Source organism: Micromonospora sp. AMSO1212t, from assembly GCF_008868145.1.
Taxonomy (GTDB): domain Bacteria; phylum Actinomycetota; class Actinomycetes; order Mycobacteriales; family Micromonosporaceae; genus Micromonospora; species Micromonospora tulbaghiae.
The window spans coordinates 1-57,671 of the sequence record NZ_WBKS01000010.1; the positions used below are offsets into that span (position 1 = coordinate 1).

At 70.8% G+C, this 57,671-nt stretch carries 50 protein-coding genes, 1 tRNA gene and 1 pseudogene (1 of these 52 running past the window's edge); 24 read left to right on the forward strand and 28 right to left on the reverse strand.

All coding sequences use genetic code 11. The features are described from left to right. Together F8279_RS04720 and F8279_RS04725 are read right to left on the reverse strand one after the other, a co-directional pair. Positions 1-1,030: NAD-dependent epimerase/dehydratase family protein (locus tag F8279_RS04720; RefSeq protein ID WP_151499186.1), on the reverse strand; the 1,030-nt coding region annotated here is incomplete at its 3' end. A gap of 36 nt (positions 1,031-1,066) precedes the next feature. After that, positions 1,067-1,366, reverse strand: coding sequence for a hypothetical protein (locus tag F8279_RS04725; RefSeq protein ID WP_120574039.1), 300 nt, complete (start codon positions 1,364-1,366; stop codon positions 1,067-1,069). A 183-nt stretch (positions 1,367-1,549) separates the two neighbouring features. Between F8279_RS04725 and F8279_RS04730 the strand changes: the two genes are divergently transcribed. Further along, positions 1,550-1,933 (forward strand): DUF6223 family protein, encoded by a 384-nt coding sequence (locus F8279_RS04730; protein ID WP_091414277.1) that lies wholly within the window; start codon positions 1,550-1,552, stop codon positions 1,931-1,933. A gap of 85 nt (positions 1,934-2,018) precedes the next feature. Here the strand turns inward: F8279_RS04730 and F8279_RS04735 are convergent, their stop codons facing one another. Both F8279_RS04735 and F8279_RS04740 read right to left on the reverse strand, forming a co-directional pair. Then, positions 2,019-2,681, reverse strand: a complete 663-nt coding sequence (locus F8279_RS04735) for a response regulator transcription factor (RefSeq protein WP_091414275.1) — start codon at positions 2,679-2,681, stop codon at positions 2,019-2,021. Then, the gene (locus tag F8279_RS04740) at positions 2,678-3,856 is read right to left on the reverse strand and encodes a sensor histidine kinase (protein ID WP_151499187.1); all 1,179 of its coding nucleotides are present in this window, start codon (positions 3,854-3,856) and stop codon (positions 2,678-2,680) included. Before F8279_RS04740 ends, F8279_RS04735 begins: the two co-directional genes overlap by 4 nt. A gap of 131 nt (positions 3,857-3,987) precedes the next feature. Here F8279_RS04740 and F8279_RS04745 point away from each other — a divergent pair. Next, a tRNA-Lys gene (locus F8279_RS04745) sits at positions 3,988-4,059 on the forward strand. A gap of 85 nt (positions 4,060-4,144) precedes the next feature. Here the strand turns inward: F8279_RS04745 and F8279_RS04750 are convergent. The 9 genes from F8279_RS04750 to F8279_RS04790 all read right to left on the reverse strand — a co-directional run bounded on the left by F8279_RS04750 (position 4,145) and on the right by F8279_RS04790 (position 13,546). Next, on the reverse strand, positions 4,145-5,365 hold the full coding sequence (locus F8279_RS04750; protein WP_151499188.1) for a site-specific integrase: 1,221 nt from the start codon (positions 5,363-5,365) through the stop codon (positions 4,145-4,147). Further along, positions 5,365-5,562: an excisionase family DNA-binding protein gene (locus tag F8279_RS04755; protein ID WP_151499189.1), complete on the reverse strand. Its 198-nt coding sequence runs from the start codon at positions 5,560-5,562 to the stop codon at positions 5,365-5,367. Before F8279_RS04755 ends, F8279_RS04750 begins: the two co-directional genes overlap by 1 nt. Next, positions 5,559-7,121, reverse strand: coding sequence for a replication initiator (locus F8279_RS04760; protein ID WP_151499190.1), 1,563 nt, complete (start codon positions 7,119-7,121; stop codon positions 5,559-5,561). The genes F8279_RS04755 and F8279_RS04760 overlap by 4 nt, the downstream gene beginning before the upstream one ends. Positions 7,122-8,206: 1,085 nt before the next feature. Further along, the gene (locus tag F8279_RS04765) at positions 8,207-9,079 is read right to left on the reverse strand and encodes a hypothetical protein (protein WP_151499191.1); all 873 of its coding nucleotides are present in this window, start codon (positions 9,077-9,079) and stop codon (positions 8,207-8,209) included. A 411-nt stretch (positions 9,080-9,490) separates the two neighbouring features. Next, positions 9,491-9,712 carry a hypothetical protein gene (locus tag F8279_RS04770; RefSeq protein ID WP_151499192.1) on the reverse strand — a complete coding sequence of 74 codons (222 nt, stop codon included), beginning with the start codon at positions 9,710-9,712 and terminating at the stop codon, positions 9,491-9,493. Between the two features lie 406 nt (positions 9,713-10,118). Next, positions 10,119-11,189, reverse strand: coding sequence for an ImmA/IrrE family metallo-endopeptidase (locus F8279_RS30940; protein WP_151499193.1), 1,071 nt, complete (start codon positions 11,187-11,189; stop codon positions 10,119-10,121). Positions 11,190-11,216: 27 nt separating this feature from the next. Further along, positions 11,217-12,125, reverse strand: coding sequence for a hypothetical protein (locus F8279_RS04780; protein WP_151499194.1), 909 nt, complete (start codon positions 12,123-12,125; stop codon positions 11,217-11,219). 949 nt (positions 12,126-13,074) lie between these two features. Beyond that, complete coding sequence (locus F8279_RS04785; protein WP_151499195.1) at positions 13,075-13,272, reverse strand: hypothetical protein; 198 nt, start codon at positions 13,270-13,272, stop codon at positions 13,075-13,077. 49 nt (positions 13,273-13,321) lie between these two features. Beyond that, entirely contained in the window at positions 13,322-13,546 is a 225-nt protein-coding gene (locus F8279_RS04790) for a winged helix-turn-helix domain-containing protein (protein WP_026268779.1), read from the reverse strand. Positions 13,547-14,030: 484 nt separating this feature from the next. On the opposite strand from F8279_RS04790, the gene F8279_RS04800 reads away from it, so the two are divergent. Both F8279_RS04800 and F8279_RS30195 read left to right on the forward strand, forming a co-directional pair. Further along, positions 14,031-14,249, forward strand: coding sequence for a flavin reductase (locus tag F8279_RS04800; RefSeq protein ID WP_151499197.1), 219 nt, complete (start codon positions 14,031-14,033; stop codon positions 14,247-14,249). Continuing rightward, entirely contained in the window at positions 14,246-14,419 is a 174-nt protein-coding gene (locus F8279_RS30195) for a hypothetical protein (protein ID WP_192580628.1), read from the forward strand. The genes F8279_RS04800 and F8279_RS30195 overlap by 4 nt, the downstream gene beginning before the upstream one ends. Before the next feature lie 596 nt (positions 14,420-15,015). Here F8279_RS30195 and F8279_RS04810 read toward each other — a convergent pair. After that, a complete protein-coding gene (locus F8279_RS04810) occupies positions 15,016-15,207 on the reverse strand; it encodes a hypothetical protein (protein ID WP_091414270.1) in 192 nt (63 codons plus the stop codon). 293 nt (positions 15,208-15,500) lie between these two features. Here F8279_RS04810 and F8279_RS04815 point away from each other — a divergent pair, with 293 nt between their 5' ends. The 9 genes from F8279_RS04815 (at position 15,501) to F8279_RS04850 (ending at position 29,521) form a co-directional block, all read left to right on the forward strand. Then, positions 15,501-16,487: a hypothetical protein gene (locus F8279_RS04815; RefSeq protein ID WP_151499198.1), complete on the forward strand. Its 987-nt coding sequence runs from the start codon at positions 15,501-15,503 to the stop codon at positions 16,485-16,487. Between the two features lie 12 nt (positions 16,488-16,499). Beyond that, the gene (locus tag F8279_RS04820; RefSeq protein WP_151499199.1) at positions 16,500-19,403 is read left to right on the forward strand and encodes an AAA family ATPase; all 2,904 of its coding nucleotides are present in this window, start codon (positions 16,500-16,502) and stop codon (positions 19,401-19,403) included. A gap of 31 nt (positions 19,404-19,434) precedes the next feature. Continuing rightward, positions 19,435-21,954: a caspase family protein gene (locus tag F8279_RS04825; RefSeq protein ID WP_151499200.1), complete on the forward strand. Its 2,520-nt coding sequence runs from the start codon at positions 19,435-19,437 to the stop codon at positions 21,952-21,954. A gap of 36 nt (positions 21,955-21,990) precedes the next feature. Then, positions 21,991-22,218 (forward strand): hypothetical protein, encoded by a 228-nt coding sequence (locus F8279_RS04830; RefSeq protein ID WP_151493445.1) that lies wholly within the window; start codon positions 21,991-21,993, stop codon positions 22,216-22,218. Between the two features lie 138 nt (positions 22,219-22,356). Continuing rightward, complete coding sequence (locus F8279_RS04835; RefSeq protein ID WP_151499201.1) at positions 22,357-23,388, forward strand: hypothetical protein; 1,032 nt, start codon at positions 22,357-22,359, stop codon at positions 23,386-23,388. 22 nt (positions 23,389-23,410) lie between these two features. Then, positions 23,411-25,813 (forward strand): CHAT domain-containing protein, encoded by a 2,403-nt coding sequence (locus F8279_RS04840; RefSeq protein WP_139135418.1) that lies wholly within the window; start codon positions 23,411-23,413, stop codon positions 25,811-25,813. A 33-nt stretch (positions 25,814-25,846) separates the two neighbouring features. Next, on the forward strand, positions 25,847-28,726 hold the full coding sequence (locus F8279_RS04845; protein ID WP_225853133.1) for a CHAT domain-containing protein: 2,880 nt from the start codon (positions 25,847-25,849) through the stop codon (positions 28,724-28,726). Between the two features lie 11 nt (positions 28,727-28,737). Next, positions 28,738-28,914, forward strand: a complete 177-nt coding sequence (locus F8279_RS30200) for a hypothetical protein (protein WP_175438594.1) — start codon at positions 28,738-28,740, stop codon at positions 28,912-28,914. Positions 28,915-29,002: 88 nt separating this feature from the next. Then, positions 29,003-29,521 (forward strand): cupin domain-containing protein, encoded by a 519-nt coding sequence (locus F8279_RS04850; protein WP_151499203.1) that lies wholly within the window; start codon positions 29,003-29,005, stop codon positions 29,519-29,521. A 14-nt stretch (positions 29,522-29,535) separates the two neighbouring features. Here the strand turns inward: F8279_RS04850 and F8279_RS04855 are convergent, their stop codons facing one another. The 3 genes from F8279_RS04855 to F8279_RS04865 all read right to left on the reverse strand — a co-directional run bounded on the left by F8279_RS04855 (position 29,536) and on the right by F8279_RS04865 (position 32,194). Continuing rightward, positions 29,536-29,832 carry a hypothetical protein gene (locus F8279_RS04855; RefSeq protein ID WP_225853137.1) on the reverse strand — a complete coding sequence of 99 codons (297 nt, stop codon included), beginning with the start codon at positions 29,830-29,832 and terminating at the stop codon, positions 29,536-29,538. Between the two features lie 162 nt (positions 29,833-29,994). Next, positions 29,995-31,473 (reverse strand): endo-1,4-beta-xylanase, encoded by a 1,479-nt coding sequence (locus F8279_RS04860; RefSeq protein ID WP_151499205.1) that lies wholly within the window; start codon positions 31,471-31,473, stop codon positions 29,995-29,997. 289 nt (positions 31,474-31,762) lie between these two features. Then, the gene (locus tag F8279_RS04865; RefSeq protein ID WP_091414246.1) at positions 31,763-32,194 is read right to left on the reverse strand and encodes a helix-turn-helix domain-containing protein; all 432 of its coding nucleotides are present in this window, start codon (positions 32,192-32,194) and stop codon (positions 31,763-31,765) included. 116 nt (positions 32,195-32,310) lie between these two features. Here F8279_RS04865 and F8279_RS04870 point away from each other — a divergent pair, with 116 nt between their 5' ends. Then, entirely contained in the window at positions 32,311-33,225 is a 915-nt protein-coding gene (locus tag F8279_RS04870) for an NADP-dependent oxidoreductase (RefSeq protein ID WP_151499206.1), read from the forward strand. 16 nt (positions 33,226-33,241) lie between these two features. On the opposite strand, the gene F8279_RS04875 is transcribed toward F8279_RS04870, so the two are convergent. Together F8279_RS04875 and F8279_RS04880 are read right to left on the reverse strand one after the other, a co-directional pair. After that, positions 33,242-37,345, reverse strand: a complete 4,104-nt coding sequence (locus tag F8279_RS04875) for a trypsin-like peptidase domain-containing protein (RefSeq protein ID WP_151499207.1) — start codon at positions 37,343-37,345, stop codon at positions 33,242-33,244. A 15-nt stretch (positions 37,346-37,360) separates the two neighbouring features. Next, positions 37,361-37,690: a CU044_2847 family protein gene (locus F8279_RS04880; RefSeq protein ID WP_151499208.1), complete on the reverse strand. Its 330-nt coding sequence runs from the start codon at positions 37,688-37,690 to the stop codon at positions 37,361-37,363. Positions 37,691-37,978: 288 nt separating this feature from the next. On the opposite strand from F8279_RS04880, the gene F8279_RS04885 reads away from it, so the two are divergent. Both F8279_RS04885 and F8279_RS04890 read left to right on the forward strand, forming a co-directional pair. Beyond that, on the forward strand, positions 37,979-38,722 hold the full coding sequence (locus tag F8279_RS04885) for a hypothetical protein (RefSeq protein WP_225853134.1): 744 nt from the start codon (positions 37,979-37,981) through the stop codon (positions 38,720-38,722). Beyond that, positions 38,719-42,018, forward strand: a complete 3,300-nt coding sequence (locus F8279_RS04890) for a DUF87 domain-containing protein (protein ID WP_151499209.1) — start codon at positions 38,719-38,721, stop codon at positions 42,016-42,018. The genes F8279_RS04885 and F8279_RS04890 overlap by 4 nt, the downstream gene beginning before the upstream one ends. On the opposite strand, the gene F8279_RS04895 is transcribed toward F8279_RS04890, so the two are convergent. The 5 genes from F8279_RS04895 to F8279_RS04915 all read right to left on the reverse strand — a co-directional run bounded on the left by F8279_RS04895 (position 42,011) and on the right by F8279_RS04915 (position 45,211). After that, a complete protein-coding gene (locus tag F8279_RS04895) occupies positions 42,011-42,805 on the reverse strand; it encodes an ABC transporter permease (protein ID WP_151499210.1) in 795 nt (264 codons plus the stop codon). The two genes, F8279_RS04890 and F8279_RS04895, sit on opposite strands and share 8 nt — an antisense overlap. Then, a complete protein-coding gene (locus F8279_RS04900) occupies positions 42,802-43,707 on the reverse strand; it encodes an ABC transporter ATP-binding protein (RefSeq protein ID WP_151499211.1) in 906 nt (301 codons plus the stop codon). Before F8279_RS04900 ends, F8279_RS04895 begins: the two co-directional genes overlap by 4 nt. Then, positions 43,704-44,075 (reverse strand): hypothetical protein, encoded by a 372-nt coding sequence (locus tag F8279_RS04905; RefSeq protein WP_151499212.1) that lies wholly within the window; start codon positions 44,073-44,075, stop codon positions 43,704-43,706. The genes F8279_RS04900 and F8279_RS04905 overlap by 4 nt, the downstream gene beginning before the upstream one ends. Next, complete coding sequence (locus tag F8279_RS04910; RefSeq protein WP_151499241.1) at positions 44,075-44,671, reverse strand: helix-turn-helix domain-containing protein; 597 nt, start codon at positions 44,669-44,671, stop codon at positions 44,075-44,077. The genes F8279_RS04905 and F8279_RS04910 overlap by 1 nt, the downstream gene beginning before the upstream one ends. Before the next feature lie 78 nt (positions 44,672-44,749). Further along, the gene (locus F8279_RS04915) at positions 44,750-45,211 is read right to left on the reverse strand and encodes a MarR family winged helix-turn-helix transcriptional regulator (protein ID WP_151499213.1); all 462 of its coding nucleotides are present in this window, start codon (positions 45,209-45,211) and stop codon (positions 44,750-44,752) included. A gap of 92 nt (positions 45,212-45,303) precedes the next feature. Here F8279_RS04915 and F8279_RS04920 point away from each other — a divergent pair, with 92 nt between their 5' ends. Then, positions 45,304-46,395: an epoxide hydrolase family protein gene (locus F8279_RS04920; RefSeq protein ID WP_151499214.1), complete on the forward strand. Its 1,092-nt coding sequence runs from the start codon at positions 45,304-45,306 to the stop codon at positions 46,393-46,395. 9 nt (positions 46,396-46,404) lie between these two features. Here F8279_RS04920 and F8279_RS04925 read toward each other — a convergent pair whose 3' ends face one another. After that, positions 46,405-46,890: a carboxymuconolactone decarboxylase family protein gene (locus F8279_RS04925; protein ID WP_151499215.1), complete on the reverse strand. Its 486-nt coding sequence runs from the start codon at positions 46,888-46,890 to the stop codon at positions 46,405-46,407. 167 nt (positions 46,891-47,057) lie between these two features. Here F8279_RS04925 and F8279_RS04930 point away from each other — a divergent pair, with 167 nt between their 5' ends. After that, complete coding sequence (locus F8279_RS04930) at positions 47,058-47,939, forward strand: RNA polymerase sigma-70 factor (protein WP_151499216.1); 882 nt, start codon at positions 47,058-47,060, stop codon at positions 47,937-47,939. A gap of 40 nt (positions 47,940-47,979) precedes the next feature. On the opposite strand, the gene F8279_RS04935 is transcribed toward F8279_RS04930, so the two are convergent. Further along, on the reverse strand, positions 47,980-48,753 hold the full coding sequence (locus F8279_RS04935) for an SAM-dependent methyltransferase (protein WP_091414223.1): 774 nt from the start codon (positions 48,751-48,753) through the stop codon (positions 47,980-47,982). 115 nt (positions 48,754-48,868) lie between these two features. Here F8279_RS04935 and F8279_RS04940 point away from each other — a divergent pair, with 115 nt between their 5' ends. From F8279_RS04940 to F8279_RS04955, 4 genes are all read left to right on the forward strand, one after another. Then, on the forward strand, positions 48,869-49,366 hold the full coding sequence (locus tag F8279_RS04940; protein WP_151499217.1) for a hypothetical protein: 498 nt from the start codon (positions 48,869-48,871) through the stop codon (positions 49,364-49,366). 9 nt (positions 49,367-49,375) lie between these two features. Beyond that, positions 49,376-49,606 (forward strand): hypothetical protein, encoded by a 231-nt coding sequence (locus F8279_RS04945; RefSeq protein ID WP_151499218.1) that lies wholly within the window; start codon positions 49,376-49,378, stop codon positions 49,604-49,606. Between the two features lie 1,215 nt (positions 49,607-50,821). Continuing rightward, positions 50,822-51,016: a hypothetical protein gene (locus F8279_RS04950; protein WP_192580630.1), complete on the forward strand. Its 195-nt coding sequence runs from the start codon at positions 50,822-50,824 to the stop codon at positions 51,014-51,016. Beyond that, positions 51,013-51,996: a helix-turn-helix transcriptional regulator gene (locus F8279_RS04955; RefSeq protein WP_151499220.1), complete on the forward strand. Its 984-nt coding sequence runs from the start codon at positions 51,013-51,015 to the stop codon at positions 51,994-51,996. The genes F8279_RS04950 and F8279_RS04955 overlap by 4 nt, the downstream gene beginning before the upstream one ends. Positions 51,997-52,312: 316 nt before the next feature. On the opposite strand, the pseudogene F8279_RS04960 reads toward F8279_RS04955, so the two are convergent. Together F8279_RS04960 and F8279_RS04965 are read right to left on the reverse strand one after the other, a co-directional pair. Continuing rightward, a pseudogene (locus tag F8279_RS04960) lies at positions 52,313-54,720 on the reverse strand (glycoside hydrolase family 65 protein). 109 nt (positions 54,721-54,829) lie between these two features. After that, positions 54,830-55,606, reverse strand: coding sequence for an A24 family peptidase (locus F8279_RS04965; protein ID WP_151499221.1), 777 nt, complete (start codon positions 55,604-55,606; stop codon positions 54,830-54,832). 570 nt (positions 55,607-56,176) lie between these two features. On the opposite strand from F8279_RS04965, the gene F8279_RS04970 reads away from it, so the two are divergent. Both F8279_RS04970 and F8279_RS04975 read left to right on the forward strand, forming a co-directional pair. Next, positions 56,177-56,743 (forward strand): hypothetical protein, encoded by a 567-nt coding sequence (locus tag F8279_RS04970; protein ID WP_151499222.1) that lies wholly within the window; start codon positions 56,177-56,179, stop codon positions 56,741-56,743. Next, a protein-coding gene (locus F8279_RS04975) for a hypothetical protein (RefSeq protein ID WP_151499223.1) crosses the window boundary here: on the forward strand, positions 56,737-57,671 show its 5' portion. The gene runs 19 nt beyond the window's last position; the window shows 935 of its 954 coding nt (coding positions 1-935); it begins with the start codon at positions 56,737-56,739; the stop codon falls past the right edge of the window. Before F8279_RS04970 ends, F8279_RS04975 begins: the two co-directional genes overlap by 7 nt.

The following is a 57,671-nucleotide window of genomic DNA, read 5'->3' on the forward strand; positions in this document are numbered from 1 at the left end:
GGCCGGGCAACGCCGGGTCCGGGGACAGCGGCGGGGAGTCGGTGCCCGCTCTCGTGGCCATGCCGGCGAACAGCTCCTTCAGGGCGGTCACCGTGTCGACGGCCGGCGTCCAGCCGAGTTCGGTCTCGGCGCGGTGGCTCGACATCAGCGGCACGTTCAGCGCCAGGTCGACCCAGCCGGTGTCGACCGGTTGCAGCCGCGCCCGCCAGGTCACCGCCGCCGCGGCGCGCAGCACCGGCGTCGCCACCGGCACCGTCCAGCCGTGGAAGTGCCGGGCCACCAGTTCCGGCGTCAGCACCGGGTCGGCCGCCACGTTGAAGGCGCCGCTCGCATCCCCCACGACCGCCCGGGCGTACGCGTCGGCCACGTCGTCGGCGTGCACCGCCTGCATCCGGAGTCGCTTGTTCGACGGCACGAGCGGAATCCGGCCGTACCGCAGCAGGCGCACCGGCACCAGCGGGCCGAGGAAGTAGCGGCTGATCTCCGTACCGGCCTCGCGCTGGAAGATCAGTCCGGGGCGCAGCCGTACCACGCGCAGGTTCGGGTGTTCCCGCTGCACGCCGTCCAGCAGTGCCTCCACCTCCGCCTTGTCCTGGCTGTACGACGACGTCTCCACCCCGGTCGCCGGCCAGTTCTCGCTGACCGGGTGGTTCTTCGGGCCGGGCGCGTAGGTGCCGACCGACGAGGCGTACACCAGGGCCGGAACACCGACCCGGACGGCGGCCTCGATCACCGCGCGGCTGCCGCCGACGTTGGTCCGGTAGAGCGTGCGCCGGTCGTGGCTGGGCTGGATCTGCCAGGCGAGGTGCACGACCGCCCGCGCCCCGGCGAAGATCCGCACGAGCTGGTCGGCGGCGCCCGGCGCGCCGATGTCGCAGGAGTGCCACTCGACGTCGTCGTACGGTTCACCGGCGTCCGGCCCGGGCAGCCGGCGGGCCACGCCGACCAGCTCGGTCCCCGCCTCCCGCCGCAGCCGGCGCAGCACCGCCGTCCCCACGTTGCCGGTCGCCCCCACGATCACGATGCGCATGGTCGTGCCGTACCCGCTGAACCGGGCAGCAACCGCTCACGGACGGGGGTTCGTGCGCACCCAGCCCTTCTCCCGTTCGCGGCGACCCGCGGTGGCGGCCAGGCAGCGCGGGCAGAGCCAGCTCTCCGGGTCGGCCTCGGTGAGCACGTCGGTGCCGGAGTAGTCGAACGGCACGTGCGGGAAGCGGCGCAGCCGGGTCCGGCTCAGCGGCAGCCCGCACAGCGTCTGGTTCTGCCCCGGCAGCCAGGCGTGCACCTCACCGCCGGGCCGCCGTACGCCGTCGTCGCCCGGCACCTCCCGGGACGCCGCCACGGCGGCGGTGGTCGTGACTCGCATGGTCGCCCAGGTTCCCCGGCCGCCGCCGTTCACGCCTGACAACGACAACCCCTGGGGTACGCGGGCGGAGCGCGTACTCCCGTGGTGGTAGCCCGGTCGACGACTCCGGGGCGACGACCGGCGGCGATGCGCGTCCATACGCTGCCGCCGTCACCAATTGCCGCGACCCGAGGGAGTCCCCGAATGTCCATCCGTCACCTGCTCGCCACCACAGTCGTCGGAGAGTTCGCCCCGGCCGCGCACACCTCGCTCGCCGCCGGGGGTATCGGCGGCTCCGGGCGGGCCGGCGCCACTGTCATCGCCCTGTTGGGCCTGGCCAGCGTGATCGTCGGCGGGCTGGCACTCAGCCGCTCCCGCCGCGGGCCGGGCGAGGGGCGGGTCCAGGCGCTGGTGGCCGTAGCGGCCGGACTGGTCAGCCTCGTCCTCAGCGTGTGGCACCTGGCGCTCACCACCGAGGGCCTCGGCAGCGGTCAGGGACGCGCAGGTGCGGTCGCCGGTGTGGCGTTCGGGCTGATCGGGGCGGTGCTGGGCGGGCTGGCGCTGGCACGTTCCCGGCGTACCGCCTGACCCGGTCGCTCGTCCTGTCCCGGCGCGCCGGTTCCGCCCGGCCGCTCGTTCCGTCCCGGCGGCTCGTTCCGTCCCGGCGGCTCGGTCAGGAGGCGGTGAGCCAGCCGGGGACGGTGAGCCCTGACTCGTACGCGAGCACCACAAGCTGGGCCCGGTCCCGTACCCGCGTCTTGGTCATGATCCGACTGACGTGCGTCTTCGCGGTGGCCGGGCTCAGCACCAGCCGGGCCGCGATCTCGTCGTTGGACAGGCCGGCGGCGACCAGGGCGAGGACCTCCCGTTCCCGCTCGGTCAGCGCGCTCAGGCGGGGGCCCGGGTCCGGGTGCCGGGTCCGGGCGGCGAACTCGGCGATCAACCGGCGGGTGACGGCCGGGGCGATCAACGCGTCGCCCCGGGCCACCACCCGTACGCCGTGGATCAGCTCCGCCGGCTCGGTGTCCTTGACCAGGAAGCCGCTCGCACCGGCCCGCAACGCGCCGTAGACGTAGTCGTCCAGGTCGAAGGTGGTCAGGATGATCACCCGGGCGTCGGTGCCGGCGACGATCTCCCGGGTGGCGGCCAGGCCGTCCAGCAGCGGCATCCGGATGTCCATGAGGACGACGTCCGGCCGCAGTTCCCGCGCCAGCCGTACCGCAGTGGCGCCGTCGGCGGCCTCGCCGACCACCTCGATGCCGTCCTCGCCGTCGAGGATGGAGCGGAAGCCGGCGCGTACCAGGGTCTGGTCGTCGGCGAGCAGCAGCCGGATCATGTCGTCTCCCCCCGTTCCGCGCGTGGTGCCGGGACCGGCAGCGGTGCGGGCCGCAGCGGGAGGCGGGCGCGCACCAGGAAGCCGCCGTCCGGCCCGGGCCCGGTCGTGAGCGAGCCGCCCAGCGCGCGGGCACGCTCGCCCATGCCGAGGATCCCGTTGCCCGGCGGTGCGTCGGGCGGGCCCGTGGGACCGGCGCCGTCGTCGGCCACCTCCACCAGCACCTCGTCGCCGTCCGGCACGACCCGGACCACCGCCGTGCTCGCGCCCGCGTGACGGCTCACGTTGGTGAGCGCCTCCTGGACGATCCGGTACGCGGACAGATCCACCTCCGGTGGAAGCGGCCCGGTCTCCGTCACCTTGGTACGGACCGTCAGCCCGCGCCGCCCGGCCGTCGTGACCAGCTCGTCGAGGCGGTCCAGACCGGGTGCGGGGTGGCTCGGCGTCGTACCCTCCTGCCGGAGCACGCCGAGCGCCGCCCGCAGCTCGCGCAGCGTCTCCCGGCTCGTCTGCTTGATCACGGCGAGTGCCTCCGCGGACCGCTCCGGATCGGGCCGGTGCAACGCGGCGCTCGCCTGCACGCTGATCAGCGAGAGATGGTGGCCGAGCAGGTCGTGCAGCTCGCGGGCGATCCGCAGCCGCTCCTCGGTGGCCCGGTGGCGGGCCTCCTCCTCCTTGCGCTGTTCCGCGGCGAGCACCCGGGCCTGCACCTCGGCGAGATAGGCCCGCCGGTTACGGGTCACGCCGACGATGACCGCTACGAGCCACCCGGCGTGCAGCAGCGTCGCGCCGTTCCCACTGACACCGGTCCGGGTGTAGCTGTCGGCGACGGCGAAGGAGACGACAGAGGCCAGGCCGAGCCCCACCGCGACCGCGAGGTGCCCCTCGTCGACGACCGTGTACAGCGCCACGACGAACACCAGCATGATCGGCCCAGGGCGGTGCAGCAGAGCCCCGTACGCGGCGACCGCGGCCAGCGCCACTGCGCCCACCGTCACCGGGTATCGCCGGCGTAGGTAGAGCGCGGCGGAGGAGGCAACGACGGCCAGCAGCGCCACGAGCTCGGCGGTGGTGTCGATGCCCTCCGACTGCACGAACAGGCCGAGGAGGGCCACCAGGGCGACGGCAGGCACCACTGCGGCTTCCGCTTTGAGGCCGTGCCGGCGCCAGCTCGACATTGCCGAAGCGTAGCGGTCCGCGGACGCAGCGGAGGGCCCCGAGGCGGCGTCGTGTGGTGCCGAAGCGTGGTCCGGAGGGTCGGTGCGCGACGCACGCCGGGCTGATCGGCTTCGGGTAACCTGTGGCGTGCGGGCCGCTAGCTCAATGGCAGAGCTGTGGACTTTTAATCCATAGGTTCAGGGTTCGAGTCCCTGGCGGCCCACTCCGTTCCAGCTCAGCGGCCCTTTGTAGGGCCGCTTTTGTTGTGCTGAGGGCCTATACAGCAGCGAAGTACAGCAAGTAGGGCCTCACCGGTCCAGTGCGCTGCCGAGCCGCTTGAGGGCGTCGCGGGTGGCCGCCGAGGACACCACCGTGTAGATCTCCATGGTGATGGCAAACTGCGCGTGCCGAAGGATCTGCATCGCCACCCGGGGGTGCACGTCCAGGTCGGCCAGGAGCGAGGCGCAGGTCCGCCGGGCGTCCCTGACGGTGATCCGCCGGACTCCGGCCGCGTCACGGCGACGGTCCCAGAAGCGGTTGAAGTTGCGTGGCTCGACCGGCCGGCCGTAGCGGGTGGTGAAGATGAGGTCCGACGGCTGCCAGGCGGGGCCGGCCGCATCCCGGGCAGCGGCCTGCGCGACACGGCGACGGCTGAGGGCCACGGTGCAGATGTCCGGCAGCGGCAGGGTGGCGTCCGACGCGGCGGTCTTCGTTTCCCGGTGCAGCAGTTTGGCACCGACCCGCTGGAGTTGCCGATCGATGGTCAACTCCCCCGCGTCGAGGTCCACGTCAGCCCAGGCGAGTCCCAACATCTCGCCCTTGCGCAGACCGAGCACCAGGACCAGGACGTACGCGGTGTACAGCGGGTCGTCGTCGGCGCGGGCCGACTCCAGGAAGCGGCGGGCCTCGTCGCTCGTCCACGCCTTCCGCTTGCGCTTTCGTACGGGTGGCAGCTTCACCAGGGATGCCACGTTGCGGGTGAGCAGCCCTTCGGTGATCGCATGGGAGAGCAGTGTCCGGAGCACGGTCCGCAGGTGGGTGACGCTGGTTGCCGAGGGCAGATCCCGGCAGCAGCGGCCGAGGGCGCAGCAGCGACGCTGACCAGGCTTCCGCCGCTCGTCCTTGCCCTGGGCGCAGCACTGGCAGGTCCGCCCGACCTCGTTGATCCAGGTCTGCACGTCGCTGACCCGGAGCTTGTCGAGGCGCTTGCGGCCCAACCCCGGCACGAGGTACAGCCGCACCACTACCTCGTAGGTGACGTAGCTGCCGGGCGCCAGGTTCGGCTTGACGATCTCGCGCAGCCAGTAGCCGGCGTACTCCCCCACCGTCGGGGAGCGCGTCGCCACCGGACCGGCCTTGGCCTGACCGTGCAGCTTGATCCACTTGTCGTGGACCTCCTCGCGGGTCTTGCCGTAGACCCACTTCCGGCCCCGCTTGCCGTCGGGCTTCTCGACCCAGACGTACGCGGCGAAGCCATTCCGGTACGCAAAGATCGACCCCTCACCGTTGGCACGGGCGCGTCCGGGCATCAGGCAGCCTCCTGCCGTTCGACCTGCTCGCGGATGTAGTCGTCGACCCTTTCGGGGAGGATGCGGCGGTACTTGCCGTCCTTGATGGAGCGCATCTCGCCGGTGGCGATCTTCATCTTGACCTTGGAGATGCCGAAGCCGAGCAGCACGGCGACCTCGGCGGGCGAGTACCAGCGCGGGGTGAGGTCTCGGCTCATGCGGCGATCCCGGTGAGCCAGGCTTCGTGGGCGAGTTCTTCCTGGCCGATGCGTCTGGCCTGCCGGCGCTGGGCGGCGGCGGTGTTGGCCAGGAGCGCGTCACCTTCGGTGAGCCACCCGGAGCCGGCGTAGGCGAGGGTGCCGACGGTGACGGCGGTTTCCTCGTCCTCGTTGCGGCGGTAGGTGGCTCGGGTTTCCCGAAGCAGCCTGAAGGTGACGGAGTAGCGGCGGGCCTTGGTGAGGAAGTGACCGCCAAAGCCGAGCATGTGCGCCCAGCGGCGCAGCCCGGCGTAGGGGCGGGATCTGCTGTCAAGGCTGCCTTGACGGCCCTCGTCCGGTGCGGTGCCGCTGGCAGTGTCGGTGCCGGTGGGCCGCCCCAGGTGCCAGCAGGCGTCGATCAGGCGGGCGAGGTGGTCGCCTTCGGGGTCGGCGTAGTCGTCGATGGTGGCCAGGGTGAGACGGGTGGAGCAGTGGCCGGTGGCCTCGGTGGCTTTGGTGGCGTACTTGGCGAGGTATGCCGCGACCTTGCGGTCGGTCAGCTCATCGCTCGCGGTGTTGATGCGCCGGACGTCGACCTGCTCGCCCCAGGCGACCAGCCAGCCCTGCGGCCGGCCGGGGTGCGGGGGCGTGGTGACGGTGATCTGCCGGGCGGCGGCGTGGACGGCGGCCTCCAGGTCGTCGATGGTGATGCCGGTCGGTGGCGGCACGAGGGCACCCGGATCGTCGGGGTCGACGCCGTCGAGGCGCAGCAGGACGTGGAAGTGGACTGCTGCCCGGCGTTGCATCTCGGCGACCTTGCCGTGCGACAGCCGCACGGGCGGCACCCAGCGCACCTTGCCAGCGGCCGTGACGACCCGGACGAAGGGGATGCCCCGTCGGCGACACTGCGCGGCGAGGTGGCGATCGGCGGCCTGCTTGGTGCGCCGCCACAACTCGCCCGAGAACCCGTTCCAGACCACCTGGTGGTCGTGGTCGTAGCAGTCCAGGCACAACGGCTGGCCGAGCCGCGGATCGTCGGCGTCGTGCCGAGCGAAGCACGCCGCGGACTGCCCGTGCTGGCAGGCGCCGGCGGCCCTACGGGCGAGGCAGGGAGCGGGGCGGCAGTCGCAGCGTTGCCGGGTGGCGCAGGTGTGGCGTGCGACGTGCCGGCGGTGGACCGCGCCGAAGGACGGGGCGGTGAAGGTGGCGAAGACGACCGGGTGCCAGCCGACCGAGTCGGGAACGCCCTTGCCGCCGGTCAGACCGCAACGCACGACCTGGTAGGCGTCGCCCTGGTAGACCCAGGCGCAGTAGACGCACTGCGATTCGCGGCGGTTGCCGCACGCCTTGTAGAGGGTGCGGTCAGGCAGTTCGTCGGTGTGCCGTTGACCGGTGATGCGGCCGGTGTCGGCGTCGACGACGGCGATGGTGCCGCTCAGGCGGATCGGGCGGGAGCAGCCGCCGGCGGTACGGATGTGCTCCAGCCAGCCGAAGAACTCCGGGGTCGCGGCGCGGTAAAGAGCTTGCGTGTCACGGCCGACGGCGGGGCCGGGACGGTACAGGTCGAGCAGGGCGGACATGACTCTCTCCTCCAGGGGTGGCAGGGACGGAAGACGAAGCACCACCAGCCCTGGACGTGGGTCCGCTGGTAGTGTTCGTCGTGTCTCCTGGCACCGCCGGGAGGGCGGCTGACGCCGGAGGGCGGATGGCTAGTGAGGCCACTTCCCGCCGATGGGTCATGTCCTTTCGCGCTCACGGACTCGGTGATTGGGCCGGCACGGGTGGGGAGCCTGGGATGTCGGCACCGGCGGGTTGCCGCAGGCTGTCCCCACCCGTGGATATGCGTGAATCCGCCATCGTGGACGGCTGGCAAGGCCGCGCTGGGCCGCTCAGCGGATTCGGGAGACCGGCATGGCGGCCGGTGCGATCGAGAGCCGGCGGGACGTGGCCCGCATCAGCGGCAGGAAGGCCGCTCGGCATCTCCGGCGTCGAGTCCAGCGATCCGGCGGGAAGGCCGCGCTAGCGTGCTCGACGAGCGCCAGAGTAGCACCGGGTACCGACACGTCAACCCGCCGTGATCCTCCCGTGAGGGCGGGACGGCCGACTGCCGGCCGGTGTGGGAGGACTTGCTGTACGTCTATCAAGGCGGCCCTGAGCGGGCCGCACGCGCCGCCGCCTGGGCGCGCGTCCGTCGCTCCGCTGGCGCCCCGACTCCGGCCACGCGACACGCCCGGCGGCTGCCGCGGAGGGCGGGTAGCCCGGTGGGCGGGTAGCCCGGTGGGCCGCCACAGGACGACAGGTCGTTTCCCGATGGGGGTGGTGGGCCGGCAGCCGGCCGGGCCGCGCGGCGAGCACCGCGCGGCGTAGGAGAGCGCAAGCCGGCCGCGTCGGCGAGCTGGCGGCGGTTGCGGGGTTGCGGTTAGAGCGCCTCCGGCGGGGGCGCTCCGGCTCCAGGATGGCCAGGGCTCCGGTCGGCGGGTCGCGGTCAGTGGGTGGTGACGGTAAGCCATCCCGCCTGCCGTCGACGCGGGCAAGCCGAGCAGACCTCCGCCCGACCCGCCAGCGTCCGTACGAGCCGTCAAGGTCCGCTTGACATGGCGGGCCGGGCGGCGGCCCGCTCCCCAGGAGGGCGGGTCGACGGCAGACGGAAAGGCTTAGATAGGGCTTAGTCCGTGATATCTCTGTCGTATACGCGGCGAACGAACCGGATGTATTCGTGGCGTCCATCCAAAATGCTGCGTGCTATTGCTTTCTCTTTGGTTTCTGGATCGGCGTAAGACGCAAGATAGTCAAGCACATGCGATGTCCCGGCCTTGAAATCCGGGTTCCTCTGCGCCAACCTTTCAAGAGCAACCATTCCGCTCACTCTGACCGACCCCTGTTCGCTGCCTATCAGATCGACAGCTGCCTTGAACTTCTCATCGAGTTTATCCGTCTCGCTTGTCCAGAATCGACGAGCTCCCAAAAGGAGTGCTCCGACGCCAGACGTTCCTACCGCAACTGTGGCGGCAGTCTTAATGGCCTCTATCCGTACTTCTGGCCGCTTGTCGGGTGCTACCTTGTTAGCCTCGTTCAGTAAGGCCCACAATGCGGCGGCTCCGATCGTCAACACCACGGCACACAGAAGAGCGGCCAAGAAGTAAGGTGGACGCTTTATGCCTCTCCGCAGTCGGGCCGACTTGCGCAGCTTGAGCAAGCCAAAGATTACAAAAAAGGCCGCTAGGCCAACCGCAATCTCTCCTCGCCAACGTATGGCAGTGAGGAGCCAGTTGCTCGCTCCCGGCGACGCGGTGAGTTGGTTAAATTCTTGCGCACTTGGAGGCGTCTCACCCGATGCGTATACACTCGCCCAAAGCTCTCCTGCACCCCATCCCGCAAGAAGGGCGAAGGAGAAGAACAGGACTCCATAAAGGACGAGGCTATTGCGTCGGAAAGATACGAGACGATATCTTCTGGGCAAGCCGATGATCACTCTATCTATTTCGTGATCGAGCTCTTCTTGTGTGAAGGTGCGGAATTCGGTTTCGCCATCGGTCACCCGCCCATGATGGCTAGAATCAACGGGAACTTCCACTATGACAACGGTGTCGTTCAAGGAAGATTTGTGGTGATGTGAACCCTTGCGTTTGGTCGAATTGCGATACTTCGAGGTGGATTGAGAGGGCTTTTGCCTAGATCAATTCGTTCGAACGTGTCGTATCCACGACAAACGAGCTCGAACGATCGGACATCAGATACCAGCGGCCACCCCGAGGGGCGGTGGTGGTGGCCGGCCTCCGACGGTTGTGGGGCACGCAGGGCGCACAAGACATCGTCAACCAGCCACCAACGATGGCGGCCCTCACTCGGCGCTTGAGCAGGTATCTCGGCCGTTCCTGCTGGTGGAGGGATAGCGGCTCTAAGTTCCGCTTCAACGTCTGAGCGACGTCATGAAATTAAGGGTGCGCGATCAGAGATACTGCTTGAGCCAGTCGGGAATGCTCGGATCGTCAACCCTCCACGACTCCACAACCCTCTCGTCCCCCTGCCAGGTGTTTTCATCCCCATCGAAGAACTTCTGCCTGTGGCACTTATACTTGACGACGGTGTCACCTTCGAGTCGGTACTCGTTCCAGTAGTAGTTCTGCTTCCCGTGGCCGTTCCACTCCTGGGTTGCGTAGATCGTCGTCATGGTGGCTGAGTGTAGCTAAGACGGCAATGAGACGCTGCTGCGCCTTGGCCGCAGTGTTGGATGACCACGGCCCGCCTGGACATCCAGTACCTGCCGCACTGCGTCGTCGACAGCAGCGGTGACAGCAACCGGCTCGGGTGGACGCGGCCGGGGTCGACCTCATGTGGACGGTCGACCGAGGCGGGAGACGGTCCCGGACGACGCCGGACGACGCGCCTAGAACTTGTAAGCGAGCGTCAGAGCGGGCCGGGGGGCAGCGCCGGCTGCGGACCGGTCAACGAGGACCAGGTCCAGGTCGTCAACCAGACCGTCGGAGGCCGATCGTGAGCCGCCAACGACGACCACTGCTGATGACGTCTGCCCAGGTGACAAGGCCTGGTCGGCTCGAAGACCCAGCGCCGCATCCTCAGGAGCACTCTCGGCATACGGACGACGAGCCCTCGAACATCGCTATCCCATGCACGAGGAAACACCGCTCGCAGCGTCTCTCATGAACGCGCTGTTCACATGCGCACATCCCACATCGGGGGCACGTCGGTTCATTGCATGCGGCGCAACTTGCCGGCCGAACATTGAAAACCGCTTCACAGACGTGACAGTCCCAGCTTGTGTCCGCAGGGGCCCGCCGCCGTTGCGTGTAGGAGGGAAGCCAGGGCGGAACATCTTCTGTAAGCACCGTGTAGACGTACCGGAAGGATGGGTCACGGACAGAGTCGGCGTATAGCGGACGCCATCGCCTTCCGCTAGGGAATGCGACCCACGAATCCTCCTGTCTTGAAGTACCTAACCGGCCAGCGACCTGGGAGACGTGACCAGACCCTTGGTACGTCCCACGACGAGGCGGTATCCGGTTTCCTGACACCGCAGCAAACTGCACAGTGCCGTCGAGGTCTGTAAGTAGGACCCATCCTTCACAAGGCAACAGTTGCGCCACCTTCACACAACACGCTGATCGTGACGCCTGACTAGCCTCAAACAATTGCTGAACCAAGGAGGCGGTTATTGGAGAGGCGCCAATGATGCGGTCGGGTAGATCATTTCCAAGTAACACTTCAGCGGCGAATGCATCGCACACCTGCTCTTCGAGGCGGCGGCCAAAGTCTTGTTGCCTGGAAAGTGCCCCATCGGTCCAGAGTTCGTCGTTCTGCTGAAGAAAATGTGCAATCTCATGCAACAGCGTAAAAATTCGACGGCCGTGGCTGGCATTCCGGACAACCGTGATTTCGGCCGGTGTCGTAATCAAATTGCAATGCCCCGCGACTGAGCAGCCACCTGCAATGTCTGCATAGACCTCGCGAACAATTACGTCGGCCCAGCCCGAGACCTCGTGCCACGCGTCGGCCTGCAGTCGACTTACCGCGCCGGGTTTGACTTGATCAAGGTTATCGCACAGCCGTTGGACTGCCGCTTTAACCTGAAACGTCAAATACCGACCGTCAGTGAGGCGTTGAAGATCGAAGGACTCCGCCACGGACACCCCTACGGGACCACTTGGATAGCAGCCTCACGATTGTAGGTGCTGACGTAGATAGAGGTCTACCCGCGTCTCCCAGTCGGGTACTTCGACATTCCTAGTTTGTCTGGCCGCCGCCGGCCGCACGTCGCGCACGATGTGAAGCCGGGCAACGCGCTCGTCTTCGCCGCGCGTCTCCGCCAGCTCTCTGATCAGTTGCTTTCGGATGGGGTCGTTGAGAACACGCACCAGCTCTCGCAGGCGCTCCGTGAGAGGTCCAGCGGTCAACCGGAGACTGATTCCCGTTTCTTTCCCAAGAGTCAAGGCCTCGTCGGCCCTCAGCGCTCGATCTCCCCGAATAACTGCGAGGGCATCGGGAAGACTGGTGCGGAGTATCCGAGCCAAGGCGCTCGGCTTAAGATCAGGATCCTGGAGCATTGCAGAAAGGTTGGGGGCATCAGCTAGCTCTGGGTCTTGCGACCACTCTTCATCACTCAAGCATCCGAACGCTTCAGCAATAATCTCGGCACGCTCAATGCCGTCATCAGTGCTGATCGACTCATCGGCAACCCCTTGAATGAATTTTTCTCGGAGCTGCTCGCAACGTTCACTATCAAGCGCGTCACCAAGGTAGCTATCTAGGGTTTGGTACCCTAAGCCGGTTTCGGTTCCCCACCAAATGGTTAGGTTGACATCTAGATCCGCGAGCCTTGTGCTGAGGGTTTGCCCATCAGACGTGTGGTCAGCAACGGTGGCGGGAAAAGCTAGGATGAAATCATCGAACACTGCACTGATGACTGCAATGAGCTTCGCGTCGTCCCATCGAATCGACCAGCATTGCCCTGCGGCCGGGACAGCATTCCGCGGCGTATTTATTCGCCTAAATAGAATTCGCTCCTGCATGCTCCCTTGCACCAACTGATCGAGCTCGCTAGAGAGGAGAGCGACAGTCTTATTCATTTAGCTCTCCTCTCTAGCTCGATCTCCTGGACCTAAGGGACTTCAACTTTTGCTCAAGGGAAGCGTTCGCAATTACGGTTTGCATTTGACTGCGGTAGGGGTCGGGAAGCGTTCCGACAAAAGGAAGATCCTTGCTGTCAAAGCGCCTCGCAGGGATCACCCGTTGGTAGCGGAGCGCAAACACGCCATCTTCGTCGAGCCCCGGCAGGATCCCGGCCGGCGTCTGGACGCCGGCCTTGCTGGTATCGGTAGTACGCCCAAGCACGACAACCTTCCCGGCAACGCTCTCGCGGACTACGCCCACAGGCCGGTGCGCGCGAGGATCAGTGGGTTGTAGTACCCCATTATTCGACATGTAGACGTCGGCGACACGAGGGGACTGGCTAGGCACCCCGGTAATGTAACGGTCCAGCTCCGATGTCGACACTTCGTGTCGGTGTTCCGTCCCTGCGACTCGAACGTATGTTCTATCTTAGCGGATCCCCGGCCGGATCGCCATACCGAGGAGGTCCACTTCCTTGCGGTTGACGACGTCGCCGTCACCCTCGCCGCCACAGGGTCCGACGAGGGCCAACCTTCAGTTGATTTCCGTCCCGCGCTGATCGCCAGCGAGCGCGGAGACTGGTGCACGTACCGCCAGGTGGTCTCAGTTGTGGTCTCGTTCGCAGGGGTGCGCAGGGGCATGCTGTCGTCCATCAGAGGGCGGCATGCCAGCTCACGGCCCCGGCCGAACCGCGGCAGACGAGCAATCGCAGACCTCGAAAGCATGTGCAACTCCTCGCCCGCCTCGACCTTCTCTACCCACCGGCCGGCGACGACTTTCCATTCGGAAAAGCAGCAAGAGGCAGCGAACGGGCCGCCTGCCATCGGCAAGCCTCGACAGCGGGCGGGGGCGTAGCCGAGCTGACAGGTGCGGGATGACAACCGATGACAGCAGACGATGTGCGTCCTAGCCCGCCGATGCCTCATCAGGCGTCGCCGGCTGCATCGCTCGTTCCTTGATTAGGTCGTCGATGAGCCATCGCAGCGCCGGCCCCGCGTTGGAGTACCGCAGGTACCGAGGATTCTGGTTGGATTTCGGCTCATATCGCTCCCGCATCCACCGCAGTTCCTCGATCATCTGCTGCAACCGGTCCTCGTCCGTCATGGCCGAAGCGTGCCGGGTAGCGATCGCGCCGGCAACGGGCAGCGCCCGGCTACCTAGGAAGCGGGTTGGCGACGTAGACGCCCTTGCCCTGCCGGCCGTCGATCAGCCCTTCGGCCTTGAGCAGCAGCATGGCGGCCCGGATCACGGTGTTGCTGACCTCGTAGTGCTCGCAGAGGGCGGCGAACGAGGGCAGCTTGTCGCCCGGCTTCAACTGGCCGGAGCTGACCTGCTCGCGGATATCCCGGGCGACCTGTAGGTAGGCAGCTTCAGACATAGGTGGTGCTCCCAGCTTGGCGGCTGGTGCAAGCAGACCACACCTCCCGCTCGACTTACAACGCTATGTGTCTCAGCTGTTGACCCTGCGCACATTGCGTCCTGAGTTGCTCGTGGGGCTACCCAGCTTGGCGGCCGGGTCGTCCTGCCGTGGGTGCCCTGTCTCCGGGCACGGCTGATCGGGTGCCCACGGGACCGCAAGCGTCGGCGGGAGGCATGGTGACCAGACCGAACGATGCAACTGGCGCGATCCCAGGTGTCGTGCAGGACGCCGGGTACCAGCAGAGGCGGGACAACGGTCGGCGGCGCGTCTCCTACGACGAGTACGTCTCGGCGGTGGCGCTCACCCTCGCCCGCCGTCATCGGCCCGTCTGGTCATGGCGGCACTGGCGACAGCTCTGCCGCTGCGGAAGCAGCCTGCCCTGCCGAAACCGCCACCGCATCCCGATCAACCGCGGCCACTGGCCCAGCCAGGACGGCCCGCGATGACCACCCACCACCCGATCAAACCGGCCTGGTCCTGCGGCGGTTGTGCGGGGGACTGGCCCTGCCAGACCCGGCGGCGCGAGCTGCGAGCTGAATATGACCGCGCCCCCGCGTCGCTTGCCCTCTACCTGGCCGCCCAGCTCGTTGATGCCGCCCAGGACCTGGCCCACGTCCCCGCCGGCCGCCTGCACCACCGATTCCTCGGCTGGACCCGATGAGCATCCTTCGACCCGGCGACGAGAAGTTCCACTACAGCGACGGCTCCCACAAGTGGATCCCACCGGACCCGGACTACGACCAGGAAGTCTGGGACGAGCAGGTCCGCCAGCACAAGCAAGGTCACCTGAGGAACGACCGCCCGAAGGTCCGCATCCAACGCCTCGTCTGACGCCAGCAGTACAGCAGCGAAGTACAGCAACCGTGCCAGCCGAACCCGGCCGAGAAGCACGCCAGCAGGCCGCATGACCTCGCACCGCACCTGATCCGGCCGGCTCGCCGGCAATCCATAGGTTCAGGGTTCGAGTCCCTGGCGGCCCACTCTTCCGCGGGTCAGTATGCCGGTATCGCTACAGACCGTTAGCGAACTGAACACCGGGGATGCACGTCGAGGCTGGCCAGCCGCGAGGCACAGGTCCGCCGGGCATCCCGCACGGTGATCCGTCGGACTCCCGCCGCCTCCCAGCGCCGGTCCCCGGAGCGGTTGAAGTTCCGTAGCTCGACCGGCTGACCGTAGCGGGTGGCGAAGATCAGGTCGGAAGGCCGCCAAGCCGAGGGACCACGGTGCAGCGGCAGGGTGGCGGCCGTGATCGTCTCGGGGTGCAGCAGCTCGGCACCGACCCGGTGCGCACTCGACCTCTCGGCAGCACCCCGGCGCAGGAGCCGCCAGACGGCCTTCGGCAGACGGACCTTCTTCGGCAGGTGCGCCCTGACCAGACAGTCTCGCCACTGACCGATTGCCGACTCGAGCGCCGGTGAGTGCCTCGGTCAGTCGACCGGGTCTGGACGGGTGGGTTCTTCCGCAGCCGCCAGCATCTCGTTGATCCGCCGGAGCCGCTCTTTCAGATCAGCCGTCACGGCGTCCGGATCCGCACCGGCGCGAACGGCTGCCGCGCCCGCCTCGCGCAGCTCCGACGTGAGGTATTCGCGCAGCTCGGCGGAGGTCGGATCCTCGTCCATGGGTGCGCTCCTGTCGGCCGTCGAGTCGAGCCCACCGCCAGCATGCCCGCAATCCGCTCCCACCGGCAGGCCGTTTCCGATCAAGACAGGGTCATGCTTTCGGACTACGACGTTCATCCGGATCTATCGCCCTGTCGACCCTCCGTTGTGGACCAATCGGTGATAACCCGACCTCTGAGCCGCGCATCGCCTCGACTGACCGGCGACTGAAACGATTCATCCCGCCGTTCACCGTACGCAATTCCTTGGTCCAAGGTGAGTCACCTTCGTTGGTCCACTCTGAGGAGGGTGCGGTGCTCGGATCGCCCCACACCGACGGCGTCGACGAGGTCCGGGATCTGGCGCGCCAGGGTTTGCTGGCCACCACGATCGCGGGTGCCTCGGGCCCGCGCCGGTCGCAACTCACCGGCGCCACGTACTCCATCGCCTGGCCGGTCGTGTATCAGCGACTCACCCGCAAGATCGAGCTGCGCCGGGGACATGTCAACTGCGCCGCCTCGGTGCGGCACCTCGCGGCCGAGTGCCTGGACCGGTTCGAGAACGACGTCGAGGCCGTGGTCGACGACGTTGCCCGGAAGGCGAGCGCGCGGATAGAGAATCTGGAGGGCTGGATCGCCAGCCGCCTGATCCCGGCCACTGTCGATGCCCACCGACGGCGCCGCGGTGAGCACGGAGCGCTGCAGCGTCCCCGCGTACCGGCCTGGCTGGCCAAGGAACTGGGTGGTCAGCCGTGGCTGCTCGACCTGGCGACTCAGATCCTCGTCTGGGCGGGTACGCCGGCCACCGCCGGCTACGAACTGTGGCCCACCGAAAGCTGGGTGGTACGGCGCTGCGAGCGACACGGCGGCTGGTCGACGTACGGGGAGACGGACCTGCAGACCGACATCCGGACCGTCCTGCACGCCATGAGCAGTCGCCCGCAGTGGTACGAGCAGTACGTCGAGGGGCCGCTCGGCCACAAGCAGGCTCCGCTCGCCTCGTCGGCGCTTCTCGACGATCGGGGCGACGTCCCGGTGGATGCCGAGGCCGAGAACGAGCGATTACTCACCGCGCTCGCTGACGGTGCCGTCCAACTCATCCGGGTCCGCCTTGCCCGGGGTGAGGCGGCCGCGACCGTGGTGGCCGAGGTGATCGACACGGTGTTCGGCGCGGACGTGAGCGGCGGCCACCTGGGCCGGGCATACGACGACCGTCTGGAGCGGGTGCTGCGTGACAGCAGCGAACTGGACCGGATCGTCGCCACGGTACTGGATATCATCGATATCGGGCGCAGCCGATAGCTTCGAGCAGGGATGGTGTACGTGCCCGAGGAGCCGGTGTTCGTCGGCCGCGACCACGAGTTGAACACGTTACGACGCCGCCTGTCCGAGGCGGGGCAGGGCACAGCCCGTACGGTGCTGATCGGCGGAGAGCCGGGAGTCGGCAAGAGTCGGCTCATGGCCGCGTTCGCACGCGAGGCACGAGAACGTGGTGCCCATGTGCTGGCCGGCGCGTGTGAGGAGCATTTCGGCGACCCGATGCCGTACGCCCCACTGCTCGAAGCGTTGGAGACGTTCGGCCGGGAGCACGGCGACCCGGAGGCCGCGGAACTCGGCGGCCCGGCGTACCGGAAGCTGACCGCCTTCTTCGATCTCGAGGGCGACTCCATGCACACGCCCCAGCAGGTCTTCCTGGCGGTCCGCCGGATGCTCGACCACATCGGGGCGGAGGCCCCGGTCGTACTCATCGTGGAGGACCTGCACTGGGCCGACCCTTCGACGCTCGACCTGGTGCGGCATCTCGCCCAGGCGTCCCCGGACGGCCGTCGGCTGCTCTTCGTGTGCAGCTACCGCGCCAACCCCCGACGCGGCGACCCGCTGTGGCAACTGCTGGCCGGCACGACGTTCCTACGCCGCACCGAGCGCTTCGAGCTACCGGCCTTCACTCTGGAGGAGATGCGCCGTCTCGTCGCGGCGGGCAGCCCCGGGCGCGTCGATCCACGGCTCGTGGAGCGCTGCCTGCGCTGGTCCGACGGGATCCCCTTCTACGCGGAGCAGTTGATGGCCGCCGGCGCCCTGGCCGGCCGGGACGAAGACGTCCAGCTACCGCCGGACATCCGCTCGGTGATGCTCGCCCGCCTGGGTGGGCTGACCGAGGAAGCTCTCAAGGTGCTACGGGTCGCGGCGGTGGCCGGCCGGGCGATGAGCCGGCGGCTGTTGCGGACCGTGAGCGGGTTGCCGGCCGAGACGTTGCGGGACGCGTTGCAGGAGTGCTTCGACCAGCAGATGCTCGTTGCCGGCCAGGAGGACAGCTACAGCTTCCGGCACGCCTTGCTGCGCGAGGTGGTCTACCAGGAGACGGTCCGGGACACCCAGGTCGACCTGCACACCGCGATGGCCGAGGCGTTGGCAGCCGACCCCCGGCTGTCACTGATCGACGGCTCTGCCGCAGCCGAACAGGCCAGCCACTGGTATCAGGCGGGCGCCTGGCCGCAGGCGCTCACGTACGCCGTGCAGGCCGGCCGGGCAGCAGCCCGGACGTTGGCGTTCTCGTCGGCCGAGGTGCAGTTCGATCGGGCCCTGCGGTTGTGGCACCGGGTCGACGATCCGCAGGCCCGAGCCGGTGTGCCCCGCTCGCAGCTGCTCGCCGAGGCGGCCGATGCGGCCCGCTGGTCCGGGCGGGTCGACCGAGCCCTGGAACTCGTGGAGGAGGCCATCGACGCACCCGACCACGACGGCGACCCCGATCGGCTGGGCGAGATGCACGAGCGACGCGCCACCTACCTGTGGGAGGCCGGCCGGCGAGCCGAGTCCGGTGAGGTGTTCCGCGAGGCGGCCACGCTGCTGGCCGACAGTCGTCCCTCGGCCGTGAAGGCTCGGGTCCTGGCCGGAATCGCGCTCGCCCACCTGCAGGCCGGGCACTACCAGGAGGGCCGCAGGACCGCGGACGAGGCGTTGACCATGGCGACCGCGGTCGAGGATGAAGCCGTCCGGGGGCGGGCCCTCAACATCTCCGGCCTGGCCCTCGGCATGCTCGGCGATCCGGAGGGCGAGGTGCGGCTACGCCGGTCCATCGAGATCGCCAGGTCGGCCAATCACATCGAGGATCTCTTCCGGGCCTACGGAAACCTGGGTCTGGTCCTGGAGCACACCGGGCGCCTGCGGGAATCGGCCGAGGTGACGATGGTGGCATTGGACGAGGCCCGTCGGCTCGACCTGGCCGGCACGCGGCAGGGGGCCGTGCTGGCCAACAATTCGAGCGCGGCTCTCGTGCTGCTGGGTGAGTGGGACGACGCCGAGAAGATCATCATCGAGGTGACCCTGGACCGGCTGCCCGCGGAGAGCCTCTATCCGCGCCTCACGCTCGCCGAGATCAAAGTGGCACGTGGCGACCTCCACCGGGCGCGCGAGTTGCTCACTTCGATCGAGAACGTGGAGCACGGCGAGGACCCGCGGTTCCTGGGCCCGCTGCACGGAGTCCGAGCGGAGTTGGCACTCGCCGAGAACGATCTCGCGCGGGCGGTCGACGAGGTGCTTCGGGGCGTCACGGCGGTGCGTGGGGCCGAGAACGCGCTGGAGCTGCTGCGACTCTGCGCGGTGGGGATGCGCTGCGCGGCCGACCGTGCGACGGTCGATCCGGACGGCGCAGCGGCCGACGGCGACCGGATCGCCCTTCTCGCGTCGGACGCCCGCCGACAGCCGGCGAACGACGAGATCGACCAACTCGTGCTGCTCTGCAAGGCCGAACGCCTGCGAATCCGAGGCGTGGACACCGCCACCGACTGGAAGCGGGTTGCGCGCGGCTGGGCCCGACTCGACCGGCCCTACCCGGCCGCCTACGCCCACTGGCGACAGGCGTTGGCGCTCGCGGCCGCCGATCCGAAGGCTGCCCGCGAACCGGCGCGCAACGCCTACCTGGCGGCGAAGACGCTCGGTGCCACACCCCTGTGCGAGCGGGTGCGGCAGCTCGCCGCCAAGATCGGACTCGACCTGGCCGACCGTCCGGCACCGGCCCGGCGCCCCTTCGAGCTCACCCAGGCGGAACTGGACACCCTTCGCCTTCGATACGAAGGCAAGGACACGGTCCGTATCGCACACGCCCGCGGCGTGGCGAAGCGGACCGTCGACAAGCAGCTCGGACGGGTGTACGCGAAACTCGGCGTGCACAGCGCCGTGGAGGCGATCGCCCTCGCCCGCCGCGAAGGGCTCTTCGACTGATCACGCTCGCGCTTGTCCGTCAGTGACGGGCATGACGCGAAAAGCCCTGCTGATCGGTGCGCAGACCCACGGCCTCTCCGGGGTACTCAACGACGTCGGCGCGATGGAGCAGGCGTTGACGCCGCGCGGTTTCGACGTCCAGCGGCTGGTCACTCCGTACGCCACCCGGGCTGGGATCCTCGACGCCTACGAGAAGCTGGCCGCTGACGCCGATGCGGACGACGCACTCGTCGTCTACTACAGCGGCCACGGTGGTCGCCTGCGGTCGCCCGACGGCCGCGACCTGCAGTTCATCGTGCCGGACGATTACGCGGACTCGGACGAGGACGACTTCCGCGGTATCACCGACGTCGAACTCTCAGTGCTGCTCGCCACGCTCACCGAACGCACCCCGAACGTCACCGTGATCTTCGACTGCTGTCACGCCGCGCACATGTCCCGCCAGCCCGACCGGCGGGTGAAGGCACTGCTGCGGAACGCGCCGGCGCGGTGGCGACCGACGTACGAGAGCGTCGAACGGCAGGTACGAAAGCTGGTCGCCGACGGCCTTCCGATCGACCGGCGACCGTTGATCGGCAACCCGCACGCGGTCCGAGTGGTGGCGTGCTCGCCGTCCGGCTCGTCCTGGGAGACCGTCAACCGGGACGGCGTCGAGATGGGCCTGCTCACCGACGCGCTGTCTCGCGCGCTGCGGGAGACGGACGGGCTGCGGATCAGCTGGGCCGCGTTGGTGGACGCGATCCGTCGTGAGGTGCAGACGTTCGTGGCCTCGCAGCGACCCGAGGTCGAAGGGCCGTCTGGGCGCCAGCTGTTCGAGACGGACGAAGCGGACGCGCTGGACGGGCTACCCGTTGCGGTCGACGGTCCGGACCGGATCCGGCTGCTCGGCGCGCCGCTGCTCGGCGTCCGGACGGGCGACGAGTTCGCGATCATGCGTGGAGACGCGACCAGCTCGCAGGACGGGCCGGCGATGGGCACGGCGGTGGTCACCCACCTACTGCCCGCGGCCGCCGCCGCGCAGTTGCGACTCACGCCGCCGGGGCAGGCCGTGCCGGCCGACGCCCGCGCGTACCGCACCAGCGCTGCGCCGCCCGCGCTGGCGGTGCGGCTGCCGTCGGAGCATCCGGTGACGGCGGAACTGGTCGAGAGCATCGTCCGGCGTCCGATGCTACGACCGGCCGAGCAGGACGTGGAGACCACCGTCGAGGTCACCGTCGACGAGCAGGGCGGCCTCGCGGTGCGGGACGAGGCGGGCCCGCTGCACCTGCCGTACCGGCCGAACGCGGCCGGCGTCGGTGCCGTCGTCGCCAACCTCCAACGGATCGCCCAGGCCACTGCCTTGCGGCGGTTGAGCGGCGATCCGAGCCGACCGCTACGGCAGTCGGTCCGAACCGAGTGGGGCCGCGTGCGCGACGGCCGGGAGACGCCACTCGCGTCCTCCGGGGAACTCCTGTTCGCGCAGGCCGACGAACGAATCTTCTTCCGGGTGACGAACGAGGGCGACCGCGATGTCTTCGTCTCACTCGTCGACATCGGCGTGTCGTACCGGATCACGCTGCTCACCCACTCCGATCCGAGCGGCGTCCGACTCGAGCCCGGTGCCTCCTACACGTACGGCTGGAACGAGGACCGTAACGAGCTGACCGGCGTCGCCGTCAGCTGGCCGGATGGTATCGACATGTCGGCGCCTCGGCCCGAGACCGTGCTGGTCCTGGTCAGCGACGGCCCGGTCGACGTGTCCAGCCTGCAGCGGCCGGGCGTGAGGGCTGGTGGCCGGTCGGCGGCGACGCGATCCGGGCTGGCCCGCCTGCTCGCGCAGATCGCCACCGGCGCCACTCGCGAAGTCGGTCCCGCGCCCGCCGACCAGGTCCGCTACGCCGTTCAGCCGATCGATTTCATGCTCAGCCCGACACCACCACCCACGGCAGAGCGAGCCGTGTTCCTGGTCGACGAGCGGCCCGCACGGCCGATCCGGCTGTTGTCGCCACGCGGCGCGTCGGCGGGAAAGCTCGCCGTCCGCATCGCCGAACTCGTGGTACATCGCAACCGCGCGTTGGGCAGCGCGGACATCCGGGTGGACGCGGTGGTGCTCACCGGAGGCTCAGGCGGGCAGCCGGTCTACCGCGCGGAGACCATGCGGTTCAGCAACGTACGCGACGGCGACCGGCTGCCGATGGACAACGTGCTCATCTATCACGGGCCGGCCGAGGACTTCCTGGACATCGCGGTCTGGGTCTCCCGGGACACCACCGGCAGTCTGGCGCTCAGCTCGCTGCTCGAGGAGAGGCTCACCGACCCGGTGGTGCACGGGGCCGTCGCCGAGGTCGCCGGGCTGGCCATGAGCGCGCCACACGCGGCCGTCGCGGTCGCCCTCATGGGCGCCGGTGCGGTCCTGGTCAACACGGCGTACGAACTGCTCACCGGTGTGGTGGGGCCGAGCGTCGGGCTCTACCGCACGTCCCTGCTGGCCCAGGAGCAGTTCGGGATCGGCCGCCACGTGCGGCACCCGCAAGACTTCTCGTTCACGTTCTGCGTGGACGAGGTGGCCTGATCCATTCCGATCACCATCACGACAAGGAGTACGAGCATGACCAAGAAGCTCATCATCGGCCCGGCCGAGTGGTTCATCGCCGACGCTGACGCATCCGGTGTGATCCGGCTGGTCCGGGAGGCGATGACCAACCGCACCACCGTCGAGTTGGGGCTCTACGACGGCGCCGGCCGTGCGGTGACCGTGTTCCTCAACGGCGCGACCGCCGCCAGCGTGGTACTCGCCCTCGACCCGACTCCGCGTCCGCCGAGCGAGATGTCCTGACCGATCGGGAAGGTACGTGGCCCGTACGTACGCGACGGGCCACGTACGCATTTCCCGGTATCTCCGTCGCCACGCCTCGCCCGACCGCGACCCCGTCAAGACGATCGATGCAAACGTCGAGGTACGGAGGAGTTCGCCGTGGTCAGTCCCGAACAGCAACCCACCACGACGGATGTCGTCCGTGAGCTGGCCCGGCAGGGCGCGCTCGCACGGCATTTCGCGGCATCGACCGAAGCAGAGCGCCGGCGGCTCCGCGCCGCCGCCACCGAGCTCGCCTGGCCGCTGATCTTCCTGCGCGTGACCAGGCGGGTCGAGCGCGGGCGTGGGCACCACATCTGCGCCATGGGTGTGCAGCGGCTCTCGCCCGACTGCCTCGACCGTTTCCATGACGACGTCGAGGCGGTTCTCGACGACCTGTTCGCCCATGCCGACGTGCCGATCGACAACCTCGAGGGCTGGCTGACCATGCGGATGCGCCGGGCGACAGTGGACGGCTACCGCCGTCGACGTGGTGAACGGGGCGCTCCGCAGCGACCGCGCGTGCCGAACTGGCTGGCCGAGGCGGTGGGCCGGGATCCCTGGTTACTGGACCTGGCCATGGCGATTCTCGACTGGGTCGGCACCGAGGCCACCGCGGGCTCCTCGTTGTGGCCCCTCTCCGCCTGGGCTGCCCGGCGCGCCGTACGCACCGGCGACCACAGCGTCGGAGAGTCGCAGGTCGCCACCGAGATCGAGGCCGTGCTGGCCGCCATGCGGCAGCGCCGGACCTGGTACGAGCGCAACGTGGATCGGCCGCTCGGCCGCAAGCGAGCACCGGTGCACTTCCCGCGGCGTGAATCGTCCGGCGAATACGCCGAGCCCGAGCCGCTCGCCCTGGTCGAGCGGCACGAGAAGGACGACACCCTGATGCTCGAGCTCGCCGCCCAGGCGATCGCACTGATGAAGCGCCGGCGGGACGCCGGCGAGGACGTGCGTGTCCTCGTCACGGAGGTCCTGGGCACGGTGTTCGGCGCGCTCCCGGCGGCCCACGGTCTGGACCGGGTTCCCGGCGACGACCCGATCGGCGCGGAGCAGGTCGACGCCCTGGTCGGCGATCCGGACCGGCTCGATCACGTGGTCGAGACGGTGATCGAGCTGCTCAACCGCGCGGATCGTCCGTCAGATCTGTAGAAGGCAGGCCGGAAGGAGCATGATGACCAGCCGTTCGGGAGAGCCCGAGCACGACAGGCGAGCGCGGGCCGCCGCCCGGATCCAGGAGGTGCTCCGGACGACCATCGACGGAAGCCTGCTCGACACTCGGACGACGATCGCCGAGATGGACCGCCTGGCCACGGAGTTCGCCGACGACCTGCCGGTCCGGCGAATGGCCGAGGCCGCACGGTCGGCGCTCGAGATGGCCGCCGGCTATCCCCAGAGCGACGGAGGCGGGATCGGCACGTCGCTGTCGAATCTCGTCGAGTTGCTCGCGGGGAACCCCGAGGCCGACGCGATGCGGGCGATGCTGCCGAGCCTCGTCGCCGCCTACCAGGCCAGTCAGTCCGGCGACCACGACACAGCACTGGCCCTGTTCGCCGACGTGGCGGCACGATCCGCCGATCTTCCGCCGGGGAATCTCCTTCGGGACGCGATGGCCGAGTCCGGGCCGATGGTGCGGGCGCTGGGCGCGACCATGAACGGTGAGGTACCGACGATCCCCGAGGTACGGGCGGGCGGGTTCGCGACGGACCGCGCGACCCAGCTGGTCGCCCGGGGCGGCATGGCGATGCGGCAGGGTGCCGAGACCGACCTCGGCACCATCACCACCGGTGTCGACGACCTGCGTGAGGCCGTGACGCTGAGCCCCGTCACACACCCGCACCACGTGTTCCACCTCGCCTCGCTCGCACTGGGGCTGGCCCATCGCTCGGAAGTGACCGGTTCACTCACCGACGTCGACGAGGCGATCACGGTGCTGGAGCGCGCCCGCGAGTTGGCCGGTGGTCCGGAACACCCGAACTGGTCGTTCGTCAGTGGGATGCTCGCCGGCCTTCGGCGCCGTCGCGGTGAAGCCCAGCCGGCCCGGCTCCACACGTTCGAAGGGCTGCGCGGCTACGCCTGGAGGGTTCTCCTGCAACCTGACCCGACGTCCGCTCGCGCCGTCGCCGCCGAGGCGGCGGACGAGGCGGTGGCGGCCGCCGGCCGGTTCCTGATCGACCACCATCCGGCGGACGCTCTGCGGGCGCTGGACGCAGGCCGCGGGCTGATGTTGTTCGCGGCGACCGAGCTACGCGACCCGTACACCCGGCTGGTCGAGGCGGGGCATCGTGATCTGGCCGACCGGTGGCGGGCGGTGGGCGAACCGCCGCCGCGGCTGCGCGGGGAGGTTATCGCGGTACTGACACGCGACACCGGCCTCCTCGACGCGCCTGACCTCGACGAGATCCAGGCGGCGCTGCGCCGGCTCGAGGTGGACGCTCTCGTATATCTGGTTCCGGCGGAATCACCGGCACCGGGCTGGGCGGTGATCGCCCCGGTCGAGGGCCCTGCCCGCTTCATCGCCCTGCCACACCTGTCGATCGCCGAGGGCACCGATGTCGAGCGCCATCTCAGTGCCGTGGCGAGTCGAGCCGGCCGCCTCGTCCGCGAGGTGGATCCGATCGACGGGCCCGCACTCGCCGAAAGCGTCGACGAGTTGTGCGGATGGGCGTGGAAGGCCGCGATGGGGCCGTTGCTCAAGCCGTATCTCGGCCGGGAGCGCCTCCCGCGCCTCGTTCTCATCCCCATGGGGGGCCTCGCCCGCGTGCCGTGGCAGGCGGCACGCGCCCCGGACGGCAGCTACGCCGTGCAGCATGTCGCGCTGACGCAGGCTGTGTCGGCGCGGATGCTGTGCGACACCGCGGCGGCCGAGCCGGTCCCGGCGAGCTCCGGTGGCATGATCGTGGCCGACCCGGACACCGCCGGCCGCGCGTCGGACCTGCGCTCCGCGCGGCTCGAGGCGTACGCGATCCACCAGGTCTTCTATCCGGCCGCCACCTATGTCGGCCGACGCCCGGACGGAAGCGTCAGTCGCTCCGGCGCGGGCACCGCCGACGACGTGCGCACCTGGCTGCGCGCCGACGGTTCCCGGGCCGGCACCATCCTGCACCTCGCGTCGCACGGCGTGATCGAGACAGCTCGGGCATCCGCCTCGTCACGCCTGCTGTTGGCGGACGGCGACCTTGCCGCCGACGAGTTGATGGGCGTCATGACCGAGACCGGTCGCCATCCGATCGCGCTCGTGGTGCTCGCGGCCTGCCACTCGGGCCGGTCGATCCACGGATACGACGAGGCGTACAGCCTCGGCACGATGTTCATGGCGGCGGGCGCGCGCTCGGTGCTGTCGACGCAATGGAGCGTCCCCGACCAGGAGACGTCCCTGCTCATGTACATGTTTCACCACTTTCTGACGACCGAGCGCCGAGAGCCGTGGGACGCACTGCACCGCGCGCAGCTGTGGATGCTCGACGACGATCGGCAGCCGCCGCGGAAGATGCCTCTCCCGCTGCGCCGAATGCTTGAGGACGCCGACCCCGCACGTGTGGTCGCTTGGGCCGGATTCATCCACTGGGGACGGTAACGAACGGAGGGCGGCGACGCCATGGACGACGACGTGACGAAACTTCAGGATGATCTGTCCCGGTTGCGGGGGCCGGCGCGGCTGCCGACCCTTGTGCGGCTCGGCCACAAGCTGAGCCAGGAGTACTGGCGGGCCGGACCGGGTCAACCCGCCGCACTCGGCAAGCTGTCCTCGGCGCTCGAGGCGTGGCGCGAGGCCTACAGCTTGACAGGTGCGGGCGACGATCCGGCGCGCGGTCAGATCGCCGCCCTCTACGGCTGGCTCCTGGCCACCCGCTACACCGCGCACGGGGGTGCTCCGCAGGATCGGCAGGTCGCCATGTCCGTGCTCACCGAGGCGACGAAGTTCGCCACCCTGCCGCCGGTGCACGCCACGATGGCACGCCTGATCCTGGGTCAGCTGTTCCTCAGCCGGGCGGTCGAGACGCTGGGTCCGGGCGCTCGCAGTGGATTCCTCGGCGGTCCTCCGGCAGGTGGGAGCGCGGACATCAGCGAGGCCGCCCGGCTGTTTCGCGGGGTCCTGGCCGGGGAGCCGCTCAACCCCGACATCGTTACCGCCGCCCGAACCCTGCTCGACATCACCGAGATGATCCAGCCACTGCTCAGCGGTGATCTGGCCCGCTTCGACCTCGGCAGGCTCAGTGGCTTGGCCTCGGAGCTGAGCCGCTTGCAACGCGGCATGGGTCCGTACCTGTCGGTGCTGAACGCAGACCCGATGGACTATCCGGTCCTCGACATGCCCGGCCCCGCAACCGAGCAGCCAACGATCCCGCCGCGCCGCGCCACCCCCGCCGCGCCGGCCCGCCCGTCCACCTCAGCGTCGGCCCGCAGTGCCGCCCGGGAACAACTCGGGGCGCTGGCCCCGGATCCCGTGCTCGCGGTCTGGGAGCAGGCCCGCGCGCTACTCACCACCGACCTCACGGTTTCGGCCGCCGACCTGGACGCCTTCGTGGGGGCGGCGGCCAACGCGGTCACCGCCGAGGAGGACGGCCCGCCGGTGGAGCACGGCCTGGACCGGCTGCTGCTCGCGGTTGGGCTGTGCCTACGCCACCGACGCGACGGCATCGGCTGGGGAGACGACGGCGACGAGACGACCGATGCTGCGTTGTCCACCGCAGCCGAACATCTCGCCGCCGCTTCGGACCGTGTCCCGCCTGGGCATCCGGCCGCGATCGTGCTCGTCGAAGCGGTCGGCGCGGTTCTCGACGACACCCGGCCGCTGTCCGGGCCGATCACGGACATCGCCGACAGTTTCTTCTCGTACGCGGAGAAGATCCCCTCCCCGCCACCAACGGTGACCGCGCTTGCCGAGTTGTGTCGCGCGGTGGCTGCGCTCCGTGACGACGTCCCCCTCGACCTCGATGCCTTCACCACCGCCGTGCCGGCTGACCCCTGGCCGCCGGCGCTGTCCGTCGCGGTCGCGCATGCGCGGCTCGCCGCGGCGGTACGGGCCGGCGAGCCCATCGCCACCGATCCCGCCCTCGGCGAACTGGCCGGACTGCTCGACGCGCTGCTCCGCGACGACCGCGACGCCCTCAACGCGTCGCTCGACGCCCTCTCGGGACGACAGCCGCCACGGGTGGCCGCGGTCCTCGGCGCGGTACGGCTGAAGCTGCACGATCCCGGGGCCGCGATCCCCCTGCTGTCCCGTGCCGCCCGCGCTCTCCACGACAGCGGTCTGCGTACGCGCACCTGGTGGCGGCTCGCCGAGGCGTATCGGCTTCGGGGCGCGGCCGGAGACATCGCGCTCAGCCGCGACGCCGGAGTGAACGCGCTCAGCGGGCCGGACCCGGACCGGCGCCGAGCGGCCCGATTCGCCGGCTGGATGCTCGCCGACGGACAGGCCGAAGACGCGTTCGTGGCACTGGAGGTCGCCGGGTCCTCGCCCGAAGGACCGGGCGACCAGCTCATCCGCGACGTGTTGTCAGTCGTCATCGGAACAGGACCACGCGCGGCGGACGCCGCAGACCCACCGACCCCGGCGAGGGTAGCCGCCGCACTCCGAGAACTCGCCGCCGCCGCCCTGCTCTATCTGCACCCGACCGACGACGCGGGACGGACCGCCGGAGTGCTCTGCCTCCACGCCGGGACCGACCGGCTCGACCTGCTCGCCAACGTCCCCGTCGCCGATCCGCTGACCTCCGACGACCCTGGGCTGCCGGCGGTCCTGGGAAGGTGGACCAGCGGCAACCTGCTGATCGCCGCGACCGGCGGTCTCGACCGGCTGGCGCTGGCCGCGGTACGCACCGGTGCGGGTCGCCGGTTGGCGCAGGACGTCGCACTGTCGTCTGTGACGTCCGGAGCCCAGGTGGTACGGCTGGCCGCACGACCGGTGACGCCGGTGGAGGCCGAGCCGCTCTTCGTCGTCAACCCACGCGGCGACCGCGACCCGTCGATGGCCGACGTCCTGGTCCTACGACGGTTGTTCTATCCGCGATCGGCCTGCGTGGGGAGATCACTGGAGCCGGTCGACGCGGCCGGGACACCGGACGACCTGCTCAAGCGGCTACCCGGCGCATCCGTCTTGCACCTGGCCTGCGGAGTCCGAGACGACACGCTCGAACTGGCCGAGGGACGGACGCTGGACATGGCGGGCCTCCACGGCGGACGCGGACTTGCCGTCCTCACGGAGGGCACCGCACCGAGACTGCTGAACGCCGGCTTCACCGGGGTCGTCGGCTGGCGGTGGGAGGTGCCCGCGCCGTTCGCGGCGCTCGCCCTGTTCATGGTCCACCTGCATCTGGTCGACCGGCGGCTGGCCCCCGCGGCGGCGGTCAACGCCACGCAACGCTGGATGCTGGACACCGATCGGGTACTGCCACCGTTCCTGACCGGTGCGCACCTGCACACCGTCACGACGACCGACCTGACCCAGCCGGCCCTGTGGGCCGCTCTGGTGTACCACGGTCGCTGACGGGAGCCGGGATGTCCGAGAGGCTGAAGGAACTGTTGCTCACTGAACTACGACGCGCGGTAGACGTCCGGATCGAGGGCAGTGACGATCCGGACGAGATCACCGCGGAGCTGGTCGGCCGACTGCGGAGGATCAAGGCGATGCGGAGGCAGTGCGAGCATCGATACGGCGGTGGCGGGGAACGGTGACCGGTCCGAGGGCGGCGCCAGGTTTAGCGGCTTGGCGGATGGCTATGAGGGGTGTCGATCCGCAGACCGACGATCGAGGAGAGAGCCGATGGCCAGCGGTGCGATCCCGTCCGACGATCCGACCCGTACCCTCGTCCACGCCCGTCCCGACGACCCCGCCCTCACGCACCTCGCCATCGCGGGCGGCACCTACACGATCCTGGTCACCGGCGAGCAGACCGCCGGCCGGTACTGCCTGATCGACATGCGTGTTCCGCCGGGCGGTGGGCCGCCTCCGCACCGGCACGACTTCGAGGAGATGTTCACGGTGCTCGACGGGGCGGTGGAATTCACGTTCCGGGGCGAGCAGACCGTCGCGCGGGCCGGGGAGACGATCAACGTCCCGGCGAACGCGCCGCACTTCTTCCGCAACTCGTTCGACCAGCCCGCTCGGTTGCTGTGCATGTGCACGCCGGCCGGGCAGGACGAGTATTTCCTGCGCGTGGGCGATCGGGTGGACGGTCCCACCTCGCCGCCGCCGGCTCTCACCGACGAGGAGCAGGCCGAGCGCCGGGACCGGGCCGCCGCGCTGGCGGCCGAGTACCGCACCGAGTTGCTCGTCCCATGACCTCCCGGCACGGATCAGCCGTGCCGGGCGGCGACCTCCAGCAGACCTTCGTAGAACGCGACGAGTTCGGTGTCGCTCGGGTCGATCGCCCGTAGGTGGCGGGCCACGCCCTCGGTGAGGGCGGCGGCGATTCGCTCGGCTCGGTCCGGTTCGAGTCGCGGCAGCCTCAGCAGGCTCATCGCCCGGGCGGGCCACAGATACGTCTCCAGGTCGTCGTCCTGAAGCATTCCGGCGGGCACCGACCTGACGATGTCCGCGTAGACGCGGCCCTGGATGTACCACTCCCGGTCGGCGTCGAAGATCACGATCATCACTGCCGTCTCCGCTCCCCCGCGCGCCGGCCGTCTCACACAATTCGATCCAGCCTAGTCCTCATCCTGTGTGGACCCGGACCGCGATCGCAGAGACGCGACGAGCGGGCCCGGTGTCGCGTTCACACCGGGCCCGCCCGTCGCGCGCCTTCCGGAAGTGGGTCAGCTCGTCGCGACGAGCTGGAACCGCTGGTTGGCCTGGCCGTTGCAGTCGTAGAGCTGCACCTGCTGGCCGTTGCCCGTGCCCCAGACGTCGAGGCAGCGGCCGGACTGGACTCCGCTGATGGTGCCGTTGGAGTTGACGTTCCACTGCTGGTTCGTCTGCCCGTTGCAGCTGTAGATCTGGACGGCCGAGCCGTTGCCGGAGCCGGCGGCGTCCAGACACATCGAGCCGTACACGGTCAGTTGCCGGCTGGAGGTGTAGGTCCACCGCTGGTTGGTCTGGCCGTGGCAGTCGTAGAGCTGCACCCGGGTGCCGTTGCTCTGCGAGGAGTTCGGTACGTCGATGCACCGGCCGGACTGGTTGCCGACGATCCGGCTGGCGCCGTTGGTCGGCGGCGGCGTGGTCGGCCCGGCGGTCGGGGTCGTAGTCGGGGTCGCGGTCGCCGTCGTGGTCGGCGTGGGGTTGGGCGTGGCGGCGTTGAGGGCGTTGAGGACCGAGTTGTACGCGGCCTTCTTGTTGCCGCTGCCATCGAAGAGCAGCGGGTTCTCGTTGGAGCGCCAGGAGTCGCTGTCGCGGACGCCCCACACGGTGATGCCGATGCAGCGCGGCACGTTCAGGCACGCCTGGGTCAGCCCGGCGTACTGGCTGGTGGACGAGTTGGTGACGTCGACCTCGGTCAGCGCCACGTCGACGCCGAGGGCGGCGAAGTTCTGCAGCGTGGTCTGGAAGTTGCCGGGCAGGGAGCTGCCGCCGGTGAAGTGGGTCTGGAGGCCGACGCAGTCGATCGGGACGCCGCGGGACTTGAAGTCCCGGATCATGTTGTAGACGCCCTGCGTCTTGCCGTACGACCAGTTCTCGATGTTGTAGTCGTTGTAGCAGAGCTTGGTCGACGGGTCGGCCGCCCGCGCGGTGCGGAACGCGACCTCGATCCAGTCGTTGCCGGTGCCCTGGAGGTTGGAGCTGCGGCGGCTGCCGTCCTCGTTGAACGCCTCGTTGACCACGTCCCACGCGGCGAGCTTGCCCCGGTAGTGGGCCATCACGCCGTTGATGTGGTCGATCATCGCCTGACGCAGGTTGCTGCCGTTCAGGCTCTGCATCCAGCCGGGCTGCTGCGCGTGCCACGCCAGCGTGTGGCCGCGGACCTTCAGGCCGCGCTGGGTCGCCCAGTTGTAGATCTGGTCACCGGAGTTGAAGTTGAACTGGCCCCGGTTGGGCTGCAGCGCTTCCGGCTTCATCTCGTTCTCGGCCGTGATCATGTTGAACTCACGCGCCGCGATGGTGCTGTACGTCGAGTCGTTCAGCCGGTTCGCCGCGATGGCGGTGCCGAAGTAGCGGCCCGACTGTGCCGCGGCGGCACCGAGCGTGCTCGCCGCTGCCTGAGCCAGGCTGGGCACCACGAGCGCGGCACCGGCCAGTGCCAGCGCGCTGGTGACGGCGGCCAGCACCACGCGGTGGCTGCGCCTCGGTAGATGTTTCATGACACTCCTCTGCATATCGGACGATGATGCGCTGGCGATGCCCGGCTGGACGCGGGTGGGAGCCGGCGGTGCGCCCACCCCCGCGTCACTGCCCTGAAACTTTTCGAAGATGTACCGGTAACTTCCCTGGGAAGATATCCGCGACGGCACGATCGGTCAATGTCGATGTCAACGCGAACATGGACTCAACCGGCTGATCAGCGCGGGAGTCCACAGATGTCCGTGAGAGCGAAGCGCGACGAGAACTGCACCCAGGACCGAAAGTTTCGGAAAATCCCGGCGCGGCTGGTCAGCGATCGACCGCGGCGTCGTACCGCTCGCGGTTGGCGTGCACCTCGTCCATGTGCGCCTCGGCCCACACCTTGATGCCGTACGTCAGCCGGTGCAGCGACAGGCCGAGGTCGGTCAGCTCGTAGGTGACCGTCACCGGCACGCTCGGCGTCACGGTGCGGGTGACCAGGCCGTCGCGTTCCAGTGAGCGCAATGTCTGCGTGAGCATCTTCTGGCTGACCCCGGCCAGCCGGCGGGACAACTCCGAGTAACGCATGACCTGCGGCTCCGCGTGGTGATCGGGACCGTCACGGCCGAGCGCGGCCAGGATCAGCGCCACCCACTTGTCGGAGATCCGGTCCAGGAGTTGCCGGCTCGGACAGCCGGCGAGGAACGCGTCGTACTCGGCCCGCGCCTGCGCCCGCTTCTGCGCCGCCGTCTGCGTCGGCATCGTCCGCGCCTCCCACCCCGGGGTACCCAACGCACTCCGAAGTGCGTACTTCCCGAAAGAAAGTTACCCCTCCATCGTGGAGCAGGTCACCCCTCAGGAACAAAGGAGACCCGACCATGGGTACGCGTACCTTCCGCACCGCAGTCGTCCGCACCCCGGGCGGACCCGACGCGATCGAGATCGTCGACGTCCCGGAGCGCGAGCCGGGGCCCGGCGAGGTACGGGTGGCCGTCGCCGCCGCGGCGGTCAACCCCGTCGACCTCGGAGTGGCGGGCGGCTTCTTCCACTCGCTGGGGCTCATCGACCAGCCGCACCACACCGGCCTCGGCTGGGACTTCGCCGGCACCGTCGACGCCGTCGGCCCGGGCGTGGACCTGACCGCCGGCACCCGGGTCGCCGGTCTGGTGGTCGGGTTCGACCGCGACTACGGCACGTACGCCGAGCAACTCGTCGTGCCCGCGGCCGACCTCGCCGTCGTACCCGAAGATCTGGACCTGGTGGCGGCGGCGACAGTGCCGCTCAACGGCCTGGCCGCGGCGCAGGTCGTCGACCTGCTCGGCGAGCCGCCCGCCGGCGGCCGGCTGCTGGTCACCGGGGCGGCCGGCGCGGTCGGCGGCTACGTCCTCACGCTCGCCTCGGCCCGGGGATGGCGGGTGACCGGCCTGGCGCGGGCCGGGGACGAGAAGTTCGTCCGCGGACTCGGCGCCGGCTTCGCCACCGACGCCGAACCGGGCTGGGACGCGGTCGCCGACGCCGCCGCGTGGCAGGAGCCGGCGCTCGCCCTGGTCCGCGACGGCGGCGTGTTCGTCGGCGTGCGGCCCAACGCGCAGCCGGCCGCCGAGCGCGGCGTCACCGTCCGCGTGATCGAGACCCGCGCCGACGGCGTACGCCTGGCCGACCTGCTCGCCCGCACCGCGGCCGGTGAGCTGCCGGCCCGGGTGCACGCGATCCTGCCGCTGGAGCGGGCGGCGGACGCGCACCGGGCGATGGCCGAGGGCGGGGTACGCGGGCGCTACGTGCTGCGCCCCTGACCAGTGGCGACGTCGGTCAGCAGCGCACCGCCACCCGAGCGACCGCACGGCCTGCGGCCTCGGGTGGCAGGTCGCTCTGACCGTCGATGTCCAACGCGAGCAGGCCCTGGTCCAGGCCGACGAGCAGCGTTCCGCCGACGGTGCAGCAGGTGAGCGCCGGGTGATAGACGGGGATGGTGTGCAGTGCCCGTCCGGTGGCCGGGTCCCAGATACGTACCGTCCGGTCCCGGCTGGTCGAGGCGAGCAGATCCCGCCCGCCGACGCGCACCAGGCTCAGCCCGGTGACGGCAGCCGCGTGACCGGTGAACACGCCCACCGGCTCGCCCCACTCGGCGTCCCACAGCCGGATCGTGTGGTCGGCACTGGCCGACGCCAGCATCCGGCGACCCGCCACGACGAGGCCGCAGAGCGCGGTGACCGCATCCTGGTGTCCCTGCCGGGTCCATACCGGCGTGTCACCACCGCCCCACAGCATCACCGTGCCGCTCTTGTCGGCCGACGCGAGCGCCTCCACGCTGGGCCACCGGACCGTCGCGAGGGCGGTCACCCAGGCACGGGTGACGTGCCCGAGCAGGACCGCCCGCACGGCGCCGCTCTGCGGGTGCCACAGCCGGATGGCCTGGTCGTCGCCGGCCGACGCGACGAGCGTCTCACCGCCGATGACGATCGGGCAGACCGCTGCCACCGGGGCGTGGTGCTCGTTCATCTCCCTCACCGGGACGCCGTGCCGCACACTCCAGGTCCCGACCGTGTTGTCGTCCTGCGCGGTGACGAGCAGCGGCTCCTCGACGTCGTCGACCGCGCACATCGCGTTGACGGGTCCTCCGGGAGTCGGGATCTCCTCCAGCCGCTCGCCCGTGGTGGCGTCCCAGAGCCGCACCCGGCCGTCGGCGCCGCCGGAGGCGACCAGACCCGGCCGCTCGTCGGGGACCGCGCAGAGGCTGTGCACGGGCCCGAGCCGGTCTCGCGCGGCGACCGTGTCGGGTCGGCCGCCGGCCGGGTCCCACAGCCGCACCGTGCCGTCGTCACCCGCCGTCGCCAACATCCGGTCCTTCGCCGTACGCAGCTCGCAGACCGCGCGGATCCAGCTCGCGTGTCCCCGCAGGCTCGGCCGGGTGGTCCAGGTCGGCACGTCCCACACACGGATGAGCCCGTCCTCACCCGTCGACACGAGCAGGCAGCCCTCGTCGACCTCGACCGTGCAGAGATCCGTTATCGGTCCGCCGGTTTCCAGGAGGTGGACGCATTCGCCGCTCTGCGGATCCCAGAGCCGGACCGTGCCGTCGTAGCCGGCCGAGGCGAGCAACGTGCCGCCCGGCGCACGAACGGCGTAGAGGGTGGTCACCCAGCCGACGTGTCCGGTGAGAGTCAGCGTCGGGCGCGTGTCGCATGTCGGCTCCCAGACTCGGACCACGCCGTCGAAACCGGTGGAGGCGAGCAGGTGCCGGCCGCCCGCCGGGACGTACGTCACGGCGGTCACCCAGCCCGAGTGCCCGGTCAACGCGTAGCGCTGCGTCCCGGTCACCGGATCCCAGATCCGGACCGTCCGATCGTCGCCCGCCGAGGCGAGCAGGTCGCCGTCCGGCAGCGGAATGACGCAGATGTTGCGGACCCAGTCGTCATGCCCGCGCAGTTCGTGCCGGCGCTGACCGGTACGCGGATCCCAGAGGCCGACGGTCCCGTCGTGGCTGGCGGTGGCGATCAGCGTCTCGCCACCGCCGGTACGGACGGCGCACAACCCGCGGATCGTGTCGTCGTGACAGGTGAAGGCCGCCACGGCCTGGTTGGTCATCGGGTCCCAGAGCCGGACCGTGCCGTCGTCACCGGCGGAGGCGAGCAACCACCGATCGTCCAGCTCGACGGCCGCCACGTCGTAGACGGCCTGCGAGTGCCCGTCCAGCACGCTGCGCTCCTGCCGGGGCGGCGTGTGCGCCCAGCGCGCGCGGTACGGCGCGGCGTCGGCCTCGATCCCGCTGCCCAGCCCGTCGAGCCGGTCGACCACCGAGAAGAGGGCGGCGCGCTCGGCCGGCGCCGCCGCGACCGCGAGCGGCGTGCGGTGCAGCAGCCGCACCCGTGATCGGGACAGCGGTTCCAGCGGCTTCTCCATGTCGACGACCGAGAGCAACCGCTCCAGGTGCGCGTGCAGGAGATAGCCCTCGTCGGTGAGGAGCCGTTCCACGAGCCCGGCACGGGAGGCGTGCTGGGGCAGGGAGCGCCGCAGGTAGTCGGGCACCGAGGCCCATCCCACCTCGGCCGCCAGCTCCGTCCAGGCGGCGACCAGCCGTCGCTGGTCGTCCCGGCGTGATGTCCCGGCCAGCAACGCGTCGTTGAGGGCCTGGTGGAACAGGCGGTACGCGGGCTGGCTGCCGCCGCCGGTCTCGACCAGGAAGTTCGCCGCCGACGTACGGGCGAACGCGAGGAGCTCGTCCTCGGTGACCGTACCGCCGAGTGCGGTCACCGCGATCCGCCAGAGCGACAGCGGCAGACCCGGCGTCTCGGCGTACGCCAGAGCGGTGAGGGCGAGCCGGGCGGAGGCCGAGCCGGCGGCCGGCAACCCGGCCAGGTAGGAGTCGAGCGCATGGGCCACTGTCGCGGTGAACGACACCGAGGCCGGGTCGACCGGCTCGATGTCGCGCAGCGCGTGTGCCCGGGCGACGAGACCGGCCACCAGGAAGTTTCCCTTCGCCAGCTCGGCGATGCGGCGGGCCAGCGGGGCGGCCGCCGCCGAGTCGGTGTACGGATTGCCCGGCCGTTCCGCGCCGAGCAGCCGCAGGGTCGCCAGGGCGTAGTTCACCAGGTCGGCCTCGGCGAAGTACTCCGGCGTGTCCAGATCCAGCAGCTCGGCCGGATCACCGAAGCAGGCGATCAGGTCGCCCCGGTCGTCGCCGCGCCGGGTGCCGACGACCACCCGGACGCCGTGCCGGCCGCACTCCCGGGCCAGCGGCAGCAGGACGTCGTCGATGACCTGCCGCGCCTGACCCGGGTCGGCCGTCTCGTCCAGCGCGTCGATGACCAGCGCGAAGCGAGCCGGACGACGCGCCAGCCGCTCCCGCACCACCGGCATCAGGTCGGCCGGCGCGCCGGGCAGGTCGACGGCGGCAGCCCGTGCGATCTCGATCGCCACCTCGAGCGCGGTCTTGCCCTTGGCGTGCACGGCGCAGGACACCGAGCCGACCGTGGCCCGCACGGCGGTGTCGCCCCCCGGCAGGCTGGCCTGGATCTGCTGATCGGCAGTGGTCACCACGCGGCCCAGGACGGCGGACTTGCCGACCCCGGGCGAGCCCGTGACGATCAGTGGCCGGATGGCAGGCGCCTCCCCGTCGATGAAGTCGACGATCCGCCGGAGCGCGGCCGTACGACCCCGGAACCGCGCACCGCCCTCGGTGTCCACGGCGACCCCCCGCGCCCGGGGCAGCCAGTGCCGGCCGGCCTCGCCGTCGGTGCTCAACGTCCACCCCCAGGCCGAGAGGGCGGCGTCGTCGGCGTCCTCGACCCGCCAGGCCGACAACGCACCCAACGCCATCGCCGGCACCTGTTCGTCGGCGTGGCTCAGGGTGACCGCCTGGCCCTTGCCCTTGCCGTCGGCCGTGACGACCACGCCGACCACCGCCTGATACTCCGGGGACCACACGGCGCCCCCGCTGAACCCCTTGCTGAGCGGGCCGGCGGCACCGCTGTCGATGGTCACGCGGCCGTACCCGCCGGCTTCGACGACGGAACCGGTCGCCTGGAGGCCGCCGACCACTCCGTCCGGGAAGCCGTACGCCCAGAAGGGCCGGTCGAGCAGCGGCTTGGGGGCGAGGCAACGCAACCGCGCCGGGGTGACGGCGGTCGGCACCGGCTCGACGAGTTCGAGCACGACCAGGTCGACGTGCGCCTCCCGCATGCCGTCGTGCCGGCACCGCCGGACCTTGCGCCGATCGAAGTAGGCGACCTTGGGCGCGCGCGGAAAGGCGACAGTGAGATCGGACCGGAGGGTGCCGTCGGCGGCGAACGCCACGTGGTGGCAGGTGAGCACCAGGTTGGTGGCGATGACGATGCCGGTGCCGAGCGCCTTGTGCGGGTCCGCCTCACGGTGCAGGGCCACCGCCCACGAGCACTCGTCCGGGGCCGTTGTCACGGACTGACCCGTCCGTCAGCGCCGTGGGCCGGCACCGCGATCGGTGGGGCCGTCCGGCTGCCAGGCGAGCGTGACTTCGAAGTTCGCCTCTCCGGTCGCCTTCGCCACCACCCAGCTCGCCGTGCCGGTGGCCTTGATCCCGAAGCGCACCTCCACCGCGTCGGGAGAGACGGTCTTGACCTGTTCCAGCAATTCCCGGGCGGCGGCGACTGCCGGCGCCGCGGAATCGCGTACCCAGCCGGCGACGTCGCCGAAGCCGGCGGGCTGGAAACCGGGCGTCGGCTCGACTTCGATCAAGGCAACCGTTTCGTCGTCGACCTGGTAGCGGACCACCTCAGACTGCACGGTCACCTCCGTGACGTATTTCAGGGGAACGGGCAGGAGGGTTCGCGGCGGAGCAGAACTTCAGCCCTCCCGCCGGTCTGCCATGCTGCCCGTTGCCCTTGTCATTTCGCAATGGTCCGGCCGGCGAACCGCGCCGAATCGGTCGAACAGGCGTTTCAGCCGGGCCGTCCACGCAGGACCGTCGGAGATCCACTGTGCTGTCCTGTCGGCTTTCGTCAGCGAGATCGGTGACCTTGCGCGAGCCGGAGACCGTCGGCAGAATCGGCCCGTGCGCCGGGGCCGTCCCCGTTGCCCACCTCGATCATGGCCACCCCTTCCGAGCCTTCGATCACACCGTCGACGCGGTGGGAGCTCGTGCCGCAGAGGAGCATCCGCATGCCGGAAAAGGAACTGACCCTCGTCGACCGGTGCATTCTTGTCACGCTGATGGTGAAGGCGGCGCCTTTGCCGCAGACCTATTTCACCAATGTCGCCGGTATCGGGCTGAAAGCGGATCACCGCCGTCGACTTCAGTCACTCGGCCTGGTGGACGTCACGGAGAAGCCGATCACGCTGGCGCTCACCGACAAGGGGTGGGATCGCGCCACAGACGAGCTGGGCGCGGAGCCGCCGAAGGGCGCCGGTACCGCCGGCGGAACCCTCTACGTCGCGCTCGACTTCCTGCGCCGGCTGATCGACCACTCCGGGACCCGCGCCGACGACCTGTTCCGGATGCAGATCAACCGGGACGAGGTCGTCGCGCCGCCGGTGGCGTCGCCGGCATCCGCGGCCGTCGACGCGGTGGCGCTGATCCGGCAGGCGTACCACGAGCTGGCCGCCAAGCCCGGTGACTACGTCATGCTGGCAGACCTTCGCGAGGCCCTCACCGATCTGCCCCGCCACGAGTTCGACGCCGCGCTGGTGACGCTCAACCGGGAGCGCGGCGTGAACCTGGTGCCCGAGTCCAACCAGAAGGTGCTCAAGCCGCAGGAGCGGGCGGCGGCGGTGACCATCGGCAACCAGGACAAGCATCTGGTCGCCATCTCGTCATGATCGGGGACGAGCAACGCCGCGCCCTGGCGGCGCTGAGGTTCAACTGGGCTCCGACCCCGGACGACGTCTGGAAACCGACTCCGTTCCACGTCGAGGGCCTGCACCACGACGTCGTCACGACGGTGCTGGACAGCTTCGCGGAGGCTCAGGCCAGCACCGACTCCAGTCCGGTGGGGGTGGCCATCCTCGGCCAGCGCGGCACCGGCAAGACCCACCTCATCGGCACGGTCCGCCAGCAGGTACAGGGGCGCGGCGGGTTCTTCTTCCTGGTCGAGTTGCTCGAGGCCCGGACGTTCTGGCAACGCACCGCGATCTCGATGCTGGAGGGCCTGGTCCGGCCGATGCCGGACGAGACCACCCAGCTGCGGACGTTCCTGCGCCGGCTGGCCGACGAGGTGAGGGCGCCCCGCACGGTACGCCGCGCGGTCGCCGGCGAGACCGAACTCAGCCGTTCCACGCTCGACGCGTTCGTCGACCTGATCCGCAAGAAGGACCGCCAGATCGGTACGGAGTGCCAGGACACCGCGCGTGCCCTGGTGCTCTACGCGGCCGAGCAGTCCGCCGTGCAGGACATCGGCTACGACTTCCTGTCCTCCATGGACGAGGAGGAACCCGGGCAGCGGGCCGGATGGGGGCTGCGGCGCAATCGACGTGCGCCCCAGGAGGTGGTCCGGGACATCTCCCGGCTGCTCGCCGTCGTCGGCCCGACCGTGATCGCGGTGGACCAGATCGACCTGATGATCGCCCAGTCCGTGAAGGCGACCAACCAGGACGCCCGGGGCGAGGCGGACTGGCAGACCTCGCTCCTGCTCGAGCAGGTCGCCAGCGGCCTGATGGCGCTGCGCGAGACCACCCGCCGGACCCTGTCCGTCGTCTCCTGCCTCCCGCAGACGTGGCGCAGCATCCAGCAGCAGGCGACGGACACCGTCCAGGACCGGTTCCGGGAGGCTGCCCCGCTCAAGGAGATCCCCTCCGTCGAGGTGGGCCGCGAGCTGGTCGAGAAGCGGTTCGCGGTGCTCTTCGAGGGCCTCGGGTTCACGCCGCCCCATCCCACCTGGCCGGTCCACCCGGACGCGTTCCAGGAGGTCGTCGGCTTCACCCCGCGTGAGCTGCTGCGGCGGATCGACACACACGTCCGGGCCTGCCTGGCCGACGGCGAGGCGCGGGAGCTGCGGCACCTGCTGCACGCGAGCGGCGATCGCGTCGCCGACGGGCTCGTCCACGCCCCGGTCACCGGGCCGCCGCCGGAGAACCGGGCGAACGGATTCAGCAAGATCGACGCCCGGTACGCGGAGCTGGTCGCCGCCGCCGACACCGGCTCTGCAGTATCCCCGGAGTCGGAGGACGGCCGTGTCCCGCGCCTGCTCGAAGCCGGCCTGACCGCGTGGATCGCCGCGCAGGGGGCGGCCGTCGACGCGTTCAGCCTCGACCCGATCCCCGCCGGGACCAAGCCGGCGCTGCACGCTCGGCTACGGCACAGCCTGAGCGAGGACAGCGAGGACGAGGAGCACTGGTCGTTCCGGGCGATCTCCGCGCCGCACCACATCGCTGTGCTCAACCGGATTCGCAACGCGATCACGACCGCCGGGCTCACCGAAGGGGTCGCCAAACGCCGGCTCTTCCTGCTGCGCAGCGCGGAGTGGTCGGCCGGTGCCCGCACCCGCGAGGTGCTGGACGCGTTCGAGCGGGCCGGTGGCCGGAGGCTCCCCCTGGACACGCCGGACGTCGCCCGGATGGTCGCGCTCGAACAACTCATCCAGGACTACGGGCGGGAGACGCTGCGACCCTGGTTCGCCGATCGCCGGCCGGCCTCCGACATCACCTGCCTGCGGGAGGCGCTGGGCGACTGGCCGGGCGCGCCGGAAGCCGTCCGGGCCGAGGAGCGGCCGGACGAGGTGCCGGACCGACCCCCGGTCGGGACGCCACCACCGGTCACCGCTGCGCCGCGCTCCGCCGGTCCCGTCCCCGCATCGCGCTCCGCCGGTCTCGTCCCTGCGCCGCGGTCCGCCGGTTCCGGCCCGGTTCCGCCGATGATCGCTCCCCTGCCGCCGGTGGCGGGCATCGACCCGGCGCGGATGGAGATCGGCACGGTCACCGGGCGGCCCGACCCGGTCGGCATCGACCTCGAAGCGCTGCGCCGGCACACAGTCATCTTCGCCGGCTCCGGCTCCGGCAAGACCGTCCTGATCCGCCGCCTGATCGAGGAGTGCGCCCTGCGCGGCGTCTCGGCCATCGTGCTCGACCCCAACAACGACCTGGCCCGGCTCGGCGAGGCCTGGCCCGAGCCACCGCCGGGCTGGGGCGCCGACGACGCCCGCCGCGCGGCGGAATATCTGGCCGGCACCGACGTGGTCGTCTGGACGCCAGGACGGCAGGCCGGTCGGCCGTTGACGTTCCAGCCGTTGCCGGCCTTCGCCGACGTGCTCGACGACCCGGACGGGTTCACCTCGGCCGTGAACGCCGCCGTCGCCACGCTCGCCCCGCACGCCCGGGTGGACGGCGGAACCGACAAGGCCCGGCTCGGCCGGGCCGTGCTGCGCGAGGCGCTGATCGGCTACGCCCGGAGCGGCGCGAGCGACCTGCGCGAGTTCACCGACGTCCTCAACGACCTCCCGGACGGAGTGAGTCAGCTCGACAGCGCGCCCAAGCTGGCCGCCGGCATGGCACAGCTACTCAAGGCCGCCCTGATCAACGATCCGCTCCTGGGCGGCGTCGGAACGCCTGTCGATCCGGGCGAACTACTCACCCCGCCACCCGGTCGCCGCGCCCGGGTCTCGGTGATCAACCTCGCCGGGCTGTCCGAGGAGAATCAGCGGCAGAGCTTCGTCAACCAGTTGCAGCTCGCCCTGTTCACCTGGATCAAGCGCCATCCGGCCGGGGACCGGCCACTCGGTGGACTCTTCGTCATGGACGAGGCGCAGACGCTCGCCCCGTCCGGTGCCGTGACCGCCTGCACCCAGAGCACGCTCGCGCTGACCTCGCAGGCCCGCAAGTACGGGCTGGGGCTGGTCTTCGCCACCCAGGCACCGAAGGCGTTGCACAACCAGATCCCCGGCAACGCCGCCACGCAGTTCTTCGGCCTGCTCACCGTGCCGGTACAGATCGAGGCGGCCCGGGACGTGGCCAGGGCGAAGGGCACCGACGTCCCGGACATCGGCAAGCTGCGTACCGGCCAGTTCTACGCCACTGTGGAGGGTGCCCGGTTCGTCAAGATGCAGGCGCCGATGTGCCTGACCCACCATCCGCGCAGCCCGCTGACCGCGGAGGAGATCGTCCGGCTCGCGACGCTCAGGTGATGTCGCGGCGCATCGGCACGACCACGGCGATCGCTGCGGCGGCCAGCGCGTACCCGGTCAGCAGCAGGGCGCCGGCCGCCGGTGGCAGGAGCGCGACGGCGTCGTTGCCGAGCTGCGCGGACATCGCGTCGGCGACGTACGTGAAGTCGGTGAGCGCGGCGGTGGCTCCGCCGGGCAGGAGCGGGTAGAGCGCGTTGACGCCGGGGATCATCATCAGTACGGGCTCGGCCAGGTACAGGTAGCCGACCACGACGCACACGGCCGCGACCTGGTTGCGGAGCAGCGCGCCCACGCCGGTGCCGACGAGCAGGTAGACAGCCATCGCGACGCCGATGCGGGCGAGCAGCGCCAGCACTGTGGGGGCGGGCATGCCCAGCGACACGCCACGCAGGGCGGCGACCGTGAACAGGGCCGCCGCGGCGGAGCCGGCCAGCGCGATCCCGTAGCCGAGGCCGACGATCGCGTGGGTGGCGAGTTTCGCGGCGAGCACCCGCCCTCGGCGCGGCGCGAACATGAACGTGACGGCGGCGGTGCCGTGCCGGTATTCCGACGTGGCAGCGAGGGCGCCGGCGGCGGCCGGCACGAAGGCGGTGAAACCGAGGATGCCGAGGATCGACCGCAGGCCCTCCTCGGTGTGCAGTCCGGGCATCGGCGGGTCGAAGTTCTCCGGCCCGACGAGCGCCATCAGCCCGACCAGGCCGCCACCGAGCGCGACGGCGGCGAGCAGCAGCCCGCCCCACATCCGGGTCGCCAGCACCCGGCGTAGTTCCGCTCTGAGCAGGTTCATCGGGCCTCCGCCGGGTCGGTGGTCAGGTCGAGGAAGAGCTGTTCGAGGCTTGTGGTCTCGGTGACCAGCTCGTGGATCCGCAGACGGTGGTCCGCGGCGAGGTCGGCCACACGCGGCGCGTCCAGTCCGCGTACCCGCAGCCGGCCGGGTCCGGCGGCCTCGACGGACCCGGCGGCGGCCGTCAGCGCGGAGGCCAGGGGGTCGGCGTCCGGCGAGGTGACGAGCACCGTCGGCGGGCCGGTGAGCCGGGACCACGGCCCGGCGGCGACGAGTTCGCCGCCCCGGATCACCACCACGTCGTCCACCACCTGCTGGACCTCGTGCAGGACGTGGCTGGAGACCAGCACGGTGCGGCCCTCGTCGGCGAGCCGGCGCAGCAGGCCGCGCAGCCACGACATGCCTTCCGGGTCCAGGCCGTTCGACGGTTCGTCGAGCAGCAGGACGCGGGGGTCGCCGAGCAGCGCCGTGGCGAGGCTGAGCCGTTGGCGCATGCCGGTGGAGAACCCTCGGGTACGACGGTCGGCGGCGTGCGCGAGGCCGAGCAGGTCCAGCAGTTCCGCGACGCGGCTGTCCGGGCAGCCGGCCATCGCGGCGTAGAGGCTCAGGTGGTCACGGGCGGTGTGGCCGGGGTGGAACGCGTTGCCGTCGAACACCGCGCCGACGGTCCGTGACGGCTGGGCCAGCCGGCCGTAGGGCTGTCCGCCGATCGTGGCGGTGCCGCTGGTCGGCGTCACCAGTCCGGTCAGCACGCGCAGCGTGGTGGTCTTGCCGGCGCCGTTCGGACCGAGGAAGCCGGTGACCGCGCCGGGCCGCACGGTGAAGGTCAGATCGTGTACGGCGGTGACGTCGCCGTAGCGTTTGGTCAGGCCCGACGCCTCGATCGGCAGGTGGTCGCCGGTCATGGCCGGCTCCTCGTCGCGCGCCCGATCGTCTCGGCGAGGCCCGCTGCTGCGGGGTCGGAGACGACGACCTCGTCGAACTCTCCGCCGGCCGCCGCGCGGTCCAGCACCAGGTGCAGGCCGGGCTGACCCCGCCGGGCCGCCACGAGTTGGCGGGGGCCGCCGAAGATGCCCCAGACGCCGATCTTGGCGAAGCCGGACACCGCGTACCCGCGCCGGGCGCCGCGGGCCAGCCGGATCGGCTCGTCCACCGGTGCGGCGTGCCGCACGGCGGCCAGGCGCAGCGCGAACCGCTCCCGCCCGACCCACATCCGTTCCCATCCGGTGAACCGGATGTCGATCACATCACCGTCGAGCATTACGGAGGCCATCAGTCGTCGCCCTTCGTCGTGTCGGAGTCGTGCGCTGATGTGTGCGTGTCGCCGGGGGTCGCCTGGCGGTCGGCGGGCATCAGGACGGTCGCCAGCAGCCGGGGGGTCCGTCCGTCGCCGGGCCCTCTGGCGAGCAACGGGCCGACCAGCGCGTTGAGCCCGGCTGCGAACTCGTGCAGCTCGGCGTCGGTCAGGTGCAGTACGAGCTGCTGGTATCCGACGCCGTCGGCGACGAAGTCGACGGAGTCCCGCGCCAGGTAGCGGGAGAACTCGGACAGCAGGCTCGACACGAACGCGGTGAAGTAGCGCGCGTGGTCCTCCGGCGTCGCCGTCGCCAGGGCCGCCGGGTCCAGCGCCGCGCCGTGCGCGGGCAGCGCGTACACCCGCTCGACGGCGCCGCGCACCTTGCGCTCCTCCACCACGTCGAGCATCCCGGTCTTCACGAGCGTCGCGAGGTGCCGGTAGAGGGTGGCCTGCGGGACGTCGGGCAGCAGCTCGACCAGGTCGTGCGTCGTCACCCGGGCACCCGCGACCGCGCGCAGGATCCGGATCCGCACCGGGTGCAGCGCGGTCTCCGCCCACCGGTCCATCGACATCGTCACGTCGCAGACGTTATCACTATCGAGAACGATAATGATAGGGCGACGGGCAAGAGTCGCGCCGGAGGACGGCGATCAGGCCGGCGGGCGGGCGTGGTGGGCCAGCACTCGCGACAGGAGCCGGGCCAGTTCCGCGCGCTCGTCCGGCGACAGCGGCGCGAGCAGGTCGTCCTGGACGGCGGCGAGCCGCTTCTCCAGCCGTCGCAACTGCCGCCGCCCGGCCGCGGTGATGGTGACGACGTTGCGCCGCCGGTCGGCCGGGTCGGGGCTGCGGGTGACGAACTCCCGCTCGGCGAGTTCGTTGAGCGCCGCCACCACGTCGCTGACGTGGATGCCGCTGCGCCGGCCGAGCGCCGCCTGACTGGCCGGGCCGAACTCGTCGAGCGTGGCGAGCAGCCGGAAGTGATAGCCCCGCGCGTCGACAGCCGCGAGGCCGCCGGCGACCAGCCGGCCGGCGCGTACGGCGGTCTGGGTGATCAGCCAGCTCGGCAGGCCGGCCAGGCGGGTCGGTACGAGGTCCGGCTCCGGGTTCTCCACGTGCCCAGCCTAACCGGAAACGTTGGCGTCCCCAACGATCTGCGCTACCGTTGGTCGCCCAAACGTTAGTGCCACCAACGATCGGAGCCACAGTGATCGAGCCGTTCCGCGTCCACGTCCCCCAGGCCGACCTCGACGACCTCGCCGACCGCCTGGCCCGCACCCGCTGGCCCGACGAACTGCCCGGCGCCGGGTGGGACTACGGCATCCCGCTGGCCCGGGTACGTGAGCTGGCCGAACACTGGCGCACCGCGTACGACTGGCGGGAGGCCGAGGCCGAGCTGAACCGGTATCCGCAGTTCACCACCACCATCGACGGGCAGAACATCCACTTCCTGCACGTACGCGCCGCCGACCCGGACGCGCTGCCGCTGATCCTCACGCACGGCTGGCCCGGCTCGGTCGTGGAGTTCCTCGACGTGCTCGGCCCGCTGTCCGAGCAGTTCCACCTGGTCGTACCGTCGATCCCCGGCTTCGGCTTCTCCGGCCCGACCCGGGAACGCGGCTGGGACGTCGACCGCGTCGCCCGCGCCTGGGCCGAGCTGATGCGGCGGCTCGGCTACCGGCGGTACGGCGCACAGGGCGGTGACTGGGGTTCGGTCATCTCCACCCGGCTCGGCGGCATCGACCCGGAGCACGTCGTCGGCGTACACCTCAACTACCTGCCCACACCCCCGCCGCCCGGCTGGACCGGGGAGGCCGGCCTGTCCGACGGGGACCGGGACCGGCTGACCCGGATCATGCGGCTCAAGACGCAGCGGCATCCCCATCAGGTGCTCTACGCCAGCCGGCCGCAGACCGTGTCGTACGCGCTGCACGACTCACCCGTCGGGCAGCTGGCGTGGATCGCCGAGAAGTTCACCGAGTGGACCGACCCGCGATCGGCGGTCGGCGTGGACCGCATCCTCACCGACGTCTCGGTCTACTGGTTCACCCGCACGGCCGCCTCGTCCGCGCGGCTGGTGCGGGAGAGCGCGTTCGGTGGCCCGCCCGCGCCCTGCCCGCCCCCGCTCGGGGTCGCCGTGTTCGCGCACGACATCACCCGGGCCGTCCGGCCGATCGCCGAACTGACGTACACGATCCGGCAGTGGAGCGAGTTCGACCGGGGTGGTCACTTCGCCCCGCTGGAGGTGCCGGAGCTGTTCGCCGACGACGTCCGGTCGTTCTTCTGGAGCCTGCGGTGACGGCCGCGCTCAGCCCATGGCCGCCGCGAACATGCCCGGCTCGTACGAGCCGCCGCGCTGGTGCACGAGCACCGCGAACCGGTTCGCCGCGTTGATCAGCCCGACCAGGCAGACCAGCGCGGCGATCTGGTCGTCGTCGTAGTGCTTGCGCACCTGCTCCCACGTCTCGTCGGACACGCCCTGATGGGCGTCGGCGAGCCGGGTGCCCTCCTCGGCGAACGCCAGCGCCGCGCACTCGGCCCCGGTGAACACTGTCGACTCACGCCAGGCGGCGACCAGGTTCAGCCGGACCGCGCTCTCGCCCCCGGCCACCGCCTCCTTGGTGTGCATGTCGATGCACCAGCCGCAGCCGTTGATCTGGCTGGCCCGCAGCGACACCAGCTCCTGCACGGTGCGGGGCAGCGACGACTGGTGGATCATCAGGCCCGCGCCGGCGAAGCGCTTCATGAACGTCGCCGAGACCGGGCTCTCGAACAGGTTGAATCGGGTCTGCATGGTTGCGCCCTCTCTGCTGGGGTGGGTGTGGGACGAACACGAGGTGCCGGGGACGCGTCCGGCGTGACGGCGACGCCGGGTGAGGACCGCCACAGCGACCGGATGTCACACGGCGGCGGTGGCCGGCGTCTGGTGGGGAACGCAGCCGAGCAGCGAAGGAGCCAGCCATGGCGGACCCGGCCACCGAGGATTTCCTCGCGCACCGGAACCTGCTCTTCACCGTCGCGTACGAGATGCTCGGCTCGGCCGCCGACGCGGAGGACGTGGTGCAGGAGACCTGGCTGCGCTGGGCCGGCGTGGACCGCGACGAGATTCGGGACCGGCGCGCCTACCTGGTCCGGATCACCACCCGGCAGGCGCTGTCCCGGCTGCGCACGCTGGGCCGGCGCAAGGAGTCGTACGTCGGCTCGTGGCTGCCCGAGCCGCTGCTCACCGCGCCCGACGTGGCCGACGACGTGACGCTTGCGGAGAGCGTGTCGATGGCGATGCTGCTGGTGCTGGAGACGCTCACGCCGACCGAACGGGCCGTGTTCGTTCTGCGGGAGGTGTTCGACGTCGGCTACGACGAGATCGCCGAGACGGTCGAGCGGAGTCCCGTCGCCGTGCGGCAGATCGCGCACCGGGCGCGGGCCCACGTCGCGGCGCGCCGCCCTCGCCGTACGGTCTCGGCGGCCGAGGCCCGCGACGCGCTCGACGCGTTCCGGCGGGCGGTGGAGACCGGCGACCTGGACGGGCTGCTCCGCGTCCTGTCGGCGGACGCGGTGCTCGTCGGCGACGGCGGCGGGATCAAGCAGGCGATCGTCCGTCCGGTCACCGGTGGCGACAAGGTGGCCCGGCTGCTCGCGGGCGGCTGGCGACGGGTCGCCGCCGTGGCGTCGATCGAGCCGGCCCAGGTCAACGGCTACCCGGCGCTGCTGGTACACCTCGACGGCGAGCTGGACACGGTCGTCGCGGTACGCCTCGACGACGGCCGGATCAGCGGCCTCTACGCGGTGCGCAACCCGGAGAAGCTGTCCCACATGACCCGCGAGACGACGCTGCGGCGCTGACCGGCGGGAGGGCGCGGCGGCCTGGACCGACGACGGCGGGTCAGCGGCGGACGCCCACCCCGCCGTACCCGTGCGACACCGCGGCCTGCGGTTCCCCGTCGGGCCGCCAGTCCGCCACCCTGACCAGGCCCGGCTCGACCAGCTCGTACCCGTCGAGGAAGCGGGCCACCTCGTCGCGGGTGCGGGGCACCAGCGGGGAGCTGCTGCGGCGGTAGATCGCGGTGCCCTGCTCGGTGGGCAGCGTCGGCAGGCCGTCCAGGGTGAGGTGGGACAACGCGAGCACGCTTCCCGGCACCGTGGCGTCGCGCAGCTTCGCCACCGCCGCGTACGGATCGTCGGCGTCCGGCACGAAGTGCAGCACCGCGAGCAGCAGCACCGCGACCGGCTCGCTCAGGTCGATCGTGGCCCGCAGCGTCGGGTCGGCCAGCAGCTCGTCGGGACGCCGCAGGTCGCCCTGGAGCACCACGGTGCGGCCGTCGGTGGGCAGCAACCGCCGGGCGTACGCGACCGCGACCTCGTCGTGGTCGACGTAGACCACCCGGGCGTCGGGGCGTACCGCGCGGACCACCTCGTGCACGTTGCCCTGGGTGGGCAGGCCGGCGCCGATGTCGAGGAACTGGCGTACGCCCTGCTCGGCCGCCCAGCGCACGACCCGGCGCAGGAACGCGCGGTTGCTCTGCGCGGCGACCCCGGTGTCCGGAAAGATCTTCAGGATCTCCTCGGCGGCGGCCCGGTCGGCGGCGAAGTTGTGGCAGCCGCCGAGGTAGTAGTCGTACATGCGGGCGACATTGGGTCGGTTCTCAGCCTCCGTCACCCCTCGATGTCTAGCACTCTGGGCGACACACCGCTGACCCGTCGTGTCGACGATCCGGCCGATCCCGGTCTTCACCTGGTACGACGGTGGGACACGCCGGCGCGAGGAGGTACCGATGACAGGTGGACGGGAGACCGTGGAGGTCGAGCCGGTGGTGTTCCGCGCCGTCTACGACTCGCCCGCGTCACTGCCCGGGCGGCACCGGTGGACCACCCCGGAGGCGGACGTGCGACGGCTGGAGAAACTGCTGAACATGCCGGCGCGCAGCATCGGCGCGCCGCTGTGGGTCAGCGGCGACGAGCCGGACTGCCCGAAGTGCGGGCGGCGGGTCACCTGGTACGACATCGTCGCGTCCGCGCTGCACGGCGTGCACGACCACACGATGATCGCGCGGGTGATCCTCGGCGAACGCAAGTACGTGAACACCGAGGTGCCGGACGCGATCCCCGGTGTCCACTGTGCCGACTGCCGCACCCCGATCACCGGGCTGCGCAGCTTCAAGTGCCACAACTGGGCGTACGCGTTCGAGGCGCTGGAGGAGGTCGTCGCCCGGATCTCCGGCCCGCCGGTTCAGTCGTCGCCGCCGGCCACGCACCGGGCGGGGCCACCTTAGGAGCCCAACATGTTGAACAACTCAGCAAGCATCGAGGATCCGTCGACGGGGGACTACATCGCCACCATCTCCGGTGGGCCGCGGGTCGGCATTCTCGTCGATGGCCAACCGGATCCGGCACCGTTCGAGTCGACGTTGCCCGACGCCTCTCGACAGCTGCACCGGAGTGAACTGCTCGGGCTCCGGGCCGGGCAGCAGGTGAGCACGTCACCGCCTGGTCTACCGCTGTGGCCGGGCTGAGCGTCGCCTCCGGAGGCGGCCGGGCCGCCAGTGCCCTGCTCTCGTCGGCGGCGCGGCGGCCGGCGGGGCGATCGTGCTGTCCAACCAGATCATCCGACCATAGCGACGGTGCCCGGTAACCCGCGCGTAGAGCCGGAGGCGAGGGCGGGGGCGGCCGACGCAATCGCGCCGGTGGCGAGCCGCCTTTTTTTGGTCAACTCTCGTACCAGCGGGTCACCTGGAATGCAGCCGAGGCGTTCACCGGCATCGACTCCAGGCGCCACTCCCGCTCCAGCCGACGACCACGCCATCACAGGTATTACTATTTGTAATCTAGTGCCCACGCGTCGCACATAAGGGGCTGCGACGCTTGCCGTGTCGACTAAAACGGCAAACCGGCCCGCTCTCGCACGTACGCATGTTCGAGTTCGTTTTCCGCCAACTTCGATCACAAACGTGCCGCCAGCCCCCAAGGTGTCCTCAGTCACACCGGGATGCTGGGCGCCGCGCCGTTGACAAATCCCGCTGTTACGGCCGCCGACGACTTCGGACGAGAGGCGACACAACACCCAGCGGGTACGCTGCGAGGACCCTCTATGGGCCGATCGAGCGATGGTTCTTCGCCCGAGCGGAGGATGGCACGGCCCGTTCGCGGAGTTACTGATCAGTCACATAGCGGCAGCAGTAACGTTTCCCCTGGTGAACGTAGCGGGGGCCGATCCGCGGCTACGGTCGGCCCCCCAGCCCGGCGACGACCCACGTCCTGAGAGAGCGTCTTCGGGTAAGCAGCGAACGTGAATCCGAGCCATACCCGGCTGCCCGCTGCCGATGCAACTATAGAACGTTGTTTACGTGCCGTCCGGCAACTCCTGGTAGCGGATGTGTAAACAACTCCAGCGCTGTTGTTGACCGCAAAACCAGTAAACAACTCGCCTCTCGGTGCACGTTGAGGAGAAATCCGCCGAGAGCGACCGGGGATCTGTCCTGTCGGTCTGAGAGACTTTGATGGCGGTCAGCGAGGACCCCGTCGGGCGGCTACCTGGCGGGCTCTACCCGGACTGACCGCATCTTCACGACCCACGTCCGGGTAGGTGACCCGCAGAGGGGGCTGCGGGTCCTCTACTCACAGTAGAGAGGATCCATCTCGTGCGCGCGAAGCGTTCACGGGCCGGCGGGCTGCGGAAGTCTCCCACCACGGGTGACGTCCCGGCCCCGAGTGCCATCGTCGCGGTCACCGTGACCGTACTCATGCTGATGGTGTTCAGCATCGTCTTCTGGAAGCTGGGCAATAACACCTTGTCCGCGGTGGCCGGTACGGGTGCCTGCACCCTCGCCGGCGAGGCGATCCGCCGCTACCTCGGTGACCACGGCCGGCGCCGGGAACGCGAGCCTGAGACCGCTGACCACGACCACCAGCGAGTGGACCGGTGACCGGCCGGCCCGAGAAGCCGCTGGACCCGTCGGCCGGACCGGTGGCGTACTTCGCCTTCCAGCTGCGTCGGCTTCGCCAGGACGCCGGAGGCCCGTCCTACCGCACCATGGCCAGCCGCACGTTCTACTCCGTCTCGGCACTGTCCATCGCCGCCGGCGGCATCCGCTTCCCGAGCTGGAAATGCGTCGAGGCGTACATCCGCGCCTGCGGGGTGGTAGCGGAGGAGGACATGGCGCAGTGGCAGGAGCTCTGGATGTATGTCCGTCAGGAGCTGCGGCGCAGCAAGCGCGCGGCGCGGGAGGAGGCCAAAAACAAGGCCAAGGTCGCTGCGCGCATGGAGGCGGTGCAGATGCACACCACCATGGACAGCCGGGCCTCTCTGCCGGTCCTCGACGTGCGGTACGTCGACGCCGACCCCGCCGAGGTGACCAGCACCGAGGAGTTCCTGATCGCCCTGGACCAGATGCGGGTCGAGAAGGGCCTGAGCCTGCGCAAGATCGCTGACCGGTCGCGGCTCATTACCCTTCCCGGCACCGAGGTATCCGGGGGCCTCACCCGCTCCCAGCTGCACGAAATGCTCAACGGCCGCGCACCGCTACGGCCACGCCACGTCCTCGCCTACCTGTTGGCCTGCGGCGTCCCCCAGGAGCGCGCCGCGCTCTGGCTGTCCCGCCTGCACCGCCTACGCGATCAGGAACGTCGCGCCCGTGCCGCCCTCACCGCTCTCAAGAGCAAGCCCAGCGAGGACAACCCGGTCACCCCGACGCCCACCGTCATCCACATCACCGGCACTGCCAGCGCGGCCAGCCACGTTCTTCGGGCGGTCGCGTCGGGTGTGATCGGAGCTCCCCCGCCCGAACAGCCACTCGCAGAGCCCTTCCGACCCCCGACCGACCGGGGAAGGCACCGTCGACGGAAACCTTGGACGGGTCTCGTGACCTGGTTAAGCGGCCCGAAGGACAACGAGGCCACCGCATAAATCAGCCGTCCTGCGGGTGAGGGACGATCCCCCTCACCCGCAGGACGTGGGGGTCGCGGCGGGAGTTCCATTAAGTACGGCCTCCAGCGCGGTGCGGGACGTGGCGCCGCCGATGACCCCAGAAGCACCTCACCGTGGCATAGGAGCACGTTCTCGCGGCACCAGCACGCGACGTCGACGTCGGCGAGGTCCCGTCGCGCGACGGCCACGAAGTCTGGTTGCCGGTCGAGGTGGGCGCGTACACGGCCACCTCGTCGGCCCGGTCGTGCTCTCGGCCGCATCCGCGGCAGGAGCCGACGCGGTGCGGGTTGGCGTACTAGCTCGCTGGTAGGCCGGGCGCGGCGCGGCCGACGTAGACCGCACCGGCTGTTTCCTGAGCGCGCCGTTCCGGACGGCGGCCGGATGGGGCCTGCGGCTCGGGGCCGGGGTCGGGCACCGGCGGCATCGGCCGGGTGACCGGCCCGTCGCCGGTGACCCGGAGCTGATCGCCGTGGTGCCACAGCTCCACCGCGTCGTCCGGCCCGGCGTCCGGCAGCTCGTAGCGGGCCTCCCGCCCGGTGAGCGTGACCCGCAGGCGGTGCCCGTGCCGGCGCAGGTGGAACACCAGCCGGGTGATCGGCCGGGGTAGGCGCGGCTCGAACGCGAGCACGCCCCGGTCGTCGCGCAGCCCGCCGAAGCCCTGCGCCACCACCAGCCAGGCGCCGGCCAGGGACGCCAGGTGCAGCCCGTCGGCGGTCTTGTCGCCCAGGTCGGCGAGATCCTGGAACGCCGTCTCGGCGAACAGGTCGTACGCCAGGTCGAGATGCCCGACCTCGGCGGCGAGGATCGCCTGCGCGGACGCCGACAGCGACGAGTCCCGGACGGTCCGCGCCTCGTAGTAGGCGACGTTGCGCGTCTTCTCCTCGGCGGTGAACTCCCCCGGGCAGCGCAGCATGGCCAGCACCAGGTCGGCCTGCTTGACCACCTGCTTGCGGTACAGCTCCAGGTAGGGGAAGTGCAGCAGCAGCGGGTAGTCGTCCTCGCCGGTGCCGGCGAAGTCCCACTCCGGCTGCGCGGTGAACCGGCCGACTGCTCGTGCACGCCGCGCTTGCCGTCGTACGGGACGAACATCGCGTCGGCGGCGGCCCGCCAGCCGGCCACCTCGGCGGCGTCGACGCCGAGCCGCGCGGCCACCTCCGGGCACTGTTCCACGGCGTCGGCGGCGCCGCGCAGGTTGCGCCGGGCCATCAGGTTGGTGAAGACGTTGTCGTCGACCAGCGCGGAGTACTCGTCCGGGCCGGTGACGCCGGTCAGGTGGAACACGCCGCCGTCGTCGAAGTGGCCGTAGCCGTGCCACAGCCGAGCGGTCTCGATCAGCACCTCGGCGCCGCTCTCGGCGAGGAACGCGGTGTCGCCGGTGGCCGCGACGTACCGCAGCACCGCGTCGGCGATGTCGGCGTTGACGTGCAGGCCCGCGCTGCCGGCCGGCCAGTAGCCGGAGCACTCCCGGCCACTGAGCGTCCGCCACGGGTAGGTGGCGCCGGTCAGGCGCAGCTCGGCCGCGCGCTCGCGGGCCTCGGGCAGGTGGGCGTGCCGCCAGCGCAGCGCCGAGCGGGCCAGCTCCGGCGCCAGGTACGTCAGCACCGGCAGCACGTAGCCCTCGGTGTCCCAGAGCACGTGCCCGTCGTAGCCGTTGCCGGTCAGCCCCTTCGCCGGGATGGTCCGGTCGCCGTCGGCGCGGCCGGACTGCAGCAGGTGGAACACCGAGAACCGCACTGCGAGTTGCAGCTCCGGGTCGCCGTCCAGCTCGACGTCGGCGGTGGCCCACGCCGCGTCGAGCGCGGCGCGCTGCTCGGCGAGCAGGGCGTCGAACCCGTCGGCCCGGGCCGCGTCCGCCTCCGCGACGACCAGGTCGGCCAGCTCACCGGCCGGGGTGCCGTCGACGTCGGCGCACTCGTACGCGGCGAACCGGGTGACCCGGATCCGCTCGCCGGGGCGTACCTGACCGGACAGCGCCAGCCGGAACCGGTCGGCGGTCACTTCGGTGCCGGTGGCGATCTCGTCGGGCGCTTCGACCCGGTGCGCGACGGCGACGGCGACCCGCTGGCCGCTGCGCCCGGTCCGGTGCACGAGCACACCGTCGAGGCCGTCGTCGCGGCGGATCTCGCCGGTGAGCGGGTCGTGGATCACCGAGGCGGCCCGGGGGTCATCGGCGCGTTCCGGCACCCGCTGGTTGGCGAGCAGGTCGGCGCCGACCCGCAGCCGGACCGGCTCGTCCAGCGGCTCGGCCGCCCAGTCGACGGCGGCGACCGGACGTCGGGTCAGCGAGACCAGGCGGGTGCTGCGGATGCGTACGCCCCGGCCGCCCGGCGAGATCCACTCGGTCTCCCGGTCGACCACCCCGGCACGCAGGTCAAGTTCCTGGTGGTGCCGCCGGATCGTGCCGGTCCGCAGGTCCAGCGGCTCGTCGTCGACCCAGAGCCGGATCAGTGCGGCGTTCGGCGCGCTGATCACGGTGTCGCTGCGTTCCGGGAACGCGTACCCGCTCTCCGGGTAGGTCAGCTCGTGCTGCTCGTGGAACCCGTTGAGGTAGCTGCCCGGCATCCCGCAGGGTTCGCCCTCGTCGAGCGTCCCGCGCCAGCCCACCCAGCCGTTGGCGAGCGCGAAGACGGACTCGGTCTCGCCCAGCCGGTCCAGGTCCGCGCTCGTGCGCCGGATCCGCCAACCGTCGTCGCCGTGCGGCACGTGCCCTCCCGAGTCCGAAGCCTGGACCACCACCGAACCAGACCCGGCTGGGAGGTGGCTGGGACTCCGATACCCGTGGCTACGCCTGCCCGCACCTGCGGGTGGCCGATCACACGGTGACGAGCACCAGCGCGGCGGCGGTGCCGAGCACCAGGAACGGCCCGAACGGCAGATGCCCGGACCAGCGGACCCGCCGGGCGGCGAGCAGCACGACCCCGGCCAGCCCGGCGAGGACGAGCGCGAGCACCAGCCCGGCCACGAGCACCGGCCAGCCGTACCAGCCGAGCAGCGCGCCCGCGCCGAGCGCAAGCTTGGCGTCGCCGAGGCCGAAGCCACGCCGCCCGAACAGCAGCGTGGTCGCGGCGAATCCGCCGCCGAGCACCAGCCCGGCCAGGACCGCGCGGATCCACGGGTCCGCGCCCGGACCGGTCAGCGCGGCCACCCCGAGCAGCGCCCACGCACCGACGGCGGCCGGCCAGGTGAGCCGGTCGGGCAGCCGGTGCGCCATCGCGTCCACGATCGTCATCGGCACCGCCCAGACGAGCCACCAGGCCAGTGCCAGCCGCGCGGCGGTTGCGCCGCCGGCGAACAGCGGCACCGCCACCGCGAACAGCAGTGCCACCTCCACCACTGCGGGCGCCGCGCCGACCCGGGCCCGGCAGGCCGGGCAACGGGCGGCGGGGCCGAGCGCCGGCAGCGGCCGGTCCAGCCCGATCGGGGCGCCGCAGCCGTCGCACCCCGTCCGGTCCGGAGACCCCGGCGGTACGGCGTAGCGCGCCACCGCCAGCCGGAGCAGGGGTACGACCGTCAGGGCGGCGATGAGCCGGGCGCTCGGACGGCGGGCATCGGTCACCCGTCCGGTACGCCGTACCCGTTCAGCCGTCATGCCGGATCCCCCGTCCGGTCGCCGCGCGTTCCATCGTGGAGCACGCAGAGTGATTTGTACCTCGCGCAAGTGTGACGGCCGAGGCGTACCGGGGCGTCTGATGCGACTCGGCGGCGGCCGGGGCAGGTCGTGGCGTGAGCCCCGGCGAACGGGCGGGACGGATCGGACGAGCGGCATGCTCCCCACCCATACCGGCGGCACCGCGGCGGCTCGCCGCCGCCGTCGCGGCGCGTACGGGTGAGCACACGCCCGCCGGCTCGGAGCCCCGCGGAAGCCCGCTCGTCATCGTGACGACACACACCGGCCACCACCTCCCGTCTTCACTCACCGTGTTCACGTGAATTACCTCTGTTGCATCGGCGGACGTGAGCCTATGCTCGCCCCTTGGGTACGACGCAACCCCCGATCAATTGGCGTCGGAGGCACCAGGGCACGGAATCCGCAGCGATCAGTACAGGTCAATACAAGTGGCGGCGACGGGGGCCCGGAGTGACAGTTCCGGGCGCGCTTCCGCATGCCCGGAGCGGGTCGGCGTGATCGCCCCGGGCCGGCACCGAGGAGGGATCGGCGTTGCGCACACGGCAATCCCGCCGATGGGAAATCTTCCTGCTCAGCGTTGTGCTGGTGGTCGGCTCGGCCGGCTGCGGCACCGAGCCGGAGGCGGCCACCCGTCCGCTGACCGGCCGCGCCGCCGCACCCGCCGGCCATTCCAGCGCCGAGGAGGACGCGGCCGGAAAAGCGGCCCTGGCCGCCTATTCCGGCTATCTCGACGCGTCCCGGGCAGCCAGTGCGCGCAGCGATCCGTCCCATCCCGCTCTGACCCGTTTTCTGGCTGATCCGTTGCTGACTCGGGTGCGAATGGCGATTCTCGACGCGAAGGAGCACGGCGCGATGCGTACCGGGAAACTGCTCTCCGACCCCGAGGTCGTGTCGGTCGACCTGACCGCCCGCCCGCCCACGGTCGAGATCCAGGACTGCCTGGACGCGAGCGGCTACCGGCTCGTCTACGCCAAGGACCGCAAGGCCGTACCCGGCACCCGCGGCGGGCGCTACCTGGCGACTGCCACAGCGGTCCGTTTCCCGGACGGCCGGTGGCTGGTCAACGGCGGCGCCGCGCACCAGGACCAGCCGTGCTGACCTGGGGAGGAAGGGGTGTCCCGGCCCACCCGACCCGGGCCGGGACGCCCCGCCGGCTGCTGCTCGCCGCCGGCCTGGCCGCGCTGCTGACGCTCACCGGCGCACCCGCCCGCGCCGCCGACCCCGGCGGCTCCTGCCCGCCGGAACAGACCGACTGCGACGTCTGGGACGACGACCCCGGCACGCCGGGCGGCCCGGGCGGGCCGGGTGGCGGCGGGGACAACGGCGGCGGGGGCGGCAACGGCAGCGGCACGCCGAAGTGCCAGTGGAACGGCCGGGCCATCCCCTGCTACCACGAGGTTCTCGGCTGGTTCAACAACGCCGACGGCTGCTACTACAAGCTCGAGGAGCCGCAGGACGAGGCGCCTCCCGGCCAACAGTGGTACCAGCTCACCTGCAACGGCGGCGACCTCGGCAGCCTGCGCCGGGCACTTCTCGACGCCCCGCCGCCCGGATACGGCGCGCCGCCGGACCCGGAGGAACTGGCCCGCCGCGCGCTGGCCTCGATCTCCCTGCTCCCGCCCCGGGCGTCGGTGGCGCCCCGGCGCAGCCAGGGCCCCGGTCTGGTCGGACTGCCGGTCTGGATGTGGGCCAGCCCGGGGGCCGCGTACTTCGGGCCGCTGAGCGCGTCCGCCTCGGACCGAGGGCTGACCGTGGAGATCACCGCGAAGGTGGACCGGATCGTCTGGCACATGTCCGACGACATCGACGTCACCTGCGACGGGCCGGGCACGCCGTACCGGGCGAACGGGCCGAGGGCCGGCTCCACCTCGCCCGACTGCGGCCTCGACCAGGGCTATCCGGAGGCCGGCACCTATCAGGTGAGCGCCACGACGTTCTGGACCGTCGAGTGGTCCGGCGGCGGGGAGAGCGGCGTCATCGCCCAGAGCCGGTCCAGCGGCGTCGTCCAGGTACAGATCAACGAACT

Coding starts and splice junctions, on each gene's coding strand:
- F8279_RS04725 (WP_120574039.1), bottom strand. CDS start 1,366: ATGCGAGTCACGACCACCGCCGCCGTGGCGGCGTCCCGGGAGGTGCCG.
- F8279_RS04730 (WP_091414277.1), top strand. CDS start 1,550: ATGTCCATCCGTCACCTGCTCGCCACCACAGTCGTCGGAGAGTTCGCC.
- F8279_RS04735 (WP_091414275.1), bottom strand. CDS start 2,681: ATGATCCGGCTGCTGCTCGCCGACGACCAGACCCTGGTACGCGCCGGC.
- F8279_RS04740 (WP_151499187.1), bottom strand. CDS start 3,856: ATGTCGAGCTGGCGCCGGCACGGCCTCAAAGCGGAAGCCGCAGTGGTG.
- F8279_RS04750 (WP_151499188.1), bottom strand. CDS start 5,365: ATGCCCGGACGCGCCCGTGCCAACGGTGAGGGGTCGATCTTTGCGTAC.
- F8279_RS04755 (WP_151499189.1), bottom strand. CDS start 5,562: ATGAGCCGAGACCTCACCCCGCGCTGGTACTCGCCCGCCGAGGTCGCC.
- F8279_RS04760 (WP_151499190.1), bottom strand. CDS start 7,121: ATGTCCGCCCTGCTCGACCTGTACCGTCCCGGCCCCGCCGTCGGCCGT.
- F8279_RS04770 (WP_151499192.1), bottom strand. CDS start 9,712: ATGACGACGATCTACGCAACCCAGGAGTGGAACGGCCACGGGAAGCAG.
- F8279_RS04780 (WP_151499194.1), bottom strand. CDS start 12,125: ATGAATAAGACTGTCGCTCTCCTCTCTAGCGAGCTCGATCAGTTGGTG.
- F8279_RS04785 (WP_151499195.1), bottom strand. CDS start 13,272: ATGACGGACGAGGACCGGTTGCAGCAGATGATCGAGGAACTGCGGTGG.
- F8279_RS04790 (WP_026268779.1), bottom strand. CDS start 13,546: ATGTCTGAAGCTGCCTACCTACAGGTCGCCCGGGATATCCGCGAGCAG.
- F8279_RS04800 (WP_151499197.1), top strand. CDS start 14,031: ATGACCACCCACCACCCGATCAAACCGGCCTGGTCCTGCGGCGGTTGT.
- F8279_RS30195 (WP_192580628.1), top strand. CDS start 14,246: ATGAGCATCCTTCGACCCGGCGACGAGAAGTTCCACTACAGCGACGGC.
- F8279_RS04810 (WP_091414270.1), bottom strand. CDS start 15,207: ATGGACGAGGATCCGACCTCCGCCGAGCTGCGCGAATACCTCACGTCG.
- F8279_RS04820 (WP_151499199.1), top strand. CDS start 16,500: ATGGTGTACGTGCCCGAGGAGCCGGTGTTCGTCGGCCGCGACCACGAG.
- F8279_RS04825 (WP_151499200.1), top strand. CDS start 19,435: ATGACGCGAAAAGCCCTGCTGATCGGTGCGCAGACCCACGGCCTCTCC.
- F8279_RS04830 (WP_151493445.1), top strand. CDS start 21,991: ATGACCAAGAAGCTCATCATCGGCCCGGCCGAGTGGTTCATCGCCGAC.
- F8279_RS04840 (WP_139135418.1), top strand. CDS start 23,411: ATGACCAGCCGTTCGGGAGAGCCCGAGCACGACAGGCGAGCGCGGGCC.
- F8279_RS30200 (WP_175438594.1), top strand. CDS start 28,738: ATGTCCGAGAGGCTGAAGGAACTGTTGCTCACTGAACTACGACGCGCG.
- F8279_RS04850 (WP_151499203.1), top strand. CDS start 29,003: ATGGCCAGCGGTGCGATCCCGTCCGACGATCCGACCCGTACCCTCGTC.
- F8279_RS04855 (WP_225853137.1), bottom strand. CDS start 29,832: ATGATCGTGATCTTCGACGCCGACCGGGAGTGGTACATCCAGGGCCGC.
- F8279_RS04860 (WP_151499205.1), bottom strand. CDS start 31,473: ATGAAACATCTACCGAGGCGCAGCCACCGCGTGGTGCTGGCCGCCGTC.
- F8279_RS04865 (WP_091414246.1), bottom strand. CDS start 32,194: ATGCCGACGCAGACGGCGGCGCAGAAGCGGGCGCAGGCGCGGGCCGAG.
- F8279_RS04870 (WP_151499206.1), top strand. CDS start 32,311: ATGGGTACGCGTACCTTCCGCACCGCAGTCGTCCGCACCCCGGGCGGA.
- F8279_RS04890 (WP_151499209.1), top strand. CDS start 38,719: ATGATCGGGGACGAGCAACGCCGCGCCCTGGCGGCGCTGAGGTTCAAC.
- F8279_RS04895 (WP_151499210.1), bottom strand. CDS start 42,805: ATGAACCTGCTCAGAGCGGAACTACGCCGGGTGCTGGCGACCCGGATG.
- F8279_RS04900 (WP_151499211.1), bottom strand. CDS start 43,707: ATGACCGGCGACCACCTGCCGATCGAGGCGTCGGGCCTGACCAAACGC.
- F8279_RS04905 (WP_151499212.1), bottom strand. CDS start 44,075: ATGGCCTCCGTAATGCTCGACGGTGATGTGATCGACATCCGGTTCACC.
- F8279_RS04910 (WP_151499241.1), bottom strand. CDS start 44,671: ATGTCGATGGACCGGTGGGCGGAGACCGCGCTGCACCCGGTGCGGATC.
- F8279_RS04925 (WP_151499215.1), bottom strand. CDS start 46,890: ATGCAGACCCGATTCAACCTGTTCGAGAGCCCGGTCTCGGCGACGTTC.
- F8279_RS04930 (WP_151499216.1), top strand. CDS start 47,058: ATGGCGGACCCGGCCACCGAGGATTTCCTCGCGCACCGGAACCTGCTC.
- F8279_RS04940 (WP_151499217.1), top strand. CDS start 48,869: ATGACAGGTGGACGGGAGACCGTGGAGGTCGAGCCGGTGGTGTTCCGC.
- F8279_RS04945 (WP_151499218.1), top strand. CDS start 49,376: ATGTTGAACAACTCAGCAAGCATCGAGGATCCGTCGACGGGGGACTAC.
- F8279_RS04965 (WP_151499221.1), bottom strand. CDS start 55,606: ATGACGGCTGAACGGGTACGGCGTACCGGACGGGTGACCGATGCCCGC.